The organism is Nicoletella semolina (genome assembly GCF_004345745.1).
GTDB lineage: Bacteria > Pseudomonadota > Gammaproteobacteria > Enterobacterales > Pasteurellaceae > Nicoletella > Nicoletella semolina.
In genome coordinates, this window is the sequence record NZ_SLXJ01000003.1 from 112,910 (window position 1) to 167,506 (window position 54,597).

The 54,597-nt window shown below is 39.0% G+C and carries 43 protein-coding genes, 1 tRNA gene and 1 pseudogene (1 of these 45 running past the window's edge); 25 read left to right on the forward strand and 20 right to left on the reverse strand.

The window, feature by feature from the left end:
• Nucleotides 1-368: the final stretch of an acetolactate synthase 3 large subunit gene (locus tag EV693_RS03350; protein ID WP_132500968.1), read on the forward strand. It extends 1,354 nt beyond the left edge of the window; the window shows 368 of its 1,722 coding nt (coding positions 1,355-1,722); the start codon falls outside the window, past its left edge; its stop codon occupies nucleotides 366-368.
• Complete coding sequence (gene ilvN / locus EV693_RS03355) at nucleotides 361-852, forward strand: acetolactate synthase small subunit (protein ID WP_132500969.1); 492 nt, start codon at nucleotides 361-363, stop codon at nucleotides 850-852. Before EV693_RS03350 ends, ilvN begins: the two co-directional genes overlap by 8 nt.
• A gap of 169 nt (nucleotides 853-1,021) precedes the next feature.
• Here ilvN and mukB read toward each other — a convergent pair whose 3' ends face one another.
• The 6 genes from mukB to topA all read right to left on the reverse strand — a co-directional run bounded on the left by mukB (nucleotide 1,022) and on the right by topA (nucleotide 12,059).
• The gene (mukB, locus tag EV693_RS03360) at nucleotides 1,022-5,488 is read right to left on the reverse strand and encodes a chromosome partition protein MukB (RefSeq protein WP_132500970.1); all 4,467 of its coding nucleotides are present in this window, start codon (nucleotides 5,486-5,488) and stop codon (nucleotides 1,022-1,024) included.
• Nucleotides 5,488-6,219, reverse strand: coding sequence for a chromosome partition protein MukE (mukE, locus tag EV693_RS03365; RefSeq protein WP_132500971.1), 732 nt, complete (start codon nucleotides 6,217-6,219; stop codon nucleotides 5,488-5,490). The genes mukB and mukE overlap by 1 nt, the downstream gene beginning before the upstream one ends.
• Nucleotides 6,220-6,242: 23 nt before the next feature.
• Nucleotides 6,243-6,986 carry a PDDEXK family nuclease gene (locus tag EV693_RS03370; protein WP_132500972.1) on the reverse strand — a complete coding sequence of 248 codons (744 nt, stop codon included), beginning with the start codon at nucleotides 6,984-6,986 and terminating at the stop codon, nucleotides 6,243-6,245.
• Nucleotides 6,987-7,958, reverse strand: coding sequence for a DNA (cytosine-5-)-methyltransferase (dcm, locus tag EV693_RS03375; protein WP_207906473.1), 972 nt, complete (start codon nucleotides 7,956-7,958; stop codon nucleotides 6,987-6,989).
• A 4-nt stretch (nucleotides 7,959-7,962) separates the two neighbouring features.
• The gene (mukF, locus tag EV693_RS03380) at nucleotides 7,963-9,294 is read right to left on the reverse strand and encodes a chromosome partition protein MukF (protein WP_132500973.1); all 1,332 of its coding nucleotides are present in this window, start codon (nucleotides 9,292-9,294) and stop codon (nucleotides 7,963-7,965) included.
• A 155-nt stretch (nucleotides 9,295-9,449) separates the two neighbouring features.
• Nucleotides 9,450-12,059, reverse strand: a complete 2,610-nt coding sequence (gene topA, locus EV693_RS03385; protein WP_132500974.1) for a type I DNA topoisomerase — start codon at nucleotides 12,057-12,059, stop codon at nucleotides 9,450-9,452.
• 366 nt (nucleotides 12,060-12,425) lie between these two features.
• On the opposite strand from topA, the gene lolB reads away from it, so the two are divergent.
• The 5 genes from lolB to EV693_RS03410 all read left to right on the forward strand — a co-directional run bounded on the left by lolB (nucleotide 12,426) and on the right by EV693_RS03410 (nucleotide 17,058).
• Nucleotides 12,426-13,058, forward strand: a complete 633-nt coding sequence (lolB, locus tag EV693_RS03390) for a lipoprotein insertase outer membrane protein LolB (protein WP_132501018.1) — start codon at nucleotides 12,426-12,428, stop codon at nucleotides 13,056-13,058.
• Nucleotides 13,058-13,924, forward strand: a complete 867-nt coding sequence (gene ispE, locus EV693_RS03395; RefSeq protein WP_132500975.1) for a 4-(cytidine 5'-diphospho)-2-C-methyl-D-erythritol kinase — start codon at nucleotides 13,058-13,060, stop codon at nucleotides 13,922-13,924. Before lolB ends, ispE begins: the two co-directional genes overlap by 1 nt.
• 17 nt (nucleotides 13,925-13,941) lie before the next feature.
• Nucleotides 13,942-14,892 (forward strand): ribose-phosphate pyrophosphokinase, encoded by a 951-nt coding sequence (locus EV693_RS03400; protein WP_132500976.1) that lies wholly within the window; start codon nucleotides 13,942-13,944, stop codon nucleotides 14,890-14,892.
• A gap of 67 nt (nucleotides 14,893-14,959) precedes the next feature.
• Entirely contained in the window at nucleotides 14,960-15,970 is a 1,011-nt protein-coding gene (gene pyrD, locus EV693_RS03405) for a quinone-dependent dihydroorotate dehydrogenase (protein WP_132500977.1), read from the forward strand.
• A 26-nt stretch (nucleotides 15,971-15,996) separates the two neighbouring features.
• On the forward strand, nucleotides 15,997-17,058 hold the full coding sequence (locus EV693_RS03410; protein ID WP_132500978.1) for an AI-2E family transporter: 1,062 nt from the start codon (nucleotides 15,997-15,999) through the stop codon (nucleotides 17,056-17,058).
• An 85-nt stretch (nucleotides 17,059-17,143) separates the two neighbouring features.
• Here EV693_RS03410 and leuB read toward each other — a convergent pair whose 3' ends face one another.
• Entirely contained in the window at nucleotides 17,144-18,223 is a 1,080-nt protein-coding gene (gene leuB / locus EV693_RS03415; RefSeq protein ID WP_132500979.1) for a 3-isopropylmalate dehydrogenase, read from the reverse strand.
• A 151-nt stretch (nucleotides 18,224-18,374) separates the two neighbouring features.
• On the opposite strand from leuB, the gene EV693_RS03420 reads away from it, so the two are divergent.
• On the forward strand, nucleotides 18,375-18,605 hold the full coding sequence (locus EV693_RS03420) for a YceK/YidQ family lipoprotein (protein ID WP_132500980.1): 231 nt from the start codon (nucleotides 18,375-18,377) through the stop codon (nucleotides 18,603-18,605).
• 4 nt (nucleotides 18,606-18,609) lie between these two features.
• Here EV693_RS03420 and ubiG read toward each other — a convergent pair whose 3' ends face one another.
• Nucleotides 18,610-19,332 carry a bifunctional 2-polyprenyl-6-hydroxyphenol methylase/3-demethylubiquinol 3-O-methyltransferase UbiG gene (ubiG, locus tag EV693_RS03425; protein WP_132500981.1) on the reverse strand — a complete coding sequence of 241 codons (723 nt, stop codon included), beginning with the start codon at nucleotides 19,330-19,332 and terminating at the stop codon, nucleotides 18,610-18,612.
• A 288-nt stretch (nucleotides 19,333-19,620) separates the two neighbouring features.
• On the opposite strand from ubiG, the gene gdhA reads away from it, so the two are divergent.
• Nucleotides 19,621-20,961, forward strand: a complete 1,341-nt coding sequence (gdhA, locus tag EV693_RS03430) for an NADP-specific glutamate dehydrogenase (protein WP_132500982.1) — start codon at nucleotides 19,621-19,623, stop codon at nucleotides 20,959-20,961.
• Nucleotides 20,962-21,136: 175 nt separating this feature from the next.
• On the opposite strand, the pseudogene EV693_RS03435 reads toward gdhA, so the two are convergent.
• Nucleotides 21,137-21,634 (reverse strand): annotated as a pseudogene (locus tag EV693_RS03435) (gluconokinase); the annotation flags it as partial.
• Nucleotides 21,635-21,819: 185 nt separating this feature from the next.
• Here EV693_RS03435 and EV693_RS03440 point away from each other — a divergent pair.
• Nucleotides 21,820-23,169, forward strand: coding sequence for a GntP family permease (locus EV693_RS03440; protein WP_132500984.1), 1,350 nt, complete (start codon nucleotides 21,820-21,822; stop codon nucleotides 23,167-23,169).
• A 72-nt stretch (nucleotides 23,170-23,241) separates the two neighbouring features.
• Here EV693_RS03440 and EV693_RS03445 read toward each other — a convergent pair whose 3' ends face one another.
• Nucleotides 23,242-23,565 (reverse strand): DUF496 family protein, encoded by a 324-nt coding sequence (locus tag EV693_RS03445; protein ID WP_132500985.1) that lies wholly within the window; start codon nucleotides 23,563-23,565, stop codon nucleotides 23,242-23,244.
• A 182-nt stretch (nucleotides 23,566-23,747) separates the two neighbouring features.
• On the opposite strand from EV693_RS03445, the gene EV693_RS03450 reads away from it, so the two are divergent.
• The 3 genes from EV693_RS03450 to EV693_RS03460 all read left to right on the forward strand — a co-directional run bounded on the left by EV693_RS03450 (nucleotide 23,748) and on the right by EV693_RS03460 (nucleotide 25,865).
• Nucleotides 23,748-24,389, forward strand: a complete 642-nt coding sequence (locus EV693_RS03450; protein ID WP_132500986.1) for a glutathione S-transferase N-terminal domain-containing protein — start codon at nucleotides 23,748-23,750, stop codon at nucleotides 24,387-24,389.
• Nucleotides 24,389-24,814 (forward strand): ClpXP protease specificity-enhancing factor, encoded by a 426-nt coding sequence (locus tag EV693_RS03455; protein WP_132500987.1) that lies wholly within the window; start codon nucleotides 24,389-24,391, stop codon nucleotides 24,812-24,814. Before EV693_RS03450 ends, EV693_RS03455 begins: the two co-directional genes overlap by 1 nt.
• Before the next feature lie 253 nt (nucleotides 24,815-25,067).
• Entirely contained in the window at nucleotides 25,068-25,865 is a 798-nt protein-coding gene (locus EV693_RS03460; RefSeq protein ID WP_132500988.1) for a class II glutamine amidotransferase, read from the forward strand.
• A 50-nt stretch (nucleotides 25,866-25,915) separates the two neighbouring features.
• Here EV693_RS03460 and tsaB read toward each other — a convergent pair whose 3' ends face one another.
• The 5 genes from tsaB to EV693_RS03485 form a co-directional block, all read right to left on the reverse strand.
• Nucleotides 25,916-26,605: a tRNA (adenosine(37)-N6)-threonylcarbamoyltransferase complex dimerization subunit type 1 TsaB gene (tsaB, locus tag EV693_RS03465; protein ID WP_132500989.1), complete on the reverse strand. Its 690-nt coding sequence runs from the start codon at nucleotides 26,603-26,605 to the stop codon at nucleotides 25,916-25,918.
• 34 nt (nucleotides 26,606-26,639) lie between these two features.
• Nucleotides 26,640-27,719, reverse strand: coding sequence for a 3-deoxy-7-phosphoheptulonate synthase AroG (gene aroG, locus EV693_RS03470; protein ID WP_132500990.1), 1,080 nt, complete (start codon nucleotides 27,717-27,719; stop codon nucleotides 26,640-26,642).
• A 168-nt stretch (nucleotides 27,720-27,887) separates the two neighbouring features.
• Nucleotides 27,888-30,554, reverse strand: a complete 2,667-nt coding sequence (locus tag EV693_RS03475; protein ID WP_132500991.1) for an FtsK/SpoIIIE family DNA translocase — start codon at nucleotides 30,552-30,554, stop codon at nucleotides 27,888-27,890.
• A 9-nt stretch (nucleotides 30,555-30,563) separates the two neighbouring features.
• Nucleotides 30,564-31,046 carry a leucine-responsive transcriptional regulator Lrp gene (lrp, locus tag EV693_RS03480; protein WP_132500992.1) on the reverse strand — a complete coding sequence of 161 codons (483 nt, stop codon included), beginning with the start codon at nucleotides 31,044-31,046 and terminating at the stop codon, nucleotides 30,564-30,566.
• 159 nt (nucleotides 31,047-31,205) lie between these two features.
• On the reverse strand, nucleotides 31,206-32,414 hold the full coding sequence (locus tag EV693_RS03485; protein ID WP_132500993.1) for an aromatic amino acid transport family protein: 1,209 nt from the start codon (nucleotides 32,412-32,414) through the stop codon (nucleotides 31,206-31,208).
• A gap of 216 nt (nucleotides 32,415-32,630) precedes the next feature.
• Here EV693_RS03485 and modA point away from each other — a divergent pair, with 216 nt between their 5' ends.
• The 5 genes from modA (at nucleotide 32,631) to EV693_RS03510 (ending at nucleotide 37,628) form a co-directional block, all read left to right on the forward strand.
• Nucleotides 32,631-33,374: a molybdate ABC transporter substrate-binding protein gene (gene modA, locus EV693_RS03490; RefSeq protein ID WP_132500994.1), complete on the forward strand. Its 744-nt coding sequence runs from the start codon at nucleotides 32,631-32,633 to the stop codon at nucleotides 33,372-33,374.
• A 37-nt stretch (nucleotides 33,375-33,411) separates the two neighbouring features.
• Nucleotides 33,412-34,098, forward strand: a complete 687-nt coding sequence (modB, locus tag EV693_RS03495; RefSeq protein WP_132500995.1) for a molybdate ABC transporter permease subunit — start codon at nucleotides 33,412-33,414, stop codon at nucleotides 34,096-34,098.
• Nucleotides 34,099-34,139: 41 nt separating this feature from the next.
• The gene (gene modC / locus EV693_RS03500; RefSeq protein WP_132500996.1) at nucleotides 34,140-35,231 is read left to right on the forward strand and encodes a molybdenum ABC transporter ATP-binding protein ModC; all 1,092 of its coding nucleotides are present in this window, start codon (nucleotides 34,140-34,142) and stop codon (nucleotides 35,229-35,231) included.
• Nucleotides 35,232-35,366: 135 nt separating this feature from the next.
• A tRNA-Ile gene (locus tag EV693_RS03505) sits at nucleotides 35,367-35,443 on the forward strand.
• A 187-nt stretch (nucleotides 35,444-35,630) separates the two neighbouring features.
• Nucleotides 35,631-37,628: an exoribonuclease II gene (locus EV693_RS03510; protein WP_132500997.1), complete on the forward strand. Its 1,998-nt coding sequence runs from the start codon at nucleotides 35,631-35,633 to the stop codon at nucleotides 37,626-37,628.
• A 70-nt stretch (nucleotides 37,629-37,698) separates the two neighbouring features.
• Here EV693_RS03510 and EV693_RS03515 read toward each other — a convergent pair whose 3' ends face one another.
• The 3 genes from EV693_RS03515 to pntA all read right to left on the reverse strand — a co-directional run bounded on the left by EV693_RS03515 (nucleotide 37,699) and on the right by pntA (nucleotide 42,984).
• Nucleotides 37,699-39,879 (reverse strand): TonB-dependent hemoglobin/transferrin/lactoferrin family receptor, encoded by a 2,181-nt coding sequence (locus tag EV693_RS03515; RefSeq protein WP_243694563.1) that lies wholly within the window; start codon nucleotides 39,877-39,879, stop codon nucleotides 37,699-37,701.
• 187 nt (nucleotides 39,880-40,066) lie between these two features.
• A complete protein-coding gene (pntB, locus tag EV693_RS03520; protein WP_132500999.1) occupies nucleotides 40,067-41,440 on the reverse strand; it encodes a Re/Si-specific NAD(P)(+) transhydrogenase subunit beta in 1,374 nt (457 codons plus the stop codon).
• Between the two features lie 11 nt (nucleotides 41,441-41,451).
• On the reverse strand, nucleotides 41,452-42,984 hold the full coding sequence (gene pntA / locus EV693_RS03525; protein ID WP_132501000.1) for a Re/Si-specific NAD(P)(+) transhydrogenase subunit alpha: 1,533 nt from the start codon (nucleotides 42,982-42,984) through the stop codon (nucleotides 41,452-41,454).
• A gap of 308 nt (nucleotides 42,985-43,292) precedes the next feature.
• Between pntA and EV693_RS03530 the strand changes: the two genes are divergently transcribed.
• The 7 genes from EV693_RS03530 (at nucleotide 43,293) to msbA (ending at nucleotide 53,888) form a co-directional block, all read left to right on the forward strand.
• A complete protein-coding gene (locus tag EV693_RS03530) occupies nucleotides 43,293-44,345 on the forward strand; it encodes a rod shape-determining protein (protein ID WP_132501001.1) in 1,053 nt (350 codons plus the stop codon).
• Nucleotides 44,346-44,485: 140 nt separating this feature from the next.
• Nucleotides 44,486-45,559: a rod shape-determining protein MreC gene (mreC, locus tag EV693_RS03535; protein WP_132501002.1), complete on the forward strand. Its 1,074-nt coding sequence runs from the start codon at nucleotides 44,486-44,488 to the stop codon at nucleotides 45,557-45,559.
• A complete protein-coding gene (mreD, locus tag EV693_RS03540) occupies nucleotides 45,556-46,044 on the forward strand; it encodes a rod shape-determining protein MreD (RefSeq protein ID WP_132501003.1) in 489 nt (162 codons plus the stop codon). Before mreC ends, mreD begins: the two co-directional genes overlap by 4 nt.
• Nucleotides 46,044-47,387: a replication-associated recombination protein A gene (locus EV693_RS03545; RefSeq protein ID WP_132501004.1), complete on the forward strand. Its 1,344-nt coding sequence runs from the start codon at nucleotides 46,044-46,046 to the stop codon at nucleotides 47,385-47,387. The genes mreD and EV693_RS03545 overlap by 1 nt, the downstream gene beginning before the upstream one ends.
• Nucleotides 47,374-49,329: a DNA repair helicase YoaA gene (yoaA, locus tag EV693_RS03550; protein ID WP_243694561.1), complete on the forward strand. Its 1,956-nt coding sequence runs from the start codon at nucleotides 47,374-47,376 to the stop codon at nucleotides 49,327-49,329. Before EV693_RS03545 ends, yoaA begins: the two co-directional genes overlap by 14 nt.
• A gap of 86 nt (nucleotides 49,330-49,415) precedes the next feature.
• Nucleotides 49,416-51,923, forward strand: coding sequence for a YadA-like family protein (locus tag EV693_RS03555; RefSeq protein ID WP_132501005.1), 2,508 nt, complete (start codon nucleotides 49,416-49,418; stop codon nucleotides 51,921-51,923).
• A gap of 210 nt (nucleotides 51,924-52,133) precedes the next feature.
• Nucleotides 52,134-53,888, forward strand: a complete 1,755-nt coding sequence (msbA, locus tag EV693_RS03560; RefSeq protein ID WP_132501020.1) for a lipid A ABC transporter ATP-binding protein/permease MsbA — start codon at nucleotides 52,134-52,136, stop codon at nucleotides 53,886-53,888.
• 124 nt (nucleotides 53,889-54,012) lie between these two features.
• Here msbA and EV693_RS03565 read toward each other — a convergent pair whose 3' ends face one another.
• Both EV693_RS03565 and EV693_RS09740 read right to left on the reverse strand, forming a co-directional pair.
• Nucleotides 54,013-54,261, reverse strand: a complete 249-nt coding sequence (locus EV693_RS03565; RefSeq protein ID WP_132501006.1) for a DinI-like family protein — start codon at nucleotides 54,259-54,261, stop codon at nucleotides 54,013-54,015.
• 222 nt (nucleotides 54,262-54,483) lie between these two features.
• Nucleotides 54,484-54,588 carry a YadA-like family protein gene (locus EV693_RS09740; protein WP_424991506.1) on the reverse strand — a complete coding sequence of 35 codons (105 nt, stop codon included), beginning with the start codon at nucleotides 54,586-54,588 and terminating at the stop codon, nucleotides 54,484-54,486.
• Nucleotides 54,589-54,597 lie beyond the last annotated feature (9 nt).

Genomic DNA, 54,597 nt, shown 5'->3' on the forward strand with positions numbered 1-54,597 from the left:
TGAATATTCAAGAGCTTTCTACTGCGAAACAATACGCTACTCCAGTCGTGATTATTAATTTAAATAATCGTTTCCTTGGTATGGTGAAGCAGTGGCAAGATATTATTTATCAAGGCCGTCATTCGCAATCTTATATGAATTCTCTGCCTGATTTTGTTAAATTGGCTGAAGCCTACGGACATATTGGTATTCAGATTACAGATCCTTCTGAATTAGAGGAAAAATTAGTACAGGCATTTGAAATCAAGGATAAATTAGTCTTTGTTGATATCCTTGTGGACGAAACTGAACACGTTTACCCAATGCAAATTCGAGGTGAATCAATGAAAGATATGATGCTTAGTAAAACGGAGAGTACCAATGCGTAGAACATTATCCGTCCTTTTAGAGAATGAATCAGGAGCACTTTCTCGTGTAATTGGGCTTTTTTCTCAACGTGGCTTTAATATAGAAAGTCTCACGGTTGCACCAACTGATGACGAAAGCCTATCTCGTATGACCATTGTTGCCCAAGGTGATGAAAAAGAACTTGAGCAAATAGAAAAACAGCTACATAAACTTATCAATGTTTTCAAAATCACGAATTTAAGTCATTGTGAACACGTTGAACGTGAGATTTTATTGCTTAAAGTTCGAGCGACAGGGAGCAGTCGAGATGAACTTAAACGAATGGTTGATATATTTCGTGGGCAGATTGTGGACATTACACCAAAACAATATACGGTTCAACTTTCGGGTACTAGCGATAAACTTAATGCTTTTATTGAAGCAATTAAAGCAGAGACGAGCATCATTGAGATCGTCCGTTCTGGTGTGATAAGCCTCTCTCGTGGGGATAAGCATTGTTTGTAGCATAGCTGACGAACAATGCTGGAAAATAATTTACCCATCTACTCAATGGGCAACTATATCTGGTTTTTCTTGAACTAAACATAGTTGCCCATCAATGTGCTTAATAAGCAATACTTTTCTTTTCCAACTTCAGCTATACCGCACTGAAAATATGAAGAAAGCATTTTACTTATTTCTGCCCAAAGCCTTTTAACCCAACCACGTGAACGTATTCTTGACTATTGGCAATCTTACGCACAAGTTTATAGGTTGTACCTCGTTCTGGACTGATATTTTCAGGTGCTGCAATTAATAGCTGCATATCCAAACGTTCACATAATTCAAAGAGTGTGTTAATTGATAACGCATCAAGTCGAGCGGCTTCATCAAGGAACAATAAGCGACAAGGAAGTATATCTTTTGCTCGCAAGCGACGACTTTCTTCCTCCCAACTTTGTACCACCATCAGCAAAATAGACATACCTGTTCCAATGGCCTCTCCTGTTGAAAGTGCATTACTTTCTGCACGCAGCCAGCCATCTGCACCACGGAACGTCTCAACTTCAAGGTTAAGATAATTACGATAATCTAGTAACTCTTCTCCTATCGTCTGTGGTGTACGTTGTCCCATTTCAATATGAGGATTAACTCGTTTATACAACATTGCAAGTGCTTCAGAGAAGCTCAATTTTTGGCTCTCAAATAAATCACTGTGTTGCTCACGATCGCTTGAAAGAGCATTCAGCAAAATAGCGTGAGTATCACGAATATTGACTACTAATCTGACCCCTTTTACTTGCCCAAAAGCGATATTCTGTAGTCCTTGGTTAAGCTGGAGAATACGATTTTGCTCACGCTGAATAGTTTTGCGTAAAATATTCGCAACACTTTCCGCACTAATGGCTAATTTTTTCTCTCGACTAGTTAGTTCATTCGTCAAGCGAGATAATTCAATTTCCATCTGCTCAATCGCATCGATCGGATCATCGGTTTTGATAATATCTTGACGAATTCTTTCTCTTAGATGTTGATAGACCGAAATAAAAAACGCCACTTTATTTTCTGGTTTGCGATTATCTTCAGATGCTCGCAAGCTATCACGCAGATATTCGTTATCAGCCACAGCGGTACGCAATGCACCCAATGCTTTATCTGAAATCGAACGTAATTCTTCCGCAGATTGATAAGCGAGTTCACGGCGATTTAAGCGTTTTTCCACATCACTGTTGCGTGATAAATTTTGCACCAAACACCAACTGGCTTTTGCCTGTACCACAATTTCACGCTGACTGCGGTAATGTCGCTCTGCCTTTTTGACGCCTTGTGTAAGATTGTTCATTTCTGCTTCAATCACAGCAAGCTGCTTATCAAGGTAATTTTTGCGAGTACGCAAATTTTGCAGGCGTTGTTGTAACTCATCTCTGCGAGCAGTTGCACGTTCTACTGCCCCTTCATCATTTTGTTCAATGCCATACTCTCGCATTTCTCGTTGCAGTTCAGCTAGCATCTGATTTTTCGCTTCATAGGCACTTTTTAACGAAGTCAGCACTTGGTTATACTGCGATAACTGATTTTGAGCTTGGCGTAGCCCTTCACGAGCCTGTTCACGTTCTCGTTGAGCATTGTCTAAACGCTGACGAAGCTGCTCGTTTAAGCCTGTTCCTTCGGTACTCAACGTCTCATTATAACTAAAATGTAAACGTCGATTTTTAATATCAGCCAAACTAAATACTTTCTGTTGTAGCAATTTTTGCCGTTCAACTAACCGCTTATAGCTGTCTTGTAAGGCATCAAATTGACTTGGATCGCTTTTTAATGCTGCTGCAATCGGTTCTAATTGAGATAGATAACTACCGAATTGGCGAATATATTGCTCATCTTCTTGAGCTTCCAGCCACTGTTCGTGGCAAACTTCTACTCGTTCTAGCAAGCTATCATCTGCGAGTAAATCAAGTTGAGGCAATATTCTGTTCAATAATTGTAATTGTGATTTGCTATGTTCTAATTGATGGCGTAGTTGTTGCTCTTGCGTCGTGATTTGGTTTAGATTACGCTCAATTTCTGCACGTCTTTGTGCAATCTGTTGCATTGCTGTTTCAGGATTAGGCTGGAAGGCAAAACTTAAATGTGTCCCCACAAATTCACTCAAATGCTGATGTAAACGCTGGCATTTTTGTACTTCAAACGCACACTCTGCGTGTTCTTCTGCTGTGTTATCACGCTCTATTTTTAATTTTTCTAGCTGTTTCTCTCGAGACGCTCGCCCAAATACCGCAAATTCAGGGAATTTGGAATAACGCCACTGACGGTTCGATAATTCAACCACCACACCATCAGCCAGCTCCTGAGCATCAAACACGTTATCGTCAAAGGCATTTGGATCGCCTTCAATGAGATAAAGATTATCAGGGCAATCCTCTAACTCCACTAGCTGATGTTTAATCGCTGCTAAATCTCTTACCACAATCGCTTGGCGAGCCTCACCATACAAGGCAGAAAAATAAGGAGCATCTTCTAACGACACATCGTCATACAGTTCTGATAAAAGCACACCACCAAATTTTTCAGCAAGGTGGTTTAGACGACTATCCTCTGCACCATCTGGCTGGCTCAGACGGCTAATTTGATCATCTAGCCGCTGTTCAACTCGTGCCAATTCATCTCTAGCTAATGTCGCTTCACGCTCACGTTTTAACACCTCTTGCATAAATGCCATGACAGATTGACTTGCTTCAAACGTCTGCCCACATTGCTCTTGCAAACGTGCGAGTGCAGATTGTGCAGTGTGCCACGCTGGGGCATTTTGTGCTAGCTGTTGATGCTGCTGGGTAAGCTGCTCTCGTTGCTGACGCAAGCTAGAACGCTCTTCAACACGCTCGGATAACTCGTGTTCTAAATTGGCTAACAGTGCTTGTTGTTGCTCACAATAGCTTTCTAATTCATCTGCATTTGCCAACGCTACTTGTGATTTCTCATTAAACTCATCAAATAGACGCTGTGCATTTTTTTGTTGTGCTAGACGCTGCTCAAGCTCTGCAAATTTTTGGCGTAAAATGACCGCTTGTTGAGCTTGTGCTTTCTGATTTGGGTAGTTATCAAGTAAGGTTTTTGCAGTTTCCCAAGCATTTAAGCGGTCTGTTTCGCCCGAAATTTTACAAACCAAATGGTAGGCCTTATCGAACTGGCTTTTCGCCATATCAGAAAGCGATAAACGCTGTTCTAAATCAAAAACTTGGTCAGTAATTTCTTCAGCTTGTGCGGAAAATTCAACGTGGTAATCGTCCACATTATGCAAATCAAGGTGAGGCAAGCCGCACAGCTGCTTCGCTTTTTCCAGTGCTACAACCGCTTGTTGATACTGCAATGCACGGGTTTGTTGTGCATCAAGTGCTTGTTGATAATCAGCTAATTCCTCTCGTAACGATTCGACAACCTCTTCAGCTTCATCGGTTCGAGCTTGTGCTTCTTCAGCTTGTGCTTGTACCTCTTCCAATGCTATCTGTTGCTCTTCTAGTTTTTCGTTCAGCTCTTCAACTTCATCTTGATAACGTTCTATTTTTTCGTGATGCCGTACGGCATTCATCACCACATTTAGCTGATTAGCCGCATTGTTGTATTCTGTTTCAAGCCCAATTTCTCCCTCATTTAGCTCGGCAATCTCTCGGCTAAATTCGACAAAGCGTTGCTGCTCTGTAACCATTTTGAGTTTGGATTGATACCATTCTTGGCGTTTTTCTAAAGCTTGTTGAACATTACCACGCCGTTCATTGGCATGACGCATATAATCCGCAGAGACATAATTGGTGGACTCGGTAATAAGCTGCCTAAACATATCACGATCAGATTGCGTCACTTTAATCGCCTCTAGCGTCATACGATTTTCACGCAATGCCGATTCCATATCTTGGAATGCTTGGCGTACCCCTGTATTTTCGGGTAACAAATAATCACGCAATGATTTAGTGATGACACTTGAAATACCGCCGTATAATGAGGCTTCAATGAGTTTATAAAATTTACTCCGATCCGAGGAAGAGCGTAATCGTTTAGGAATAATCCCTAAATCAAATAATACGCTGTGGTAATCGGTAATCGAATGATATTGCTTGAACTGCACTTCGCTGCCTTCAAATGCATCTTTTAAATCTTGTAAAGACAACACTCGGGCATTTTTATCGCCAATTTGCTCGGTTAGAAGACTGATCACTGATGCAGAACTTGGATAATTCTGCAGAGAAAACGGACGAATATCCACTTTTTTATCTCGTCCTGCAATTTGCTGCAACCGTACCCCTGTTATCACACGTTGCTGGCGAGAATTCTCACTTTCCAACACAGCATAACAAACGCCAGCTTTTAACTTGCCATATAGTCCTTTATCTCGGCTGCTTGATGTTGAGCCAGCTTCGGTCGTGTTGCGGAAATTTAACAAGGTCAAATCAGGAATCAATGCAGTTACAAATCCTGCCATTGTCGTCGATTTTCCCGCCCCATTTCCACCTGATAAAGTGGTGACAAGCTGATCTAAATCGAAAGTACGAGCAAAAAAACCATTCCAGTTAATTAACGTTAAGGAAAGAAATTTTCCACGAAGTACTTCTTCTTGGCGTGCAAGCGGTGCATTTTGTGTATGATTTTGCAATTCAACCTGTTCCATTATTCTTCCTCGCCTTGTTCAATTTCATCATCAATGCATTCTGCATTTTCATCACCAAAAGTAACCGCTTGTTCCCCCCCCCTGCTTTGCTGATTAGGAACTGTTGCTTCCCCTTCTCGAATTAAGCGTAACTGAGCCTCTCGAATATCATCACCTACTCGCACATCAGCACCAAAGCGGAAAACAGATTCAGAAATCACAAATTTTTTACTCGTTTGATCGCCCACTCGAGTAATGATACCTATTCGTTGTAAGCGACGTAACGCACCGCCTACTTTTTCCGCTAATTTTGCTTTATCTAAATCTGAGCCTGTTGAGCGAGGATTGACCGCTTTTAGCAATTTTGATTCATCTGCCAAATTTAATAATTCATTATACACTTCATCGTAGCTAAAAATGCCCTGCTGTGCCAGTCGCTCTGGACTCAAATAGAGGTAACATAACACTTTCCCCACGAGCATTTCCATCTCACTCATCGCACTGCGTGTAATCAATGTTGTTGCTTTAGGACGCAAATAGAAAAAACCTTCTGGAGCACGAATCAAATCCACATTATAACGGCGATAAAATAGTTCTAATTCTGTTTGATAATCCATCAAAAAAGCGTGTTCATCAAGGCTCTCTATACTGATATGCCGCCCAGAACGTAACTGGCTATCAAGTGATGGAAAGATAGAATTGGCAATCGCTTGTGCCAGTTTGGTTGGAATTACATTTTGGGAATCAGTCATTTTTATTCTCTTAAAACTTGTATTTAAATATCAAATAATTCTGTTGGATCAATTTTGAATTGCAGCATATTTGCCGTTTTTCTACCATTATCTCCACCTTTGCGTTGAATAGTAACACGTCCCAATTTAAGTGATCCTCTTGGTGAAATTTCAACACAGCCTTGTCCATAATGCTGTAATACATCATTAATGTTTTTTAAGACCCAACGAGCGTTATCCTTTATTTTCTGAGCAACTAAAACCCACTCCGCTGAGAATTCACCTCGACCACGAATAATATCCGTTAGGACTAAAATCTTATTTTTCTCAAACCAATTAACAACTAATTTTTGCTCATTTTCTGAAAATTCACTAAAAAACATTCTTTTTCGATTTTTAGGTGCTGAAATACTCGGCTCTAATTCTCCAGTAAAATGTTTTAATATACGACAAATCTCATCATTAAATTGCCACATTAATTGATAACTATTCACCCATCTTTTATCTATTTGGTTAAAACCACGGCGATTACTAACCAATTTTACCTGAATATTTCTTATATCTATATTTTCTTGATAAAAAATAAAAACCTGAACATTAATATCCGCTTTATACCCTGATAAAACAACTGCTTTAACATTTTTGACCTGATCTAAGTCATATCCCATTATTTTTAGCCATTCTTGTGCCTCCAAATATTGCTCCCAATGGTTAAATCTATTAGCAATATCTCGTTCATTTTTAAAACCATTTCGAGCAGTTTTAGAACCTAATTTAATCAAATCCATTTAAACCTCTAATGCTTTTAATAATTGCTGTGCCAGTTTCTGAATAACAGTGACTGTCATTGCATTTCCAGCTTGAGCTAAAACTCTACTATCAGGCAAGTTGTGTTCAATGACTTTTTCAGCTATGTCTTTAGGAAAACCTTGTAAGCGTAGTGCTTCATAGCCACTGAGTTTGCGTAGTTTTCCATTTTTAGTATATAAAATGCCATGTCGCCCTGTTCGCAAAGTTGGACTTTTTCTATCATATACTCTAAAGTCGGATTGTCGCCAATCTATAATTGTGTAATCCTTTTCCAAAAACGAGGTTAAATCATATTTCCCTTGATTATATTTATTATTTAAATATTTTTGGAAGGTAGGCGAATAAATATCAAACTCATAATCTCGTTTATCATTCAAATAAAACTGAATATCTTGCTCTTTACCTAATCCATCTTTTCTTTGGGGGAACTGGTAAGGTTTATGTTTAATATCTTTGCGAATTCCAACAAAATATGCTCTTTCACGCATTTGTGGTACACCATAAAATTGGCTATCTAACACTTCAAAAGAGACATCGTAACCTGCATTATCCAATAAAGATAAAATGACATTAAGTGTCTTACCGTTATTATGATTTACGATGCCTTTTACATTTTCTAAAAGAAAATAAGGCACATTTTTCCAAGTTAATATATCAACTAAGTGATAGATAATTTGCCCTCTATCGTCATTAAAACCCGTTCTTTTTCCTGCTATCGAAAACGTTTGGCAAGGGAATCCAGCCAACATAAGATCAAAATCAGGCAATGCAGGAATATTCAATTGAGATAAATCCCCTAAGTTCCCTTTATCACCAAAAAAAAGCTGATACGTTAAATCTGCTATGGGATCAATTTCACTATGCCCAACGCATTTCATAGCACAAAGCTCTAAACCTAAGCGACCTGCACCAATACCAGAGCAAAAATCCATAAATGTTAATGTTTTCATTACACTACTTATTGTATTGATCAATCACATTTGCCTGCACCGCTGCCCCTTCTTGATTAATTGCTTTCCATTCAGGGTAAATCGCTTGGCTATCTCGACTTGCGATGCCTAATTTGACCGCTTGATCTACGATAATTTTAGCCACATCAAAATGTCGAGAAAGAGGGTATTTTTCAAGCTGCTCTCGCAAAATTGCACTCAAATCTAGTGGAGTCTCCTGTTCACGATAAGGAGATAGCTGTGCTTGCATAATCTCAATAATTTGCTCTTGAACTTCTGAAAGTGTTTCAAATTCAAGTTCTGAAGGCAGTTCACCCACTGCATCAGCCTCATTTAATTCTGTCTCATCATCACGTAAATCCACTAAAGGCTCGGCTTTTGCTGTGTAGAGATACCAAGGTTGGTCGAAATAGTGTTGTATAGAATGGCGTAAGCGCTGCCCAAATACTCGATTTTTATCCATATCAATGGCAGTACGGATAAATTTATGCACATGGCGGTCATAACCGATCCAAAGGTCTATCGCCTGCTGTCCCCAGCTAATAATGCGATCCAACTTATTCTGTAAATTCACCACTAATTGATCTACAAAATCTAATTCAGCACGCCCAATTAGGCAGGTTTGAATGCGTAATAACTGTGCTTGTAACTTATCCCCTGCTGCGTTTAAGGTATCTTGCAACTCGCGTAGGTTAGCCGATGTTTCATCTAATAATTGCTGACAACTTACAATCGCCTCGTGCCAATTTTGGCTTAATAACAGAGCAATCCGTTCACGAATTTGTTGCTGGTTTTCATCCATCATTCGCTGTGAAAGATCAATACTATCGAAAATTTCTGCAACAGAATATTTAAGTGGTGCAAAAACTTGGTTACGCCAAAAACGCTCATCGCCATCTTCCTCTGCTGAAATAGAAGCACGCTGAATTTCATCAGCAACAATCGAAAGTTGAATAGAAAGACGTAAGGTTGAAAATTCTCGTTGGCGAACATAATAATCGGCAATCCCAACACCAAGCGGAGTCAAGCGATAGATGGAGAGTCCTTCAGTAAACTCACTACTGAAACGGTTTAAAAAGCGTTGTTTTACCAAGTCATTAATTGCGTAGTTTGCACGTTGAACTAGGGTTGCATCAGACTGCTCAAACACAAGGGAAACATGACGAAAAAGATCAATCAAATCCGTCTCAACTAATTCACCGTCAGACTGTTCTGTATTATACAAAGAAATTGCTAGTAAAAAGGCAAGGCGTTCGGTTGATAGGGACAAAGAAAATTCACGGCTTTTTGTCCACGAAATTAATTCTGGCAATGTTTGTGCTAATTGATTATACATAACAGCCTATACAGAATGACTAAAAATGGATTCTATTCTACCGAAAGCAAGCAAAATAGGGAAGTGAAAGGAAAAAAGACCTATTTTTCTATAAATAGGTCTTTGCAAAAAATAGGTCTTTGCAAAAAATGTATTAAAATCACCCCTTGTAGTGCTTATTTTTTACGTTCCACCCATTTACCATTAATAAAATCGACGGCCCATTTTGTTGCCTTACCATGCTTTTCAGAGGTTACATATTGACGTTTTTCCTTGCGACTAAAACGTATAATTGCATCATTACCTTCAGGATCTTGCTGTGGTGCGTCAGCTAAATAATGCAGTTTTTCAGGCAATCGAGAACGGTATTGGGCGAGTTCAGCCACTTTAGGAGCACGGCTTTCACGAGATTTCGGAAAATTATGTGCTGACATAAACACGCCACTTGCACCATCACGCAACACAAAATAAGCATCGGATTTTTCGCATTTTAATTCAGGGAAATGTACAGGCTCTTCACGAGGTGGAGCAACTTCGCCATTTTTTAGAATTTTACGTGTATTATCGCAATGCGTACAGCCCATATATTTACCAAAACGCCCTAATTTTAAGTGCATATCATTGCCACATTTATCACATTCGACAATCGGACCATCATAGCCTTTAATTTTAAATGAGCCTTGTTCTATCAAGTATCCGTCGCAATTTGGATTATTACCACAGATGTGGATTTTACGTTCAGGATCAACGACATAACTGTCCATTGCAGTTTCACAAACAGGACAACGTTTACGACTTTGTAGAGCTTTTGTTTCAGCATTCTCATCTAAGACATTCAAAAATTCAGTTTCAGGAATTAAATTCACCGTTGTTTTACAACGCTCCTTTGGCGAAAGAGCATAGCCACTACAGCCTAGAAATACCCCCGTTGAAGCAGTACGAATGGCCATTTTTCTAGAACAAGTTGGGCAAGCAATATCCGTTTCAATCAAATGATTCGGACGCATTCCTCCCTCTAATTCATCAAGTTCCGCTTTTGTTAATTTTTCTGAAAAATCACCAAAGAAACGATCAAGCTCATCTTTCCAATTACTATTTCCCGAGGCAATTTGGTCAAGCACATCTTCCATATTGGCGGTGAAATCATAGCTCATTAGATCGCTAAACGATTCATTAAGCCTGTCAGTTACAATTTCTCCCATTTTTTCGGCGTAAAAACGGCGGTTTTCAACTCGAACATAGCCACGCTCCTGAATGGTTGAAATAATCGTTGCATAAGTAGAGGGGCGTCCAATCCCCCGCTTCTCTAGTTCTTTAACGAGTGCCGCTTCACTATAACGTGCAGGCGGTTTCGTGAAATGTTGTGTTGGTATAATATTGCTAACCGCTAATTGTTCATTTAAACGGACATCAGGCAATGCTTGATCTTCAGGACTTTTGCCTTGAATTGGTAAAATTTTTGTCCAACCGTCAAAACGCAAAACTCGCCCTTTTGTTTTTAATTCGTACTCACCAGCAGTTACCGTCAAACTAGTTGAGTCGTATTCTGCGGCAGGCATTTGACAAGCAAGAAATTGTCGCCAAATTAAATCGTACAAACGCTCTGCGTCTTTTTCCATACCACTTAAATCTGCCATTTTGACATTCACATCAGAAGGTCGAATAGCCTCGTGTGCCTCTTGGGCTTTCTCCTTACTCGCATAAAAATTAGGCTTATTCGGCAAATATTGTTCACCAAATTGTTGGCTAATATAGCCTCGAGCCATTTGCAACGCATCTTGACTTAAATTTGTTGAATCAGTACGCATATAGGTGATGTAGCCTGCTTCATAAAGACGTTGAGCCAACATCATTGTTTTTTTGACACTAAACCCTAATCGAGTGCTAGCGGCTTGTTGCAACGTTGAGGTAATAAAGGGAGGCTTTGCTTTCGAGTTAGTGGGCTTCTGCTCTATGTTGCTGACAACGAATGCAGAATTTTGCAAGATTTTAACCGCTTGCTCCGCTTGCTGTTGATTAACTGCGTGAAATTTCTTGCCTTTATAGTGAGTTAGCTCTAAAGAAAGCGAGCCATTTTGCGAGATAGCCTCTGCAAAAATATCCCAATATTCTTCAGGCTGAAACGCCTTAATTTCACGTTCACGCTCAACCAATAACTTCACTGCAACGGATTGTACACGCCCTGCAGACAAGCCTCTTGCCACTTTTTTCCATAATAGCGGCGACACCATAAACCCAACCACACGGTCAAGGAAACGGCGAGTCTGTTGAGCATTTACTCGATCTAAGTTGAGTTTTTCAGGCGATTCAAAAGCAGATTTAATCGCATTTTTGGTAATTTCGTTAAACACAACTCGACTAAAACGGCTTTCATCACCACCAATCACTTCACGCAAATGCCACGCAATCGCCTCTCCCTCTCTATCCAAATCGGTTGCCAAATAAATATGATCAGCTTTTTTCGCTAAACTTTTCAATTCAGAGACAACCTTCTCCTTACTAGGTAAAATTTGATAAGTTGCCTGCCAATCGTGATAAGGATCAACGCCCATACGCTTGACTAACGCAGCCTGTGCTTTTTGTGATTTTAGCTCCGCTTTTTCTACAGCCGTCAGTCCTTTAGTTGATGTTGATGTGGCTTTTGTTTTTTCGGTTTTATCTGTCCCGCTACTTGGCAAATCACGGATATGCCCAACACTAGATTTCACTACAAAATCACTGCCTAAATATTTATTAATTGTTTTCGCTTTGGCAGGCGACTCCACAATGACTAATGATTTTCCCATTTTCTACACCTGTTTCTATATCTGAACCAAACTCAATCTGAATTAAAAGAGCTAAAAAATAACTGAATGTAATACTTTTTTACGATAGCAAGGCTGATTTCAAAATACAACTGAAAGAATAATAAAATAATTAAATGCAATATAATTTAGCTATTTGTGAAGAACATTTATTCAAAATTGTGCAACAAGGCTAAATCGCTAACAATGGTGTTACAAAAACACCTATCTTAAAAAACATTGCAAAACTTTCAGCAAAACTCACCGCTTTCTATTATACTTACCCCTGTTTTTTATATTTACTCTGTTTCCGAGTATCGCTGAACGAGTAATCTTAAATATTAGCTTATTAGTTGAGGGATTGTAATGATGAATAGATTGTTGAAGGTGCTTTTATTTGGAATCACGTTATTTTTAGTAGGTTGTCAATCTGTGCTTGACGCACCTAGCGAAGCAATTGCACCGACAACCCAAATCCCGCACAGCGATACAAAATGGCAAAATCATTTAGAAAAGCTCAAACAGATTAAAACGTATTCTGTAAAAGGTCAATTTGGCTATCTCTCTGAACAAGAACGCTTTTCGTCTCATTTTGATTGGCAGTATCATTCTGCTACTGATTTTTCATTAATACTTTCTTCAAACCTATCGACTAAATCGCTAGCATTACATCGTACAACAGCAGGTATCACAGTATCTGATAACGAAGGTCGTCATCGCACAGAAGCTGATGTCAATGCTCTAATGGAGGAGGTGATAGGCGTTTCATTTCCTATCGATCAATTTGCTTACTGGGTTAAAGGGCAACCTGAGCTGCACCTAGGTTACGTTGTCAATGAAAAACGCCAACTCACAACCTTTAGTTATCCACTTAAAAATTCGGTATGGAAAGTGAATTTTGTGGAATACCACGAAAATCGTCAGCCAAATTTACCTAAATTGATTGTGCTAACTACGGGTTCACAATCGTTAAAAATTCGTCTTGATCATTGGGTGTACTAATGCAAAATCTCACACTACCAAGCCCTGCCAAGCTAAATCTATTTTTATACATTAATGGAAAGCGATCCGATGGCTATCACGAGTTACAAACTTTATTTCAATTTTTAGATTTTGGCGATGAAATTTACCTTGAAGCAACGTCATATAAAGAACATTCCACTGGAACAATCAAGTTGCTGAATAATTTGCCAAATGTTGCCCCTGAAAATAATTTAGTTTATCGAGCTGCAAAATTATTACAAATGCAGACCGCTTGTAAGCAAGGAGCAAATATTGGCATAGTAAAACGTTTACCATTAGGGGGGGGCGTTGGCGGCGGTTCATCAAATGCAGCAACAGTTTTAATCGGCTTAAATCAGCTATGGAACACCCAACTTTCGCTCGATGAATTGGCAATATTGGGCTTGCAATTAGGGGCTGACGTACCGATTTTTGTCAAAGGGGTAGCGGCATTTGCCGAAGGTGTTGGAGAAAAATTAACACCTTGTACACCTGCTGAAAAATGGTATCTCGTTTTAAAACCGAATGTCTCTATTTCAACACCACTTATCTTTCAACACCCCAATTTACCTCGTGATACTCCTAAATGCACACTGAATGAGCTATTGCAAAGCAAATGGGAAAACGATTGCGAAAAAGTTGTGCGGGATCACTATTCAGAGGTTGATGATCTGCTCAATTGGTTGGTAGAATACGCACCAGCTCGGCTAACAGGCACTGGTGCTTGCGTATTTGCCGAATTTAATACTAAAGAGGAAGCATATTCTGTGCTGGCTAAAAAAACATTCGATATTGATGGGTTTGTCGCACAAGGTAAAAATGTCTCGCCTTTACACCAAAGATTGCACTTAATTTCCCCAACTTAACCTAGAGGTTTGCTACTATGCCTGATATTAAACTTTTCACTGGAAATGCTACGCCAGAACTTGCTAAACGAATTGCTGAACGTCTTTATACCTCCCTTGGTGATGCAACAGTAGGGCGTTTCAGTGATGGTGAAATTCAAGTACAAATTAACGAAAATGTTCGTGGTGGAGACATTTTCATTGTGCAATCAACTTGTGCACCAACAAATGATAACCTCATGGAATTAATCGTCATGGTTGATGCACTACGTCGTGCTTCTGCAGGACGAATTACTGCAGTTATTCCTTATTTTGGTTATGCTCGCCAAGATCGCCGTGTTCGCTCAGCTCGTGTACCCATTACTGCTAAAGTAGTTGCAGACTTTCTTTCAAGTGTCGGCGTCGATCGTGTTTTAACTTGCGATCTTCACGCTGAACAAATTCAAGGTTTCTTTGATGTGCCTGTAGATAACGTATTTGGCTCACCTGTATTGCTTGATGATATTTTGAAAAAAACAGACTTAGTTAATCCGATTGTCGTTTCGCCTGATATTGGCGGCGTGGTGCGAGCAAGAGCGGTGGCAAAATTATTAAATGATGCAGATATGGCAATTATTGATAAACGCCGTCCAAAAGCGAATGTCTCACAAGTAATGCACATTATTGGCGATGTTGCTGATCGTGATTGTATCTTAGTCGATGATATGATTGACACAGGCGGCACATTGGTGAAAGCCGCAGAAGCTCTAAAAGAACGAGGAGCTCGTCGAGTATTTGCCTATGCAACTCACGCAGTATTCTCTGGTTCAGCGGCAAAAAATTTGGCTAATCAAGCACTTGATGAGGTTGTGATTACTGATACCATTCCTTTATCAGACGAAATTAAAGCATTAAATAAAGTCCGAGTTTTAACACTTTCTGGTATGCTTGCTGAGGCTATTCGCCGAATTAGTAATGAAGAGTCAATTTCTGCAATGTTTAGCCATTAACTCTATTCCTAGCCCGATCTGATCGGGCTTTATTTCAAGCGGTCTTTTTCTCACTGATTATTGCATTATGTATTCTATCATTCGCCACGCACTATTCTCACTTGAGGCTGAAAATGCTCATCAGCTCTCCATTCAAGCACTTAAATTGCTTGGAAAACTGCCGATTTCTCTTGGGAATCTCACTGATAATCCTGTTGAAGTAATGGGACTCTGTTTTAAAAACCCAATTGGACTGGCGGCTGGAGCAGATAAAAATGGCGAAGCCATTGACGGTTTTGCTAAATTAGGCTTTGGTTTTATTGAGGTTGGTACAGTAACACCTGTTGCTCAAGCAGGAAACCCTCGCCCTCGCCAGTTTCGCTTGCCTGAGGTGCAAGGAATTATTAATCGCAATGGGTTTAATAATTTAGGCGTGGATAACCTTATTAACAACGTCAAAAATGCTCAATATAAAGGCATTTTAGGGATTAATATTGGTAAGAATGCAACCACTTCAATTGAAAATAGCATTGAAGATTATCTCACTTGTTTGCGTAAAGTCTACCCATATGCCAGCTATGTAGCAGTGAATATCTCCTCTCCGAACACGCAAAATCTGCGTATGTTACAATATGGTGAAGCATTGGACGAATTACTACGAACCTTGAAAGCTGAGCAAACTTCGCTCTCACAAAAATTCGGATATTATCGACCGCTAGTACTAAAAATTGCCCCAGACTTAACCCAGTCAGAAATTGTAGAGATTGCCGATAGCCTCATTCGTCATCAAATTGATGGTGTAATTGCAGGTAACACTACTTTATCACGACAATCTGTTGTAGGATTACCTAATGCTCAACAACAAGGGGGATTGAGTGGAGAGCCGCTTAATAGCTTAAGTACGCAATTAATTTTACAACTTGCTCAAGAGTTACAAGGGAGAGTACCGATTATTGGCAGTGGCGGCATACATTCTGCTGCTTCAGGGCAAGAAAAAATTGATGTAGGAGCAAGCTTATTACAAGTATATTCCGCAATGATATATCAAGGACCTAAGCTCATTAAAACATTAGTCAATCAAATCAAAATATCACAATAAATTTAACCTTTTAAGGCAGAAATAAGATGTTTGAACTGTTTCAAAATTGGTACAAAACTCGTTTTAGTGATCCGCAAATTATTACTCTACTTGCTATTCTACTGATTGGCTTTAGTACAATTTATTTCTTTAGTGATTTGCTAATGCCACTTCTAGTTGCTATTGTCTTGGCCTATTTACTAGAATGGCCAATTAGATTTCTGACGCACAAACTAAATTTTCCTCGCAGATTGAGCGTTATTCTCGTATTTGGCGGATCAATCTCTATTTCAATTTTTCTATTTATTGTGCTATTCCCAAGCCTGTGGAACCAAGCTGCTACCTTTATCAAAGACTTACCTTCTATGTTTAATTTGCTTAATGCATGGCTACAAGCCTTGCCAGAGCATTACCCAGAGCTGATCGATTATGCGATGTTAGACTCACTACTTAACTCACTTAAAATACATATCATCGGTTTAGGCGACTCGCTTCTCGCCTTTTCCCTCAATTCTCTGATCAGCCTTGTTGGGTTAGGTATTTACGCATTTTTAGTTCCGCTAATGGTCTTCTTCTTACTAAAAGACAAGACACTTTTTTTACGTTCTGCGGTGAAATTTATGCCTCATAACCGAATACTAGCAACACGAGTTTGGTTTGAAATGCAGCTACAAATTGCCAATTATATTCGAGGTAAATTTCTCGAAATTTTGCTCGTTGGCATATCAACTTACATTATTTTCTTATTTTTTGATTTACACTACCCATTACTACTTTCTGTTGCAGTAGGCTTATCAGTGCTTGTACCTTATATTGGAGCGGTTATTGTTGCAATTCCTGTTGTACTCGTTGCCCTATTCCAATTTGGCTTATCGCCTGATTTTTACTATGTTTTGCTGACATTTATTATCAGCCAGTTAATTGACGGCAATATTATCGTACCATTCCTCTTTTCAGAAGCCGTCAATCTACACCCATTAACCATTATTGTTGCAGTTATTATTTTTGGTGGACTATGGGGATTTTGGGGCGTATTTTTCGCAATTCCATTAGCAACCCTTGTTAAAGCCGTCTGTAACGCTATTCCAGCTTATGATGATGAGGAGTAGGTAAGAGTTGAGTGTAGAATAGAAAAATCTTCCTCTCCATCACGAAATGGTTAAAATTAAATAGACAGAGAGGAAAAAAACAAACCTACGAAATATGCGTTGCGATAAGATCGCCCATCTCACTAGTAGAAATTGAAGGGCATTCATCGGCAAGATCAGCTGTGCGGTAGCCTTTGGCGAGTACAGTTTTTACCGCATTTTCAATACTTTTAGCAGCATATTCTAGACCAAAGCTATAACGTAGCATCATTGCCGCAGAGAGGATTTGTGCAATTGGGTTCGCAATATTTTTTCCTGCTATATCAGGTGCTGAGCCGCCTGCAGGTTCATATAAGCCAAATCCTTTTTCGTTGAGGCTTGCAGATGGGAGCATACCCATCGAACCTGTTATCATTGCACATTCATCAGAGATAATGTCGCCAAAAATATTAGAGCAAAGTAATACGTCAAAGAAATCTGGCTGTTTAATAAGTTGCATTGTGGCGTTGTCGATATAAATGTGATCAAGTTTAACTTCTGGGTAATCTCTTGCGACTTGATTGACCACTTCACGCCATAATATTGAGCTGCTCAGTACATTCGCTTTATCCACTGAAGTAACGTGTTTATTACGTTTCATTGCAGTTTTAAAAGCAACGTGTGCGATACGTTCAATTTCAAAACGATGGTAAACCTCTGTATCAAATGCTTTTTCATTTGCTCCTTCTCCCTCTCGTCCTTTTGGCTGACCGAAATAAATACCGCCTGTTAATTCTCTTACGGTAACCATATCAAATCCTCTAGCTGCAATATCTGCTCGCAGTGGACAAAATTTTTCTAAACCTTTATATAAAGTTGCTGGGCGTAGATTTGAAAAAAGAGCAAAATGTTTGCGTAAAGGCAATAAAGCACCACGTTCTGGCTGTTCATTTGCAGGAAGGTGTTCCCATTTTGGTCCACCAACTGAACCGAATAAGATAGCATCAGCGGCTTCACAACCTTTCAGTGTCGTTTCTGGCAAAGCTGTGTTGTGGTTATCAATGGCAATACCACCAATATCAAAATAATTGTAATTCAATTTAAATCCATATTTTTGTTGCACGGCATCTAAGGCTTTGATAGCTTGTGCCATAATTTCAGGACCAATACCATCGCCACTTAATACGGCAACATTGTAAGTTTGCATATAAAATTCCTCTTATTATTAGAAAAATGTTTAGAATTGATAATATGAGCTATTTTGCCACGAAATAGCGAATATTGGCTAGGTTTTATTGCAGTATAGGTTCAAGCAGGCATTCCGTGATTTTTTTGCTATAGGTTTTGGAGATCTTTTAATGAAATTGACCGCTTATAAATGGGGCATTATTTTATTTAGTCTTTTTATGTTAGTCAGCTGCGGTACGATTGAAAGCATTATTGAAAATGATCTCACCCCTTATGCAGGTGTGAGTAATGATTTGCAAGCAATTGAAAATGGTGGTGTAGTTGGCGTATTAGCGGTGATCGATTTACCTCTCAGTTTTATATTCGATACCCTTATGCTTCCTGCAACACTCACTCGTTAAGGCTTTATTGATTTTCATTTAATAGTGCCACAATATAATTGCAGCTCACGTCGTGGTTAAGCCAGAATTTTTCGCTTATTGGATTAAAATGGTAGCCGACCATCTCCTGACACCGTAATGAAGCTTGGTCACACCACCTTAATAATTCAGCGGGTTTAATAAATTTTTCAAATTGGTGCGTGCCCTTAGGCAATACCTTAAGCACATATTCCGCCCCCAATATGACTAACAAATAGGCTTTCAGCGTGCGATTAATCGTGGAAATAAATAAGATACCATCGGGTTTGAGTAGGGCTTGACAACTTTGGATAATTGATAATGGATTGGGAACGTGTTCTAACATTTCCATACAAGTAATAACATCAAATTTTTTCGCATTCTGTGCAAGTTGAGTTTCAAGAAATGCTTCTACTGTTGTTTGCTGATAATCAATGGAAACCCCACTTTGTATAGCGTGATGACGAGCAACTTCAAGCGGTTCAGTTGTCATATCTAGTCCTGTTACCTCTGCCCCAAGTTTTGCCATCGCTTCACTTAAAATACCGCCCCCACACCCAACATCAAGCACTTTTTTACCAAAAAGCCCCCTACTTTTCTCATTAATATATGTTACACGATAGGGGTTTAGTAGGTGAATAGGTTTAAAATCCCCCTCTAAATCCCACCAATTTTTTGCCATTTTTTCAAATTTTCTAATTTCTTGCGGATCAACATTTGGGAGTATCATAATGTTACCTTGTTTAAAACACACCTGAACGAAAGACGGAGAATTCTACCTTAATCTTTACTTAAAAAATGCTAAGTGGTCATATTTTTGAAATATTTTGTAAAATTATCATCAAAATTAACTTAAATCTAATAAAATCGATCAAAAAATAGACAATCAATCTCAATTTTTCTAATTTTAAAGATAAATTTTTCTAATTTATCTTTTCAAGTATAAATTTGCTTGCTAGACTTCTAACGCCTAAAGCAAATAACAACAATTTGATTATCTTATATACAGGAGTCCACTATGAGCGATATAAATGCCCTTTTTCAAAAAATTAAACAACGTGATCCTAACCAACTTCCGTTTCATCAAGCAGTCGAAGAAGTGTTTGGTTCACTTACTCCATTTTTAGCCAAAAACCCAAAATACACACAACAAGGATTATTAGAAAGAATTGTCGAGCCAGAGCGTGTTATCAGTTTCCGTGTAACGTGGGTAGATGATAAAGGTCAAGTACAAGTAAATCGTGGCTATCGTGTACAAATGAACTCTGCAATTGGTCCTTATAAAGGCGGTATTCGTTTTCACCCAACTGTAGATTTAGGCGTACTAAAATTCTTGGCATTTGAGCAAGTATTCAAAAATGCTTTGACAACCCTACCAATGGGTGGAGGTAAAGGCGGTTCAGACTTTGATCCAAAAGGAAAATCTGATGCTGAAGTGATGCGTTTTTGTCAGGCATTTATGAGCGAATTATTCCGTCATATCGGTGCCGATACTGATGTACCAGCAGGTGATATTGGAGTCGGTGGACGTGAAATTGGCTATATGTACGGTCAATACAAAAAATTACGCAATGAATTTAGCTCTGTTTTAACTGGCAAAGGTTTAACTTGGGGAGGAAGCTTAATCCGTCCAGAGGCAACAGGTTACGGCACTGTCTATTTTGCTGAAAGTATGTTAAATACTAAAGGACAATCTTTTGAAGGAAAACGTGTTGTCATTTCTGGCTCAGGCAACGTGGCTCAATATGCAGCAGAAAAAGCAATACAGAAGGGTGCAAAAGTGCTGACTGTTTCGGATTCAAATGGCTATGTATTATTCCCAGAAAGTGGTATGACAGAGGAACAGTTAGCAGCATTATTAGAACTCAAAAATGAACGCCGTGAACGTCTTTCTGTTTACGCTAACGAACAGGGACTGAAATATTTTGAGGGCCAAAAACCGTGGGGCGTATCTTGTGATGTTGCTCTTCCGTGTGCGACTCAAAATGAATTAGATACAGAAGATGCGAAAGAACTAGTGAAAAATGGCTGTATCTGTGTTGCAGAAGGTGCCAATATGCCGACGACACTAGGTGGAGTTGAAGTGTTCATTGCAGCGAAAATTCTCTATGCACCAGGTAAAGCAGCAAATGCAGGTGGTGTAGCAACTTCTGGATTAGAAATGAGTCAAAACGCAATCCGCCTATCTTGGTCTCGTGAAGAGGTCGATCAGCGTTTATTTGATATTATGAAAAACATTCACGAAAACTGCGTGGAAAATGGTACTGAATCGGATAGTTTTGTAAACTATGTTAATGGTGCTAATATCGCAGGCTTCAAAAAAGTTGCTAATGCAATGTTAGAGCAAGGGATTTTATAAACCTTTTTCATTAAAATAATAAAACTAGCGGTCAGAATCTTTGCAAAAAATGCAGATATTTTGACCGCTAGATTGTATCAATTTGTTACACTTAAATGTACTTTTTAGCTAGATTCAGGCTGTTTATTCCGTTTACAGCGACTTTTTTGTAAGCCTTAGTGTCATCAGTCTGTAATTTAGTTGCCTCAATACACTTTTTGACAATCTCTTCAAACTCGCCACTGATGTCCACAAACGTAACATCATCCTCTTCAGACAAAGGGATTTCCAATGTATCAAATTGGCTTTTTAACATTTGTTCTTTCATATAATGCCCTTTTCGCTGTCGCATTCGCTCAAGAACAAGTGAATATTCACCATGTAAAAAAATAAACGCAATGTTCTGATTACCCTCACGGATTAAATCACGGTATTTTTTCTTCAATGCCGAGCAAATAATAATTCCCACTTCATTTTTTGTTTCAAGACTAAATGCGGCATCACGAATACGTTCTAGCCAAGGAAGACGATCTGTATCATTGAGCGGTTGTCCTTCTTCCATTTTTATGATGTTAGTTTTAGGGTGTAGATCATCACCATCAATAAGTTTAATTCCTAATTGGCGTGACATTTCTATGCCAACCTTAGTTTTTCCTGTACTCGATACGCCCATTAAAATAAATATTTTTGCCATTCTGTTATTCCTTCACATTTTAATTTTTGCCACCATTTTTATTTTAACAATAATAAAGCAGAGAGGTTGAATATTTTAAAAAATATGTGAAGTAGATCCCAAATTTAATATTTAGTACTTTACTTCTGGTCATAATCAGATAGCTTGTCAATGACCCTTCTCGAAGAGGAAAAGAGAAAGAAAATATGTTGATCTTCATTTTAATTTTATCTATTGCCATCTTACTATTACTCATTATGAAATTTAAGATGCACGCATTTATCGCTTTGGTTTTGGTGAGCCTATTCACCGCATTAGCCACAGGTATTCCTGTAAACAAAATCCTACCGACTCTTCTAAGCGGGTTTGGTAATACATTAGCAGCAGTCGCCTTGCTAGTTGGATTTGGGGCGATGATTGGTCGTTTACTAGAAATTACAGGCGGTGCAAAAGTACTTGCAGATACACTCATTAATAAATTTGGTGAACAAAAAGCCCCTTTTGCATTAGGAGTAGCCTCTTTTCTATTTGGTTTTCCTATTTTCTTTGACGCTGGGCTTGTTGTGATGTTGCCAATTATTTTTAGCGTAGCAAAACAATTCGGTGGCTCATTATTTCGTTATGCTTTTCCTGCAGCAGGTGCATTTGCCGTTACCCACGCATTTTTACCTCCTCACCCTGGTCCTGTTGCTGCTGGCGATTTGCTTGGTGCAAATATTGGCTTACTGACACTCATTGGTTTTATTTTGGCGATACCTACATGGTATTTTGCCACTTATTTGTATGGTATTTTTTTGGGGAAGAAATTTCATTTACCCCTACCAAAAGCTTTTTTAAATGCCTCCCCTATCCACGAGACTGCAATCATTAATCCGCCAAGTTTTAGGCGAGTATTGCTTATCTTACTTTTGCCACTTTGTTTAATTATGCTTGACACGGTACTTAATACTCTCTCTGTTGTAAAAGTTATTGATGGGGCTGCTTTGTGGGTTGAGAGTTTAAGACTGATAGGGAAAACGCCTATTGCTTTACTGATTTCTTTACTTGTTACGATTCTTTTATTAAAGGAACAACATAGCGTGGAACAAATAGAAAAAATTTGCGATAACGCTTTAGGATCAATTTGTTCAATTGTATTAGTAACTGGGGCAGGCGGAATGTTTGGTGGTGTTTTACGAGCGAGCGGTATTGGTGAGGTAATGGCAACAATGCTATCTGATACAGGAATGCCAATTATTGTTGCAGGATTTCTCATTTCAACCGCATTGCGTATTGCCCAAGGATCCGCCACTGTTGCGATCACTACAACTTCGGCATTGATTGCACCTGTTATTTCTAGCACAACTGGCTTAAGTCAATTTGATCTCTGCTTTATTGTCATTTCAATTGCCTCAGGAGCAACCGTGCTTTCTCACGTTAACGACAGTGGATTTTGGCTGGTTAGCCGTTTTCTAGAAATTGACACAAAAACAATGCTAAAAACTTGGACAGTACAAGAAACGCTCATCGGACTCGTCGGGTTTAGCCTAGCACTATTAGGCTCAGTATTACTTTAATAAAAACGGACAGATTATCAAAAATTTTATAATACATCTGACCGCTTACTAGTAACATTTGATGCTGAAGTATTATGATTTTTTGTGGCGATTATGTCCAGCCATTTTTTTACGAATCTCACGGCGTTCCTTTGAGAGATCAGCATTGCGTATCATATAATCATCAATGCGGTTCTCATAATCGTCTCGCATATTGCTTATGATCGCACGAATTTCTTCCACAGACATATTATCAGTAATGTACTGTGTTAGATTGTCAAGTAATAACAATCGTTTTCGGTTATCACGAATTTTACGGTCATTATCCGCAGTCTCACGCAAAAGTTTATTTTTTAGACGATATAGATGGACATAATCCAACAGATCTTGAAATGATTGCTTTTTATTTTCCATAATGAATTCCTCTATTAAGTGGGAAAAGAAAAGTAAGATAGTAAAAATAGAATGGCAAAATCCTAGACCTTTTAAACGAATTCGTCAAAAGGTTTATCATTGATTTATTCATTGTTCTGTTACCTATGAATGAAAATGTGGTAAAATCGGCAAAACTGAAATAATTGATAAATTTGGGGATAGCTATGACAAATGCAAACAGACGTTCCATGCCAACACTTTTTTCGAACAAAAATGATATTTATAGCCATCAAGTCCGCATTGTATTGGCGGAAAAAGGTGTAGTATATGAAATTGAAAATATTGAATCTGGTGTAATCTCTGAGGACCTACTTGAACTTAACCCTAGAGGAACATTGCCTACACTCGTTGATCGTGATTTAGTTATTTCTAATGCTCGCATCATTATAGAATATCTTGATGAACGTTTTCCACACCCGCCACTAATGCCAGTTTACCCAGTTTTAAGAGCGCAATGTCGTTTAAATATGGAACGCATTCAGCAAGACTGGTTTTCTCTTATGGAGAGAGTAGAAAAAGACCCAACTAGTTCAGAAGCTCAAAAAATATTAAAACAGCTAAAAGAAGAAATATTAGTACTAGGACCAGTATTTGCTGATAGTGATTATTTTCTCAGTGAAGATTTTAGCTTAGTAGACTGCTACGTTGCACCATTATTATGGAGAATGAGTAATCTTGGCATTGAATTTAAAGGAGCAGGAAGTAAAGCAGTAAAAGCCTATATGGCTCGGGTATTCAAACGGGATAGTTTTGTACAATCAATAGGCGGCAGCGTGCCAAAATATTTAATGGACGATAAAGAATAATGAAACCGTTACGTCCCTATTTGTATTCAGCGTACTATCAATGGATTTTAGATAGTGATTACACACCGTATTTGATAATAAACGCACATTATCCTGATGTAGATGTTCCACAAGAGTATATCAAAGAGGGTAATATCATCTTAAACATTGCACCTCGATCCATTGGGCAATATATTTTTAATGATGAATTCATTCGCTTTAATGCTCGTTTTCAAGGCATGTTACGAGATATTTATTTGCCATTGGGAGCCATCAATGCGATTTATGCACAAGAAACAGGCGATGGCATTATTTTTCAAGCAGAAGATTATTACAGCGAGGTAGATTATAAAAATCGTAAAGAAAAAATGGATTTAGAGAAATTAGCTACAGAATCCACTAACCAGGCAAAGCCTAAAAGTGGAAAATTAAAGTTGGTAAAATAACCATCAATACATCGACTCTATGAGAAAAAATTCATACAGCTTATATCTTTCTCAGATGTAATATTAAAAATTTCTCTGTTCTTTTTGACACAAAAGGAACAGAGATTTTTTTACTAAATTAATTGATTTAAAGCATAACATTACACTAGACTTTTTTGTAAAATTTCGTAAAAATCTCACCGCTTGTTTTATGTTAACAAGTGGAAAAATTAAAAAATATGATACTCAACTATACTAAAATAAGAAGAAAATTATGTGTCAATTATTAGGAATGAATTGCAATACACCAACAGATATTACATTTTCATTTGAGGGATTTCGAAGACGTGCGGGATTAACCGATCACCATAATGATGGCTTTGGAATCGCATTTTTTGAAGGGAAAGGGGTACGAATTTTTCGAGATAATCGTCCAGGTGCATCATCACCTATGGCTGATTTAGTCAATCAATATCACATAAAATCTTACAATGTTATTGCACATATTCGCAAAGCGACAAAAGGTGAGGTGAACTTAGAAAACACACACCCATTTATTCGTGAATTATGGGGAGAAAATTGGGTATTCGCTCACAATGGCACAGTCAATATTAATGTTTGTCCAAGTAGTCATTATCAACCTATTGGTACAACTGATTCAGAAGCTGCATTTTGCTGCATCACCGCACGATTAAAGGAACGATTTAACCAAAAACCTGATGAACAAACTTTATTTAAGTCAATAATGGAGATCACTAGCAAAATTGCAGAACACGGCGTTTTCAACTTTATCCTTTCTAATGGACATTGGATGATCGCCCGCTGCTCAACAAATTTACATTACGTTTGCCGTAAAGCACCTTTTGGTAAAGCATTACGTGATGATGATGTTATGATTGATTTTCGTCAATATACGCTAGAATCTGATAAAGTAACCATCATTACAACTCAGCCCCTGACTAAAAATGAACAATGGAAAAAAATGAAAAACGGTGGCTATGTCTTTTTCAAAGATGGTGATGTATTGTACGAAGTCGAAGGATCCCTACCTGAATGCGAAGCACATGTTTAATTGCTAAATTATTATATCCTCTAAATATATGAGAGGATATAGGATGTCTTTTATACTTTATTTGGCAGCTTTTTCCAAGTAACCTCATTACGCAAATAAACAGGTTCGATATCAAGGGCTGAATGTATGTTGCCTATTTTAGCCTCATTCATGGCTAAAGGAAGCATGAATTCAGCTGAAGGTAAGGTGATTTCATTTGGCTGAATTGTTGGATTTAATTCACTAAATTGTGAGTAAGCCAGCCAGCCCGTACCTACGATAGTAGGATTATTTTCGAGTTTAAATTGTTTAATGGCACATATTGGAGAGCATACTTGTTCTGTGACAATCGTTGTCCATTCAGAAGTATTGCGTGAGAATTGAGCAAAATAAACTTCATTCATTCGAGCATCAATCAATGCAATAACTTCTGTTTTACCAAACTGCTGATAAGCTTGTTCTGCCATCATTAGTAAATTAGAAACTGGAACAACAGGTAGATTGCCGCCAAACGCCAATCCTTGTGCAATCCCAACCCCTACTCTTAGACCAGTAAAACTTCCTGGTCCTCTTCCAAATGCCAATAGCTCTATCTGCTTAAGAGTGATATTCGATTGGTTTAATAACTCATCAATCATAGGCAGAATGCGTTGGGTGTGCGTACGAGGGCTAAGCTCTGAAATTGTAGTGATGTTACCTTCGTATAACAGTGCCACCGAGCAAGCTTCGGTGGCAGTATCAATTGCTAAAATTGTTTTCATCGGATCTTTGAGGTATAAAATTTAAAGCTCTGAACTACAAAGAGTTCACTTGACGGCGTTTTTTCACAGCTTGTGCAAGTTGGAATAGTGCTTTTTCACTATCTTCCCAGCCAATACAGCCATCAGTAATACTTTGTCCGTAAACAAGCAGTTGATTTGGCACTAAATCTTGTCTACCCTCAACCAAATGACTTTCAATCATTACGCCTGAAATAAAATGTGAACCAGAGGCAATTTGCTGACAAACATCATTACATACATCAACTTGGCGTTTAAATTGTTTTTGGCTATTAGCGTGGCTAAAATCAACCATAACGTGTGGGCGACGTCCTGATCTCTCAATATCAACGCACACTTTTTTAACGGATTCTGCGTCGTAATTTGTCCCATTATCCCCCCCCCGCAAGATGATATGGCAATCAGGATTACCTCGAGTAGAAACAATAGCAGAATGCCCAAATTTTGTTACCGATAAGAAATGATGGGGGGCTTCAGCTGCACCAATTGCATCAAGTGCAATTTTTACACTGCCATTTGTGCCATTTTTAAAGCCCACAGCACAGGACAAACCAGACGCTAGCTCACGATGAACTTGTGATTCTGTTGTTCTTGCTCCAATTGCCCCCCAACTCATAAAATCAGCCATATATTGTGGCGTAATCATATCTAAGAACTCACCTGCTGCGGGCACAGTCAAGTCATTAATATCAGACAACACTTTACGAGCAATACGCAAGCCATCATTGAGTGCAAAGGTAGAATTAAGGTAAGGATCATTTATCAACCCCTTCCAGCCTACTGTTGTGCGTGGTTTTTCGAAATAAACTCTCATCACCAACTCTAAATTCTCAGCAATTTCAGGATTATTTCTCAACGCCCGAATTTTTTGAGCGTACTCTAATGCAGCGTTTGGATCGTGAATCGAGCAAGGTCCAATCACAACCAATAAACGGTCATCAGCACCGTGAATAATCTTATGAATTGCCTTGCGTGCTTTTGCAACCGTATCCGCAGCAATATCGCTTGCAGGGAAACGCTCTAATAGTGCAACGGGTGGCAATAATTCTTCAATATGATCAATTCTAACGTCATCATTTCTATAAATTTCGCTCATTTATTGTTCCTTTTTTACTCTAAATCATTCTATTTTAAGGAATATCGTTACTTCCTCTAATGGAAAAATAAATTAGAGCAATCTGTTTAGCTTGTCAAATAATTTGTACTAATTTAATAGTACAACAATACAATTCATTACTTTTACATCAAAATCTGTATTTTCGTGTCAGCGTACTAACACTTCACGCTTACCACGATTATCTGGAGCAGATAAAATCCCCTCTTCTTCTAGCTGATCAATAATTCTAGCTGCACGATTAAAGCCAATGGAAAAACGGCGTTGAATGCCACTAATAGAGGTTGCACCACCCTCGCTTATAAACTGAGCAATTTCATCAAACAATGGATCTAAATCCTCCCCTGTTCCTCTGTCGCTCTGCTCACTATTATCCTCACTTGATTCGACAATGCTATCAATATATTCAGGCTTAGCTCTTGCACGCCAATCATCAGCAACTCGTTGGACTTCCTCATCGCTCATAAATGCACCGTGTATGCGTATGATTTCAGGACTACCAGCACCAGAGTAAAGCATATCGCCACGCCCCAATAACGCTTCTGCTCCCCCCTTGTCTAAAATAGTACGAGAATCAATTTGGCTAGCAACTGTAAAAGCAATACGACTAGGAATATTGGCTTTTATCACTCCTGTGATCACATCAGTTGAAGGACGTTGCGTTGCAAGAATTAAGTGGATACCGACCGCTCGTGCTTTCTGTGCAATTCGCATAATATGCTCTTCAACCCGCTTTCCCGCAGACATCATTAAATCAGCAAATTCATCAACAATCAGTACAATATAGCTCATTTTCTGCAAAGCAGGGGCGTCTAAATCCATTGAATCACTCGGCTTCCAATAAGGATTTTTAATCGGCATATTCATCGCCTCGGCTTGCTCAAGTTTAGCGTTATATCCTTCGATATTACGCACTTGTACATAACTGACTAATTGATAACGGCGTTCCATTTCCTCAACTGCCCAACGCAATGCGTTTTCTGCCTTTTTCATATCGGTAACAACAGGTGTCAGTAAATGCGGAATATCGTTATAAATAGAAAGCTCAACAACTTTTGGATCAATCATAATAAAACGAACTTGTTCTGGCGTCAGTTTAAACAGCAGACTTAAAATCATAGTGTTCACACCAACAGATTTCCCTCCTCCTGTTTGCCCAGCTACAAGCAAGTGAGGCATTTTCGCCATATCAACCACAATTGGCTGCCCGCTAATATCTTTACCGAGTGCCATCGGTAAAATTGCCTCACTACGCTGAAAAACCTCACTCGCTAATACATCACGCAACCAAACTGTCTCACGCTGATTGTTCGGTGTTTCTATTCCCATATAAGGCTTCCCAGGAACGACATCAGTAATCCGAATAGCTTTAAAAATCAACGCTCTTGCTAAATCTGCATCAAGATTAGTGATCTTATTTGCTTTCACTCCTGAGGCAGGTAGGATTTCATAACGAGTTACCACAGGTCCAACAAGTACATCTTCCACGGTTGCCTTCACACCAAAATTTGCCAATTCTTGTTCAATTTTGCGTGAAGTTTCACGAATTTCTTGCTCTGTGATTTGCTGTTGCTCTCGTGGGTGGGTATCCAATAAATCCAAAGTCGGCATAGGTGAAGTTGGCTTAAGTACAATATTTTTACGTTGTAATAGAGGGTGAACTACTGGCGTAGACTGTGGTCGTGCTTTTTTCTCCGTTGCATTAACTGCTGATGTAATAGTTTCTTCACCAAGCTCTTGTTCAATGACTGCTTGTTCAATAAATCTTGGCTCCACAATTTTAGGTTCAATAAGATCAATCGTTCTCATTTCTCGCTGAATAGGCAGCTCAACAGGGATAACAGTCTCTTGTTCAATAGATGAAGAATGTAATGCATTCTCCGATAAAGTTACCTTCGGCAATGTTGGGTTTGATTGCTCAATGACTAAATCTGCTGAGTGTGTAAAAAGCGAATCAACATTTTCAGGCTCTAACAATACTTTCGGCAAATCCTGCTCAACAGCCCTCACTATTCGAGTTTCTGCATTTGGGATTTCATCAACTACTCTCTCATTGGCTGGCATCTGGATTTCTGTTGCAGGAGAAACAGGCTGCAAGCCAGTAATTTTGGGACGAATAAATTGTGAAACGTCCGTTAATACATCATTTTGTTTTTCAACATCAACTAGCACAACGCTATTATCAACATCAACACGATCCTCATCGACAAAATTTTCCACTAAATCGACCGCTTGTTTAGCAGAGCTTTGCAATGATTTCCCCTCTACAACCCAGCGGTAAAGCTGCATAAACAACTGAAATAAAATTTGCCCCGAACAAAAATAAAACCCAATTGCAGTGAGTAAAATACCAATAAGAAGCCCTCCAATTAGTCCCAAACTAGGCATAATCAAAGAACTTAATAATCCACCAATAAATCCGCCAGCTAAATAATAAGGTGAATGAGGCAATAAATGGTTTGCTAATATACTTAATCCCAAGAGAAGCAAAACGAAGCTCCCCAACCAACGTAAACTATTGGCTCGTTTTAAATACATAAACTGGCTAAATATCAGCAAATAAACAGACAGAAAAACCAAACTGAAAGGGACTAAAAAGGCGACCTTGCCAAACATTGACAACAACAGATCCACACTCCACGCCCCCAAATATCCTGCCTTATTTAAGACAACTGGTGAAATGCTGCTCGCCACCGACCAGCTATTATCCAATGGACTATAACTGATCCACGCAACCAAAATATACAGCCAGAACCCACCAAACAATAAAAGCCCAAGTTTAAGTAAATTTTCTCTGCCTTTTAACCGCTCAATCACACCAAATCCTTATTTTAATAACAGATAATTTGTCTGCTTTACTTCTTCCATCACCACATAAGTTCGAGTGTCATTCACCCCAGGAAGACGCAATAATGTCGTACCGAGTAACTTACGATATGCTGCCATATCTGCCACTCGAGTTTTCAGCAAATAATCGAAATCCCCTGATACCAAATGGCACTCTTGAATTTCTTCTAATAATTGCACAGCTTTATTGAATTCCTCAAATACATCAGGTTTACCACGCACAAGCGTAATTTCTACAATTACCAACAACGGTGAAGAAAGCAATTCAGGGTTAAGTAACGCACGATATCCCATAATCACATTGTGCTTTTCCAAACGCTTTACCCTCTCTAAACAAGGCGTAGGCGACAGCCCTACCCGTTTAGATAGCTCAATATTAGATATTTTCCCATTGCGTTGTAACTCATTAAGAATTTTTAAATCAATGCTATCCAATGCTTTAGGAAGTTTTTTATATTTCATTTTGTTACCTTTGTAGCATTTTATTCTAAAACAAGAGATATTCTAATCATATAAGCTCTTTTGATCCAGTAAATTCACTCATTAAAGAAAAAGCAATAGCCATCAGCTATCAAATGAACCACCATCGCTGTTTTAAAATTCAATAGAACAGTATTATTCCTAGCCGACCACTTTTGGTAGTATTCCAAAATCAACGAGGACAGGAGCAATTAGAATAAGAATGCCTGATACTAATGTAAGTAATAATCCAAAGTTTCCACCTATCACTTGGTAAGGTAAATTTGGAAATTTACGTCTTAATACCCACACCATACCAACAGGAAGTAGCAATCCGTAAAATGTGAACATTTGTCCAGCATAAGTTAATACGCCTAAGAAATTGCGGAAAAATAGAGCAAAAAACAATACAGGCAAAAAAGTCAATAAACTCAATGAGAAACGGTTTAAATTTGAATTTATTCTTTTAAATAAATCGTCTAAACAATCAAGTAACGCTAATGCGACCCCTAAAAACGAAGTAATAATCGCCAATGCTGAAAAAAGGCGAACGATGTGGCTAATTAACTCACTACCTGTTGCACTAAAAGTCGCTTCAACTAAACCATTCAAAGTAGGATTGTGGCGAATAATTTCAACAAATTGTAGTTGGCTAAATACGCCGTGTGTTGCCATTTGCCATAAAATATACGCAACAAGTGGAATGGCTGATCCTGTGAGAATAGCAATACGCAGTCGTTTTATATCCCCCTCTAAATAGTTGTTAATACTTGGGATAACAACGTGGAAACCGAAAGAGGTAAAAAAGACTGGACTGGCAGAGATAATCAGCAAATAATGCAATGGCATTGCCCCTAAGTTATCGAGAGTAACATTTGGTAGCATCATAAACAGCACGAAGCCAAATGCGGCTAACTTAATGATAAACAACACTCGAGTAAACACATCGACCGCATTCACCCCAATAGTTACAGCAATCGCAAAAACAACAACAAACAATACAATAGAAAAACTTTCTGCATTTTCACCGAGAAAAGCAAAAAGCGGCATAAGTAAATTACCACCTCCCAAAGCATACGCCGTGAGCAAAGCATACATAAAAACAATCGATACGACAGTAACAGAGATGCGTCCAAATAAACCAAAGTGTTGCTCGGCAAGTGTTGCCGCTCCAGCATCTTTACTTTCCGCTTTTTGATAAACTTCAACAAAAAGCAATGCACTATAAGAGAGCAATGCCCATAAGGCGAACAATAATATCAAAGTATAGCTAAACCCCATTTCTGCTGATGTAATTGGCATCGCTAACATACCTGCACCAATAGTTGTTCCTGCAACAATCAATGCACTTCCAAAAGTTTTGTTTTTCATATAAACCTCTTGTAAAAATAGTTTTCGAATTCTAGCAATCACATTGAAAATGTAAACTTATTATTCAATAATTTTTAATTTTGTATATATTTCTTTACAGATTAATAGCACCTAACAAAATAGCCAAACAGAAGTGAAAAAATTTTCTTCTACTTTTCCTTATGTTTAAGCCATAATGAAGCACTAACTCACTTTGTATCATTTCCACTAATCAATATGAAGAAAATCATTGCTCTACTCCTCCTGATTGGAACACATTTAAATGCAAAATCATTAACTATTTTTTCTGCATCTTCAATGAACAATGTTTTACAAGAAATTGGCAAAAGCTATGAACAAGCCTATCCAGAAGATCGATTAACCTTTTCTTTTGCAGCCTCTTCTACGCTTGCTAAGCAGATTGAACGAGATGCTCCTGCGGATATTTTTATTTCAGCAGATCAAAAATGGCTCAATTATTTACAAATAAAGCAACCTGAAAAAATTCAACAGGTGAAATTTATTGCCAAGAACGCTTTAGTACTTATCGCTCCCAAAGAAGCCCCATTACAAGCACAAGCTATCCAAGCGGTCAATTTTAAGAAAATTTTAGCAAATCATTATCTTGCTGTTGGTGATCCAGCTCACGTTCCTGTAGGGAAATATGCCCAAATGGCATTGACCTATTACCAACGTTGGGAAATGGTTGAACCTCGCCTTGCTAGAGCTAAAAATGTGCGTGATGCACTTTCTTTTGTTGAACGAAGAGAGGCTCCACTCGGCATTGTGTATGCAACCGATGCCAAGATCTCTAATAAAGTGAAAGTCATTGCTACTTTTCCGCTAGAAAGCCATAGCGACATTATTTATCCTGCGGTAATCTTAAGCGACAAACCTGAAGCAGTACGTTTTCTTAATTTTCTTCAAAGTAAACAAGCCAAAGCAATATTTGAACAAGCTGGATTTTTACCTGTAGAATAGAGAGAATTTTCACCCATTAACTATCACTATTTATCAAATGTTTACCGAGCAAGAAATTAATGCCATTTTTTTGAGCCTTAAAATCAGTAGTATTGCGATTATTTTGGCTCTACCTTTTGCTATCAGCACAGCGTGGCTACTTGCTCGCAAACAGTTTTTTGGAAAAAGTCTGCTTGATGGCATTGTACATTTACCGCTTGTTCTCCCCCCTGTTGTGATTGGCTATTTATTGCTCTTAACAATGGCAAAACGAGGTTTAATTGGACAATGGCTTTGGCAGTGGTTTGAAATATCGTTAAGTTTTTCGTGGCAGGGGGCAGTATTAGCCTCAATGGTAATGGCATTTCCATTAATGGTACGAAGCATTCGCCTTGCTTTTGAAGCTGTTGATCCTAAATTAGAACAAGCCGCCCGCACGCTGGGTGCAACACCGTTAAAAGTCTTTATCACCCTCACACTCCCACTCTCATTTTCTGGCATACTATCAGGAGCAGTATTAGGATTTGCCCGCTCTTTAGGGGAGTTTGGAGCAACCATTACTTTTGTTTCCAACATTCCTAATCAAACCCAAACAATCCCCGCAGCACTTTTTACATTTATTGAAACGCCCGATGGCGAACTGGCTGCAGCTCGATTGTGTGCCATAGCTATCCTTATTTCGCTGCTTGCCCTTTTCATTTCAGAATGGCTAGCACGCCGTCAAAAAGTTAAAATCAATGCTTAAAAAGCAAGTTCCTCTACAAGAGATAAAGAGAGTAAATAAGAATGCTAAAGGTATCTATTGAAAAACAGCTTGGCACACTCAATCTAAAAGCGAATGTTGAATTTCCACAGGGTGTGAGTGTAATATTTGGACGCTCTGGAGCAGGTAAGTCCAGCTTAATCAACCTTATTGCAGGACTTTCTAGCCCTGACAATGGACAAATCGTTTTTCACCCTCTGACTAATTCTTCTCAACAACGCCCTTTATTCGATAAAGTTCAAAAAATCAATCTTCCGCCTGAAAAACGCCGCATTGGTTATGTTTTCCAAGAGCATCGTTTATTTCCTCACTACAACGTAGAAAAAAACCTAAAATATGGAACTAAGCGGTTAGATTCAAAGAAATTTTTGCAAATTGTTGATTTATTAGGCATAAATTCATTGCTCAAACATTTTCCTGCCACACTGTCAGGCGGTGAAAAACAGCGTGTTGCTATTGGGCGAGCATTACTAAGCGAGCCTGATATTCTTTTAATGGACGAACCTCTTTCTGCACTGGATCTCCCTAGAAAACAAGAATTACTAGGCTACTTAAATCAGTTTGCTAAGCGTGCCGCTATACCGATTTTATATGTTACCCATAATCTTGATGAAGTTATCCATCTTGCTGATCGATTGCTTATTTTGGAAAATGGAAAAGTGATCGCCTTTGATCATACCCTTAACGTGTGGCACAGCTTAGCATTTCAACCTTGGCAACCTGATGGCGAAAAACTTAGCTTGCTAGAGTTACCAATGATAGGCATTGATCTCGAACACAAAATGCAAAGTCTTTCTATTGGCAAACAACAAATTTGGATCCCCTTGCAACAGCATCAGCACCAAGAACCTCGCTATCAAGCTGGCAATAGAATACGCATCACGATTGCTAGCCGTGATGTTTCGATTACTCTAAGCAAGCATGAAAAAAGCTCTATTCGCAATATTTTAACTGGAACAATTTGTAAAATAATCGAACAATCTGACCGCTTAGACATCTTAATTCGTGTCGAAAATGACGAAATTTGGGCAACAATCAGCTACTGGGCATTCCGCGAACTGAATTTACACCTCGATCAGGCAGTCTTCTTACAAATCAAAGCGATTTCGCTATAAATTTGTTTTCTTCGCAATTCGCTTCTACTTTTTATCAAACTGTAGATTATGTTAGATCGTGTGTTTTTTACGCTAACAGATAGTCTTGACTAGCTTTAGCCAAACTTTTTCACTATAATGCACCAGTTTTTTATTCCCCCCTTAGCTCAGTTGGTCAGAGCAGGCGACTCATAATCGCTTGGTCGCTGGTTCAAGTCCGGCAGGGGGGACCATATCAATCTACAATTTATCTCTCCATTATACTCTTTCGTCCACTTTCCTTTTTTATTGACCGTTCGGTTAATATTTATTTCGTAAAAAATCCTATAAAAATCACCGCTTGCAGATAAAAATCCGTTATAATCCCCACCGTTTTTACGGTGCATTGCTTTGCACCTTTTTTATTTTAAGAGAGAGTTTATGTTCCAAAATAATCCCCTACTTGCTCAACTAAAACAACAAATTGAAGCCAATAAAGAATATGTGGAAGGTGTGGTCAAAGCCTCTGACAAAAGCTACGGTTTTCTTGAATGCGACAAAAATAGCTACTTTATTCCGCCAATGGAAATGAAGAAAGTGATGCACGGTGATAAAGTCAAAGCCGTGGTTAAGCGTGATGGTGATAAAGAACAAGTTGAAATTGATAGCCTGATTGAGCCGATGCTTGGTCGTTTTATTGCACAGGTACGTTTTAACCGTGATGGCAAATTGCAATTGGCAGTCGATCACCCAAACATTAAAAATTTAGTTTCAGCCAATACCCACAAACAAGTCAGTGAAAAGCTAGAAAATGGCGATTGGGTCGTAGCTCAACTCAAAACTCACCCTTTGCGAGATGATCGTTTTTTATTTGCTCAAATTACGCAATTTATTTGTAAAGCAGAAGATAATTTTGCCCCTTGGTGGGTAACGCTTGCCCGCCACGAGCAGCCTCGTGAACCTGTCTCTAATGCTGATCACTATACACTCAGCGATCAATTAGAGCGTGAAGATTTAACTTCGCTGTATTTTACCACTATTGATAGCCCAAGCACGCAAGATATGGACGATGCCTTGTATATCGAACCAATTGAGGAAAATAATACTCAGTTAGGCTGGCGTTTAGTCGTGGCAATTGCCGATCCAACCGCCTATATTCCTGAAAATTCAACCATTGAAAAAGCCGCTCGTCAGCGTTGTTTTACCAACTATTTACCTGCTTTTAATATTCCAATGCTGCCTCGTGAACTATCTGATGATCTTTGTTCATTAGTGCCAAATCAAAAACGCCCTGCGTTAGTCAGCTATATTGAGACCGATCTTACAGGCAATATTATTGGCGAAGCACGCTTTGTGTCTGCGTGGGTAGAGAGTAAAGCGAAACTTGCTTACGACAATGTGTCAGATTACATAGAAGGCACTGAGAATGCGTGGCAACCTGAATCAGTAGAAACCAAACAGCAAATCGACAGGCTATACCAATTTACTTTAGCTCGAATTGATTGGCGAGCTAAAAATGCGTTGCTGTTTAAAGAGTCTGGTGATTATTCTTTTGATATTAATGAAGACGGTTCGGTACGAGAAATCCATTTAGAACACCGCCGTATTGCTAATCAAATGATTGAAGAAGCGATGATTATCGCCAATATATGTGCAGCGGAATTTTTAGAAAAATACGCTCAAACGGGTATATTTAATACCCATAATGGTTTTGATAGTAAAAACCTTGAAGTTGCACATAAATTCTTGCTAGACACGCTTGCTACTGCAGAAAATCAGGAAAAACTAACCGCTTGTTATTCACCAGAACGTCTTGCTACACTAGAAGGCTATTGTGAAATGCGACGTAGCATTGATGATTTCCCAGAAAAATTCCTTGAACTTAGATTACGCCGCTATCTAACATTTGCGGAGTTTAAAGCGAAGGCAGCCCCCCATTTTGGCTTAGGGCTTAACCACTACGCAACGTGGACATCGCCTATTCGTAAATACGGCGATATGGTCAATCATCGTTTGATTAAACAAGTATTAGTACAGCAGTCAGCGGACACGACAGCAGAAATTCCCCCTGTTGATGAGAGTATTTTCACTCGCTTGCAAGAGGCTCGTCGTCAAAATCGCCTTGTTGAGCGTGATGTTGCAGATTGGCTCTACGCACGCTATCTTGCCCCAATGGTTGAACAAGCGGTCGAATTTGACTGTGAAATTGCAGATGTTTCAAGAGGTGGCGTGCGTGCTAAAGTGAATTCAAATGGTGCACAAATTTTCATTCCAATGTCTACTATTCACGATAAAAAAGAAGAAATAGACTACCGTCCAGAAGAAATTGCGTTATATATCAAAGGAGAAAAAACCTACCAAATCGGTCAAAATGTAAACATCAAACTTAAAGAAGTGCGATTAGACACACGTTCGATTATCGGCGAGATCATTCACTAATGAAACAGCAAAATGGCTTGAATATTCAAGCCATTTTGTTTGCTAAATTTAATGATCTTCTCTAGACTAATCAGAATTGCTTAGCAATGCTAAACTTAATATTTCGCCCTGTGCCTGAAGCGAGTTCGCCAAGGTAAGGGTGATAGCTTCGGTTAAATAGATTATCCACCGTAAGCTGTAGCTGAAGATCTTTAATCTGCTTAGGACGCCAAGTCGTAAATAGACTATGTAAAGCATAACCTGATGATTTAGGCATTCCCCAATACCCTGCTTTTGGATCTTGAGCAGTAGGCGAGCGATCCTGTTTTCTCACAAATTCTCCTTTCCAACCTATGATTATCCCCCAGTTCGGAACATTTCTCCCAACAGTAACGATCGCTTTACGAGGGGGTATTTCAGCAATCCAAGTAGCTATACCATTCCAAGGGTTTCTCGGTGAGGTAGCTCTTTTACCCTTGATATGTGAATATGAGATTCCAGAAAACCAATAAGTTGAATGGTAGTTTGCTTCTAACTCTATACCTTGAATATGATAGCTTGGTAAGTTTCTATAATTACCTGTGCTAAGTGAACAGTCTTGATCATTGAGTTTTTCAACGCAACTTACGCCTCTATTTTTAACAATTTCATTTTTTCCTTGATGATGAAAGAGCGTTGTTTTAAATTCAAATAAATCATTTTCCGACAACAAATCATCAAATTGCAGATGACTTCCTATTCTTAGCTGTGTCATACGCTCTTTATTTAGTGCTAAAGAGCTCGAAGTTAATGATGATTTAGCATATTGCACTTCATATTGTTCATCAATAACTGGAGAACGCCAAGTCTTACTCAAATTGGAAAAGAGACTGATATAACGATTTACCTCATAATTTACACCAAAATAAGAAGACCAACCGCTGTAGTTTTTCTGACGATAATCATGTCCGACAGATTTATCATTATACACTTTTGCAACATTTTCTCGCCCTATGTTATCAATATGATCATAACGTGTCCCTATCATCAGATTAAAATTATTCAATTTTAATGTATCTTGAGCGTAAAAGGCTTGTGTATATTGACGACCTGACGGCATATAACTTGGCTGGAAATAGCCAAAATTGTACTCCGCTTTCTTATTTTTACTGCGATCAAACATCAAGGTATCACGCTTATGTTTAATCCACTGTGTACCAAGTAACACGCTATGCTCTGTACCCATTAATTCAAAAAAGCTCGTATTATTGAGATCAATAACAATATCAGAATAGCTTATCCAACTATGGTTACCCAAACTCCCTAAAAAACTACTTGATGCTTGTTCGTGGCGTCGATCTTGTTGTGATGTTTTTGCGTAACTCAATTGGATCTCTGCATTAATCAATGGGTTATTTTCTGGTAAATATTTATACAAAATACTATAGCTTTGATCTTTTTGATTTCTTAACACCAATTTCCGTTTCCAAGCAATCTCTAGACCATATTTTTTTATATCATTTACACTCGGTGCAGAAATCATATCTCGTTTCGCAGCAAAAGGTTGCCAACCTTTATGATTCCCATACACAGCAGACAGTGTAATCAATTGGCTCGGTGATAATCTTCCGTTTATTTTCATTAACAGACTTTTTTGATCATTTTCGGAATAACGAATTTTACTATGGTCTCCACGAGTATAGTCATTAGCATCACGAAGAGAAATAGCGATCATTGTGTCAATATTCTGCTTTTCATTTTGCATAAATAACGCACCGCTATAACTTTTTTGACTATTATTGGTGTTGTAGCCATATTTCAACAAACCGCCAAATCGCTGATTAGCAGTTAAAAAATCCGTTGCATTTTTGGTTGTTAATTGTACTGTTCCACCAAACCCGCCATTACCATTACGCGGCGAATGACTTGCCTTATCAACTGAAATCCTGCGTAATAATTCAGGCTCTATAAATATTGATCCTTGTTGATATTTCTCAAAACTTTTTGTTGCTCCATCTAATTGTATTTTCACATCTTCCGCATCTGCCATTCCCCAAATATTTAACGTCTGACCATTCGGACGAAAGCCCCCTGCCATATTTATACCTGGCAATGTATTTAGCAGTTGTGCTGCATTATCAGCTTGTTGCTGCTCAATATTTTTTCGCGTTAAGTATGATTGCCCAAATATCTTTCCAGTAGTTGCTTGAACATTTATTACAGGCAATATATTTTCTTCTTGTTTATCTCTTTCGAGTGCGTAAACAGATTGGTAATATAGCCCTATACTCATCGCTAATATTGAATAACGTAACGGCATTTAGTATTCCTTCTATGTATAAATTAAAAGACAGAGACAATAACAATAATAAAAACAATTATCAATAAATAAACATTAATAAAAAACCCCTCTTTTGAGTGCTAATTTAAAATCAGCCAAAAGAGGGGTTAAATGCCAGTTATCTAGTAATGTAAATGGATTAAAGTGCTTTCAATATATCATCAACACGTTCTTTTGCATCACCAAATAACATCTGTGTGTTTTCTTTGAAAAATAGTGGGTTTTGCACGCCTGCATAGCCGACAGCCATTGAGCGTTTAAAAACAACGACATTTGCCGCTTTCCATACTTCCAACACAGGCATTCCAGCAATTGGGCTGTTTGGATCGTCCATTGCAGCAGGATTGACTGTATCATTTGCCCCAATCACCAATACCACATCAGTCTCTGCAAAATCCTCATTGATTTCGTCCATTTCTAGCACAACATCATAAGGGACTTTCGCTTCAGCAAGCAATACATTCATATGCCCTGGTAAGCGACCTGCCACAGGGTGAATACCAAAACGGACATTAATCCCTCTTTCACGCAATTTTGCGGTAATTTCTGCAACAGGATATTGTGCCTGTGCGACCGCCATTCCATATCCAGGGGTGATAATCACAGAACTCGCACTTTTGAGCATTTCAGCCACTTCTTCTGCGGTCGTTTCACGGTGTTCACCTTGTTCTTCATCAGACGAAGTAACCACATCATTGCCAAACCCACCTGCAATCACGCTAACAAATGAACGGTTCATTGCCTTACACATAATGTAAGATAAAATCGCCCCTGAAGATCCAACTAATGCCCCTGTTACAATTAACAAATCATTACTGAGCATAAAACCTGCAGCAGCTGCTGCCCAGCCTGAATAAGAATTCAGCATTGACACCACGACAGGCATATCCGCACCGCCAATTGAAGCAACCAAATGCCAACCGAACGCTAATGCTATCGCCGTCATAACCAGTACAGGGAAAATATTATCTGGGTGATGGACAAACACGATCATTAATAATGCCGATACGATCAATGCTGCTAAATTAAGTTTATGGCGATGTGGCAACATCAAGGCTTTGGAATTTAATTTACCGTTCAGTTTTCCAAATGCAACGACTGATCCAGTGAAAGTTACTGCACCAATAAAAATCCCTAAAAAGACTTCTACATTATGGATATTTTGTAAAACTGGATCAGCCTCGTGGCTTAAACCATAACTGTTATAGCCGACTAATACCGCCGCCAACCCAACAAAACTATGCAAAATAGCCACTAATTCTGGCATTTCAGTCATTTCAACTTTCAATGCCTTACGCACACCAATAAAGCCACCAATTGCCATTGCGATTAAAATCCAAATTGTGCCTTCTGATTGAGGTCCAAAGATAGTCGCAACTAATGCCATTGTCATACCGATAATGCCATACCAACAGCCTGCTTTTGCGGTTTCGTGCTTAGACAACCCTGCAAGGCTCATAATGAAAAGAAGTGCAGCAATAATATATGCCGCTTGAACTAAACCTAAAGACATTATTACTCTCCTTAACCTTTTTTAAACATTGCAAGCATACGTTGTGTTACTTTAAAGCCACCAAAAATATTGATACTTGCAATCAATATGGCGATAAATGCCAGTAAACTAATAAAGAAATGTCCTTGTGAGATTTGTAACAACGCCCCTACAATGATAATCCCTGAAATAGCATTTGTAACTGCCATCAATGGTGTATGTAATGCGTGGCTGACATTCCAAACAACGTAATAACCAACAACGCAAGACAGCACAAAGACGGTAAAATGCGATAAAAATGCAGCAGGTGCAATAGAGGCAAGCCACAAGAACAACACGCCAGCAAGAGCAAACAAACCATATTTCACACGAGGATTTGTAATTTTTTCTTCTTTTTTGACCGCTTGTACAGTTTCTACTTTCGGTTTAGCTTGTGCAGAGACTTGAATCGGTGGAGCAGGCCAAGTAATCTCCCCCTCACGAATCACCGTTACACCACGCAATACTACATCATCAAAGTCAATCGTAATATTGCCATTTTTTTCTTTGCTAAGTAATTTCAATAAATTAACGAGATTTGTGCCATAAAGTTGAGAAGATTGTGTTGGTAAGCGACTTGGCAAATCAGTATAGCCAATGACTTTCACTTGATTTTCTGTGGTCACCACCTCGCCTGCCTTGGTATATTCACAGTTACCGCCTGTTGCTGCCGCTAAATCAACAATCACACTACCTGGTTTCATTGAATCGACCATTTCTTTGGTGATAAGGCGTGGTGCAGGTTTTCCAGGGATTAAGGCGGTCGTAATAATAATATCCACTTCTTTAGCTTGTTCCGCATAAAGTGCTAACGCACGGCGATTAAACTCTTCAGACATCACCTTCGCATAGCCATCGCCACTGCCACCTTCTTCCTTGTAGTCGATTTCAAGGAAAGTTGCCCCCATACTTTGTACTTGCTCTTTCACTTCTGGGCGAGAGTCAAAGGCACGCACGATAGCCCCAAGGCTGTTCGCTGCTCCAATTGCCGCTAAACCAGCAACCCCTGCACCGATAACCAAGACTTTTGCAGGCGGCACTTTTCCTGCTGCCGTAATTTGCCCTGTAAAGAAGCTACCAAATTCGTGTGCGGCCTCAACCACAGCACGATAGCCTGCGATATTTGCCATCGAACTTAACGCATCAAGGGACTGTGCTCGAGAAATACGAGGAACAGCGTCCATTGCCAACACATTAATCTTTTTCGCTGCCAGTTTTTCCATTAACTCTGGACTCTGTGCTGGCCAAATAAAACTAACCAGCGTTGCTCCTTCTTTTATGAATGCAATTTCATCGTCCGTCGGAGGATTTACCTTGAAAATAATATCTGATTGCCAAACCGTTTGCTGATCGCCAACTTTAGCTCCTGCTTCAATAAATGAGTTATCTTCAAAACTGGCATTAAAGCCTGCATTGTGTTCAACCACCACTTCAAAGCCTAATTTTAAGATTTGCTGAACCGTCTTAGGCGTCGCTGCCACTCGACTTTCATTGTCCAGCAGCTCCTTTGGAATACCAATAAGCATAAAGACTCCTGTAATAATTTAAAAATAAAACCAAAGTAAATAAAAATCGGTTATTTTCACGATTTCTCGACATGAAAAACTCCGATAATTTACCATTTATTACTACAAAAGGGGCGATTTTTATTAAGAATTATTAAGATAAAACCCATTTTTACAAAATTTTGCCTTTTTCTTACCGCTTGTTACTTCCCCTTGTAATTTTTCATCATTATTCATTGGCGTTAGATCGGCTTTTTTGCTATATTTCACCGCAATTTTATTGCTAGGATTTCACTAGCTCTCACCCCATTTATATTTTGGATTTTTCTATGTTTAAAAAATTTCTTGGACTCTTTTCAAACGATCTTTCTATTGATCTTGGCACAGCAAACACCCTTATCTATGTAAAAGGACAAGGCATTGTGCTTGATGAACCTTCTGTTGTTGCCGTTCGTCAAGATAAAATTGGTACATTAAAAAGTGTGGCGGCAGTGGGAACAAATGCAAAATCAATGCTCGGTCGTACCCCTAAAAGCATTCTCGCTATTCGTCCTATGAAAGACGGCGTCATTGCAGATTTTTATGTTACTGAAAAAATGCTACAACATTTTATTCGACAAGTGCATAGCAATAACTTTATGCGTCCAAGCCCTCGAGTGTTAGTCTGTGTCCCTGCTGGTGCAACACAAGTAGAGCGTAAGGCGATTAAGGAATCAGCTATTGGTGCAGGTGCTCGTGAGGTGTACTTAATTGAAGAACCGATGGCTGCCGCAATTGGTGCAGGATTGCCTGTTGCAGAAGCCGCTGGTTCTATGGTGATTGATATTGGTGGCGGCACAACGGAAGTAGCCATACTTTCTTTAAACGGTATTGTGCATTCTTCTTCCGTGCGTATTGGCGGCGATAAATTCGATGAAGCCATTATCAAATATGTACACCGTAATTTTGGCTCTGCAATTGGTGAAACCACAGCGGAAAATATTAAAAAAGAAATTGCAACCGCTTATATTCAAAGTGATGATGAAATTCGTTCCATTGAAGTACACGGACATAACCTTGCAGAAGGGGCACCAAGAACCTTTATTCTCAATTCAAAAGATATTCTTGAAGCGATTGAACAGCCTTTAATCGGTATTGTTGATGCCGTAAAAGCAGTATTAGAACAATGTCCGCCAGAACTCGCCGCGGATATTTTTGAACGTGGAATGGTTTTAACTGGTGGTGGAGCATTGTTACAAAATATTGATATTCTACTGTCAAAATCAACAGGTGTCCCTGTCATCGTTGCTGAAGAGCCTTTAACTTGCGTGGCTCGTGGCGGCGGAAAAGCATTAGAAATGATTGATATACACGGTGGCGATGTATTCAGCGAAGATAACTAGCTGCACGTCTGATTTTTATATCCATTAATCTTTTATTACATATTGACTTTTTATTAGATATGAAAATATGGACAACTTTCACAAGTTCTTGTCCATTTTTCTTTTCTCTACATTTTCTCACGTTCATCTAATTTAGTATTATGAAACCAATTTTTGCAAAAGCTCCCCCTCTAGGTATTCGTCTTGCTATTGCAGTGATACTATCTCTACTTTTGATTGTGCTTGATGGACGAAGTCGTGCGATGATAGAGTTAAGAAACGTATTGGAAACCGCAATTAGTGGGCTTTATTACGTTGCCAATACGCCTCGAACCGTGCTTGATGGCGTCAGTAATAATTTCATTGATAGCCAAAAATTACAGATTGAAAATCGTGTACTGAAAGAGCAGTTGCGTGAAAAAAATGCGGATTTACTTCTCTTGGGACAATTAAAAGTTGAAAACCAACGCTTGCGTTTATTGCTAAGCTCGCCGCTACGCCAAGATGAATATAAAAAAGTCGCAGAAGTGCTTACCGCCGAAATGGACGCTTATCGCCAGCAGGTTGTCATCAATCAAGGGCAACATAATGGGGCTTTTATTGGACAGCCGATAATCGATGAACGAGGTGTCGTCGGACAAATTATCTCGGTTGGTGAAAAAAGCAGCCGAGTGCTGTTACTCACTGACGTTACTCACGCCATTCCTGTACAAGTACTACGAAATGATGTGAGAGCAATTGCAAATGGCACAGGGAATAATGATGAGTTAATTATTGATAATATTCCTCGCACAATTGACATTGTAAAAGGCGATATTCTTGTAACATCAGGACTTGGTGGACGCTTTCCAGAAGGCTACCCTGTTGCAACAGTTGAGCAAGTTATTAATGACGGTTCAACGCATTTTGCAAGAGTAACCGCCAAACCATTAGCCTCTCTTAATCACTTACGTTACTTATTACTTTTATGGCCAACTCGTGAAGAAATGCGTAAAGCTCAAAGTCTTTCGCCACAAGATGTGCGAGATGCTGTTCGAGAACGTCAGAATAGTTTAACCCCTCTTGATCGATTAAATAGAAAAACGAAAACTCAAGTAAACGAGGAAAATGATAACGATAGCAATCACGATCGAGAAGATAAAAATGACGACATCTCAGATCCGTTGGACGATACCGAAATGGATATTGAAACAGAGCTAAATACTGAAACTGAAACCAAGGACGAAAACGAATGAAAAGAAGTAACATCTTCCAAATTTTGATCTTGTTTTTCATTTTTATCCTCACTTTTATGCTGGAAATTATGCCTTGGCCTGTCGGCTTTCAAGGCTTGAGACCAAGCTGGCTCATTCTCGTCTTAGTTTACTGGGCATTAGCTCTACCCAATAAAGTCAGTGTCGGCACAGCATTTATTGCAGGCATTATTTGGGATTTAGTATTAGGATCAATTCTCGGTATTCACTCATTAGTACTTTCTATTGCTATCTATTTTGTGGCGAAATACCATCTTATTTTCCGCAATCTCTCTTTGCTGTTACAAAGTCTAATGATTATTGCTTATATTTCATCTATTCGCCTTGCTATATTTACCATAGAGCTTGTTTTACACAGTGCAGAATTTAATCCTCAAGAGCTTCTAGGGGCTGTAATTAGCGGTATATTATGGGCTTGGATTTTCTTACTTATGCGTCATATTCGCAGAGGCTTGCATTTACGCTAATGAATACGCTTACTTTTGATTTTTCTGATGATTTCCGTCCGCTTTCAGCAAGAATGCGTCCTCGTAACCTTGAGGAATACGTTGGACAAACACATCTTGTTGGTACAGGAAAACCTTTACGCAAGGCGATTGAAGCAGGACACGCTCATTCAATGATTTTTTGGGGTCCCTCAGGTACAGGCAAAACCACCCTTGCAGAAATTATGGCGACCCACCTAAATGCCGAAGTAGAACGCCTATCTGCGGTAACAAGTGGCATCAAAGAGATCCGAGAAGCGATAGAAAAAGCCAAACAAAACCGTCAATCAGGACAACGAACGATGTTATTTGTCGATGAGGTACATCGATTTAATAAAAGCCAGCAAGATGCTTTTTTACCTTATATTGAAGATGGCACAATCATTTTCATCGGTGCAACAACTGAAAATCCGTCCTTTGAGCTTAATAATGCTCTACTCTCTCGAACAAGAACTTATATCCTAAAACCCTTACAAGCAGCCGATATTCTACAAATTTTGCAAAATGCAATCCAAGATAAAGATCGAGGTTTGGGCAGTGAAAATATTGTCTTGCAAGATGATGTACTTCATTTGTTGGCGAATTATGTCAATGGCGATAGTCGCTTTGCCTTGAATTGTTTAGCGTTAATGAATGATATGGCAGAGTCTCACCCTGATGGGAAATATTTCACTCAAACACTGTTAGCCGAAGTACTGGGAGAACGCCAAGCTCGTTTTGATAAAAAAGGCGACCATTTTTACGATCTCATTTCAGCATTGCATAAATCAGTGAGAGGTTCATCTCCTGATGGTGCCCTATATTGGTTTGCTCGTATTTTAAATGCAGGGGGCGATCCGCTCTATGTTGCTCGGCGTTTACTTGCCATTGCTTCTGAAGATATTGGTAATGCCGATCCAAGAGCAATGCAAATCGCCATCGCTGCGTGGGATTGTTATACCCGAGTGGGAGCTTATGAAGGGGAAAGAGCCATAGCTCAAGCCATTATTTATCTTGCCGTTGCCCCTAAAAGTAATGCAGTTTATACCGCTTTTAATGAAGCCAAACGCCTTGTGAAAGAAAATAAGGATTACGATGTGCCTTTGCATTTGCGTAATGCCCCAACTGGACTGATGAAATCATTAGGTTATGGCGAAGAATATCGCTATGCCCACAATGAAACACACGCCTATGCAGCAGGAGAAAATTATTTTCCTCCAGAGCTACGCCACACCACGTTTTACCACCCTTCTGAACGAGGAATGGAAAAGCAAATACAGGAAAAATTACGCTGGCTAAAAACCCTTGATCAAGCAAGCCCAATGAAACGTTATGAAACGGACTGAAATGACACTCGCTGAAAAAAAACGCATAAACAAAGTTCTCCACGCTTTTAGCGAATCAGGCAGCTTAAGTCAAAATATCCAAGGATTTCGCCCTAGACAAGCCCAGATTGAAATGGCACAAGCGGTCAATTCTGCCCTAAATTCTGCAAAAAGTGCCGTGATTGAGGCAGGAACTGGCACAGGGAAAACCTTTGCCTACCTCGTGCCTGCATTACTCTCAGGCAAAAAAACAATTATTTCAACAGGATCAAAAAATCTCCAAGACCAACTGTTTAATCGAGATTTACCCACTATTCAAAAAGCCTTGAGCTATCGAGGAAAAATCGCCCTATTGAAAGGGAGAGCAAATTATCTCTGTCTTGAGCGACTTGATCAGGTAATCGCCATGGGGGTGGTTGGCGATAGATCCGTATTGAGCGATTTAGCTAAGGTGCGAAAATGGCAAGCGAGTACCGCTTCAGGTGATTTAAGCGAATGTATCACTATTAGCGAAGATAGCCCAATCCTGCCACAGCTTGTTTCCAGTACAGAAAGTTGTTTAGGTTCGGACTGCCCGCATTATAAAGACTGCTATGTCGTGCAAGCTCGGCGTAGAGCATTAGAGGCGGATATCGTGGTGGTAAATCACCACCTATTTTGTGCGGATATGGCTGTCAAGGAGAGCGGCTTTGGCGAGTTAATTCCTGATGCTGAATTAGTTATTTTTGATGAAGCTCACCAACTTCCAGATATTGCAACCCAATATTTTGGACAGTCCCTCACTTCACGCCAATTATTTGAGCTATGTAAAGATTGTAACATTGTCTACCGTACCGAATTAAAAGATCTTGCTCAGCTCGGCAAAGTCTCTGATCACTTACAGAAAATCGTGCAAGATTTTCGCCTACTACTCGGCAATAGTCCACAGATACGAGGTAATCTGCGTGAACTTTTTCAAGATCTTAAAGCCGTAGAAGGCTTTACTAGGCTACAAGAAAACATTGATTTACTCAGCGAGATTATCAAAAAATCACTCGGACGATCAGAAACGCTGGACAATATCTTTGAACGTCTTGCTAATATTAAAATAATATTAAAAAAACTGCGTGAAATTCATATTGTTGGATACTGTTATTGGTTTGAGTGCAATGGGCGTTCATTCGGTCTACACCTCACGCCATTAACCGTTGCGGATAAATTCGGTGAGCAGCTAAAAAGCAACAAAACCGCTTGGATATTTACCTCCGCCACCTTAGAAGTGGGCGGAAAATTTGATCACTTCTGCCAGCGATTAGGCATTGAAAACTCAATTTCACTCGTGCTACAAAGCCCATTTGACTATCAAAATCAATCACTGCTATGCGTACCTCGCTACCTACCAGATAGCAATAAAACCCATACCACGACTCATTTAGGTAAAATGCTACAACCTGTGATTGAAGCAAATCAAGGGCGGTGTTTTCTACTCTGCACGTCCTATTTTATGATGCGTGGCTTAGCCGATTTTCTACGAGAACAAAGCCAACTGAATGTATTATTACAAGGCGAAACCAGCAAAAGCCGCCTACTTGAGCAATTTACACAACAACCAAACAGCGTATTAGTGGCTACCCAAAGTTTTTGGGAAGGAATTGACGTACGAGGCAATGCTCTCTCGCTCGTTATCATTGATAAACTTCCTTTTGCTTCACCCGATGATCCACTGCTTAAAGCACGAATGGAAGATTGCAAACTTCAAGGCGGTGATCCTTTCAATGATATTCAACTCCCTGAAGCGGTGATTACATTAAAACAAGGGGTGGGCAGATTGATTCGTGATATTACGGATAAAGGGGCGATCATCATTTGTGATTCAAGATTGGTGATGCGTCAATATGGTGCAACCTTTTTACAAAGCCTTCCGCCATCAACCCGCACAAGAGATCTCAACAAAGTAGTAAATTTTTTAAAGATTGTAAAATAGACGAAAAAACTCAAATTGCATTGATAGGTATTTTTTAGATTATTTTTGCATCATAATACCAGCTTTTTCCAATGGAGTAACATACTATGATAAATAAACCATTTAAAATTTCAATGCTAGCCAGCATTGTCATCTCATACCCAGCAATCGCACAAACAAGCCCTAATTCTAACGTTTCATTTAGCGAAATTCTCAAAACACTTCAAAATAAGGAAAATAAAGGCTTACATCTTGGTATCAATCTGGGTACTCATACTCAAGCTGTCGGCTTGGGTGCTGTTGCGACAGGAAAAAGCTCTATCGCAGTCGGGAACAATACCCTAGCCACGGCCAAAAATCAAACAAAAGCAAGTATCGAACAAAAACATCAAGAAAATGAAGATAATTTAATTGCATTAAAACACCAAGAACAAGAAATTACAACCCTGACTTCAAGCGTTATTCAGTCTCAAATAGCACAGGCTAAAGCCTCTGCGGCACTTGAACGTGTAACACAAAAAAACCAAGAAAAACAACTCGCTAAGGAAGAATGGGACAAACAAAGAACACACTATGAACAAGCATTGCAAAATGCACAACCCTTTTTAAAAGCCCAAGAAGATAACATTGCTGATTTAAACAGCCGCTTGACTGCGGCTAACCGTATTCTTAGTACGCCTGTTCAGCCAGAAGAGGGGAATTTAGACCATACTATTACAGAGTTTAAACAAACGGTTGAACAGGGGACTACTTTAGATTTGCCACGCAGCTTCTATCAAGATTACATACAGACTTACTACAAAGCGGAAGGTGAGTTAAGAAAAAATAGAGAAATAGGGCAAGAGGTAGGATACTATAAGAGTGACTATGACTACGATGAAAATAGCTTTCAATATCACTACCTTGGCACAAATCAAATGCCCGACTATTTTAGAAGTTTAGTTGGGGGATCTAAACCAACTAATTCTTTTGATGATATACGGTTTTTGAATTTTAAAGGTGGTGTAAGTCCTTATCCTTCAGGAATGCTTTTCGGTGTGTACTATACCCTAGAGAAAGAGTTCAAACGAGTTGATAGTACTATCACTGATCCTGAGGATAATTTAGTACTTAAGGGAGAACAAGATCTTGTTAAGAAAGAGGACTGGGAAAAAGCCCAAAAAATAGCACCACAATTTAAGACGGCTTATGAAAAATACTTTGAAAAAGCGACAGATTATTTCTTTAATGAAAATGAGCGAGATAAACTCGTGGATTTCTTGAAGAAAAAAGTGGATTACTACCTGTTATCAAATGAGATAGCCTATTACCAATGGGAATTTGAGCAAGGCGATCAAAAAGGTCAGCAATCTTGGATCGATAAAAAAATTGAAGCTCAAAATAAATATAAGCAAATGGAGAAAGATAACCCTCGATTAGAACTGAATTTTCCAAAAGAAAAAGAAGCTTTTTTCCGTCAATGGGTAAAAGAAAATATCATCAATCTTGAGAAAAAGAACAAAATTGCCGTCGAAAATCTTACCCAAGAATTCGACTCCGCTATTAAATCCTCTCAGCAACAAATTGACGATAAAAAAGCAGAACTTGACGGATTAAAACAAGCGGCAGAGCATGCAAAATCTGTTTTTGAAAATATAAATCCAACAGCAGAAGATTTAGCACAAGCAGAAAAATATAATGACATTACCCAACAACTCCACTCAAAAGAGAGAGAGCTAACCAATAGCCAGCGTAAGCTCGAAGAGATGGTACAAAATTTCCATTATCATGATTTTAACGATTTAGGCGAAAATAATTATGCCATAGGCTCACGGGCGGTTGCGACAGGTAAAAATAATATTGCGTTTGGTACAGAGGCTATCGCCAGTGGTGAAAATGCTATCAGTATCGGTCAAGGTAACATCGTCTCTGGTCATAATAGTGTTGCGATTGGTACCGATAATACCGTCTCTGGCAATAATACTTTTGTGCTAGGCTCAAATATCAACACTACTGCACATAATTCCGTCATACTCGGTGCAAATAGTGAAGCAAACGAAGATAATGTCGTCTCTGTCGGTGCTTTCGGAAGAGAACGAAAAATCGTTAATGTTGCAAATGGCAAAATATCCTCCTCAAGCACTGATGCGATGAATGGCTCACAGCTTTATGCACTAAAGCATAATATCGCTAAATACTTGGGTGCTGGTGCCGCTGTCAGTGCCGATGGTACGACGATTTCAGCACCAAACTACAACATTAATCACGCTTTGACTGGACAGTCTTACACTTACCAAAACGTAGGCTCTGCTCTTAAGGCATTAAATCAAAATAACCAATATTTGTCACAGCTTATTGCAGATAACTATCAAGAGCTGACACAGAAGATAAACAACCTGCGTAAAGATAGCTATGCTAATGCCGCTGCCTCTCACGCTGCTGCGACCTTACCACAAGCCTTTATACCTGGTAAAAACTTTATGGCAGTCAGCAGTGCGACCTTTCGTGGTGAAACTGGCTATGCAATTGGATTTTCTCGCATTTCGCAAAGCAATCGGTTTATCATAAAAGGGCATACCGCAGGCGATAGCCGTGGTAATTTCGCCATAGGTGTTGGAACTGGGTTCCATTGGTAATACGATTTTAATAACCAAACTCAAACTATAATCAAATCTATCCCTATTAATCGCTATCCAAACCGATTTTTAGGGACTACTCGTCTTTGAGATGCTTGCAAATTACATTTGGTATAAATCCTTTTTGCACTTAAAATGCCTACCTTAAAATGTTAAAAACCTGATGCTAGAGACCTTAATATGTCAAAACAGATTTTCTCGATTGAAAAAATGACAGTAGATCAATCGACTTGGCAAACCTTCAAACGTCTATGGCCAATGATTTCCACCTTTAAGTTGGGCATTATCGTGGCAATGGTTGCAATGATTTTCAATGCAGCAGCAGATGCTTATTTAATCACAATGCTAAAACCGCTGATTGATGAAGGATTTGGGCCACATTCTGATCGGCAATTTCTGAAAACAATGGCATTTATCGTAGTCGGCTTAATTTTTTTACGAGGACTGACCAGCTTTACTTCAAGTTATTGCCTTTCTTGGGTATCTGGCAAAGTAGTAATGACAATGCGACAACGAGTATTCAAACACTTAATGTTTATGCCTGTTACCTTTTTTGACCAAAATGCCTCAGGAAAACTGCTTTCTCGGATTACCTACGATTCTGAACAAATTGCCGCTTCCTCAGCCAGTGCATTGCAAAGTGTGGTACGAGAAGGGGTTTATATTTTATTTCTCGTCACGACGATGTTTTATTATAGTTGGCGATTATCGTTAGTCCTGTTTATCATTGGACCTGTCATTGCCATATTAATCCGCCTTGTCTCAAAACGGTTTAGAAATTTGAGTCGCAATATGCAAGAATCTATGGGGAATATGACAGAAAGTGCCGAACAAATGTTACGAGGACACAAAGTGATTCTCTCTTTTGGTGGGCAGCAAGTAGAAGAAGCTCGCTTTAATCATACAAGTAACGATATGCGACGCAAGGGAATGAAAATGGTCGCTGCGGAAGCGATTGCAAACCCAATTATTCAAGTGATTGCCTCCCTCGCACTGGCAGTGATACTTTTTGTTGCAGGCTCGCCTGAAATTATTGGCAACAGCCTTACTGCTGGCGAATTTGCCGCCGTCATTGGGGCATTAATGGGGATTTTACGCCCACTTAAAACCCTGACCAATGTAAATGCTCAATTTCAGCGAGGAATGGCAGCCTGTCAAACACTCTTTACGCTCTTCGATTTACCAAGCGAAAAGGATAACGGCACTTTCCAAACTGAGCGAGCAGTCGGAGATTTACGCTTTGAAAATGTAAATTTCACCTATTCTGGCAAGGAACAACCAACACTCAAAAATATTTCTTTTGAGCTACCTGCTGGCAAAACCATTGCTTTAGTTGGACGTTCAGGTTCTGGTAAGTCCACCATTGCAAGCTTAATCACTCGTTTTTATGATGTTGATAATGGCACAATTTATTTAGATGGACGAAATATTCAAGATTACCGTTTAAATAATTTAAGAGAGCAATGTGCAATTGTTTCTCAACAAGTCCATTTATTCAATGATACGATTGCCAATAATATCGCTTATGCCGCCACTGAAAAATATAGCCGAGAACAAATTGAGGCAGCCGCACAAGCGGCCTATGCAATGGAATTTATTGCAAAAATGCCTCTTGGATTAGATACCGTCATTGGCGAAAATGGTGTAAATCTTTCAGGCGGACAACGCCAACGTTTGGCGATTGCTCGTGCATTATTGCGTAACTCACCTGTACTTGTGCTAGATGAAGCGACTTCTGCATTAGATACTGAATCAGAAAAAGCCATTCAGCTTGCACTGGACGAATTGCAAAAAGATCGTACGGTTATTGTCATTGCTCACCGTCTTTCCACCATTGAAAAAGCAGATGAAATCCTTGTTATTGAGCAAGGGCAAATTATCGAACAGGGTTCACACGCTGATCTACTTACCAAAGGTGGGGCTTATAAACAACTACATAGCCTACAATTTGGCGAAGCAAAATAAAGCACAATGTTACTCCTAAGCCTCCGATAACTCACTACGCTTACTAAGCAAACTATCGGAGGTTTAGGGAGATACCTAGCCGAATTTTATTTCCTATTCCTCTCTTATTTTTTACAGCTATTTTTTATTCTAATAAAAAAGGATCATTCCAAAGTTCTTCTAAAAATGACATAAACGCCTCTCTCTCCTCCCCTTTAAATCCTGAAACATCAAAGCCTGATGAGCTTGAGAAGCGAATTTTTACCTGAACATCACTAAATTTTTCCTCAATCCGTTCTGGTAATATTTTGTCCAAATGCTCCATCATCTCCATTTGTGCAGCCAATTTCTTACTATCTCGTTCTTTTACAAACCGAATATCAACAATTTTCATTTCTCTCCCTCATCAAAAACTGTTTATAAAAACAGTATAACAAATCCTAAATAACTGGCAATACATACAGTGATTTAATTTTTAAATTAATAGAGAGATTTTCAAAAAAGAAAGACTAAGTGGTGAAAAATTAAAAGGATTGAGTTGCAATACCGTACTCAATCCTTCAAATAGCTGTCTAACTTTTTGCGGTCAGATTAAAAAAGTGAAAAACGCAACACACTACCACTCGTAGTTTATCCCCGCTCCTCCACTCACATCGCCTCCGCTTAACGCAAAACCTGCCCTCGCAGAAAAACCTTCATTCACTCGATAACCCGTACCTATCGCTAATGC

Excerpts from the sequence above, each read along its gene's own strand:
- EV693_RS03565 (WP_132501006.1), bottom strand. The coding sequence starts at position 54,261 with ATGAAAATTGTTGATATTCGGTTTGTAAAAGAACGAGATAGTAAGAAA.
- EV693_RS03485 (WP_132500993.1), bottom strand. The coding sequence starts at position 32,414 with ATGAAAAACAAAACTTTTGGAAGTGCATTGATTGTTGCAGGAACAACT.
- EV693_RS03545 (WP_132501004.1), top strand. The coding sequence starts at position 46,044 with ATGAATACGCTTACTTTTGATTTTTCTGATGATTTCCGTCCGCTTTCA.
- modC (WP_132500996.1), top strand. The coding sequence starts at position 34,140 with ATGCTAAAGGTATCTATTGAAAAACAGCTTGGCACACTCAATCTAAAA.
- EV693_RS03555 (WP_132501005.1), top strand. The coding sequence starts at position 49,416 with ATGATAAATAAACCATTTAAAATTTCAATGCTAGCCAGCATTGTCATC.
- mukE (WP_132500971.1), bottom strand. The coding sequence starts at position 6,219 with ATGACTGATTCCCAAAATGTAATTCCAACCAAACTGGCACAAGCGATT.
- EV693_RS03455 (WP_132500987.1), top strand. The coding sequence starts at position 24,389 with ATGAAACCGTTACGTCCCTATTTGTATTCAGCGTACTATCAATGGATT.
- EV693_RS03400 (WP_132500976.1), top strand. The coding sequence starts at position 13,942 with ATGCCTGATATTAAACTTTTCACTGGAAATGCTACGCCAGAACTTGCT.
- lolB (WP_132501018.1), top strand. The coding sequence starts at position 12,426 with ATGAATAGATTGTTGAAGGTGCTTTTATTTGGAATCACGTTATTTTTA.
- dcm (WP_207906473.1), bottom strand. The coding sequence starts at position 7,958 with ATGAAAACATTAACATTTATGGATTTTTGCTCTGGTATTGGTGCAGGT.
- mukB (WP_132500970.1), bottom strand. The coding sequence starts at position 5,488 with ATGGAACAGGTTGAATTGCAAAATCATACACAAAATGCACCGCTTGCA.
- mukF (WP_132500973.1), bottom strand. The coding sequence starts at position 9,294 with ATGTATAATCAATTAGCACAAACATTGCCAGAATTAATTTCGTGGACA.
- modB (WP_132500995.1), top strand. The coding sequence starts at position 33,412 with ATGTTTACCGAGCAAGAAATTAATGCCATTTTTTTGAGCCTTAAAATC.
- ubiG (WP_132500981.1), bottom strand. The coding sequence starts at position 19,332 with ATGATACTCCCAAATGTTGATCCGCAAGAAATTAGAAAATTTGAAAAA.
- mreC (WP_132501002.1), top strand. The coding sequence starts at position 44,486 with ATGAAACCAATTTTTGCAAAAGCTCCCCCTCTAGGTATTCGTCTTGCT.
- tsaB (WP_132500989.1), bottom strand. The coding sequence starts at position 26,605 with ATGAAAACAATTTTAGCAATTGATACTGCCACCGAAGCTTGCTCGGTG.
- EV693_RS03410 (WP_132500978.1), top strand. The coding sequence starts at position 15,997 with ATGTTTGAACTGTTTCAAAATTGGTACAAAACTCGTTTTAGTGATCCG.
- pntA (WP_132501000.1), bottom strand. The coding sequence starts at position 42,984 with ATGCTTATTGGTATTCCAAAGGAGCTGCTGGACAATGAAAGTCGAGTG.
- EV693_RS03515 (WP_243694563.1), bottom strand. The coding sequence starts at position 39,879 with ATGAGTATAGGGCTATATTACCAATCTGTTTACGCACTCGAAAGAGAT.
- msbA (WP_132501020.1), top strand. The coding sequence starts at position 52,134 with ATGACAGTAGATCAATCGACTTGGCAAACCTTCAAACGTCTATGGCCA.
- topA (WP_132500974.1), bottom strand. The coding sequence starts at position 12,059 with ATGGGAAAATCATTAGTCATTGTGGAGTCGCCTGCCAAAGCGAAAACA.
- EV693_RS03440 (WP_132500984.1), top strand. The coding sequence starts at position 21,820 with ATGTTGATCTTCATTTTAATTTTATCTATTGCCATCTTACTATTACTC.
- ilvN (WP_132500969.1), top strand. The coding sequence starts at position 361 with ATGCGTAGAACATTATCCGTCCTTTTAGAGAATGAATCAGGAGCACTT.
- aroG (WP_132500990.1), bottom strand. The coding sequence starts at position 27,719 with ATGAGCGAAATTTATAGAAATGATGACGTTAGAATTGATCATATTGAA.
- leuB (WP_132500979.1), bottom strand. The coding sequence starts at position 18,223 with ATGCAAACTTACAATGTTGCCGTATTAAGTGGCGATGGTATTGGTCCT.
- modA (WP_132500994.1), top strand. The coding sequence starts at position 32,631 with ATGAAGAAAATCATTGCTCTACTCCTCCTGATTGGAACACATTTAAAT.
- yoaA (WP_243694561.1), top strand. The coding sequence starts at position 47,374 with ATGAAACGGACTGAAATGACACTCGCTGAAAAAAAACGCATAAACAAA.
- lrp (WP_132500992.1), bottom strand. The coding sequence starts at position 31,046 with ATGAAATATAAAAAACTTCCTAAAGCATTGGATAGCATTGATTTAAAA.
- pyrD (WP_132500977.1), top strand. The coding sequence starts at position 14,960 with ATGTATTCTATCATTCGCCACGCACTATTCTCACTTGAGGCTGAAAAT.
- gdhA (WP_132500982.1), top strand. The coding sequence starts at position 19,621 with ATGAGCGATATAAATGCCCTTTTTCAAAAAATTAAACAACGTGATCCT.
- EV693_RS03370 (WP_132500972.1), bottom strand. The coding sequence starts at position 6,986 with ATGGATTTGATTAAATTAGGTTCTAAAACTGCTCGAAATGGTTTTAAA.
- EV693_RS03450 (WP_132500986.1), top strand. The coding sequence starts at position 23,748 with ATGACAAATGCAAACAGACGTTCCATGCCAACACTTTTTTCGAACAAA.
- EV693_RS03420 (WP_132500980.1), top strand. The coding sequence starts at position 18,375 with ATGAAATTGACCGCTTATAAATGGGGCATTATTTTATTTAGTCTTTTT.
- EV693_RS03530 (WP_132501001.1), top strand. The coding sequence starts at position 43,293 with ATGTTTAAAAAATTTCTTGGACTCTTTTCAAACGATCTTTCTATTGAT.
- mreD (WP_132501003.1), top strand. The coding sequence starts at position 45,556 with ATGAAAAGAAGTAACATCTTCCAAATTTTGATCTTGTTTTTCATTTTT.
- ispE (WP_132500975.1), top strand. The coding sequence starts at position 13,058 with ATGCAAAATCTCACACTACCAAGCCCTGCCAAGCTAAATCTATTTTTA.
- EV693_RS03460 (WP_132500988.1), top strand. The coding sequence starts at position 25,068 with ATGTGTCAATTATTAGGAATGAATTGCAATACACCAACAGATATTACA.
- EV693_RS03510 (WP_132500997.1), top strand. The coding sequence starts at position 35,631 with ATGTTCCAAAATAATCCCCTACTTGCTCAACTAAAACAACAAATTGAA.
- pntB (WP_132500999.1), bottom strand. The coding sequence starts at position 41,440 with ATGTCTTTAGGTTTAGTTCAAGCGGCATATATTATTGCTGCACTTCTT.